The organism is Pseudomonas sp. P106(2024) (assembly GCF_057480815.1).
Map to the genome: position 1 here is coordinate 391,540 of NZ_JBLIYU010000003.1, position 56,013 is coordinate 447,552.

53 protein-coding genes (2 of these 53 cut by a window edge) are annotated in these 56,013 nt (G+C 64.2%); 33 read left to right on the forward strand and 20 right to left on the reverse strand.

Features of this window, described 5'->3' with window-relative positions:
• Positions 1-54, reverse strand: partial view of an ABC transporter substrate-binding protein gene (locus tag AC25M7_RS08035; protein WP_069016225.1) — the 5' portion only. Its footprint begins 837 nt before the window's first position; the window shows 54 of its 891 coding nt (coding positions 1-54); its start codon is at positions 52-54; the stop codon falls past the left edge of the window.
• On the reverse strand, positions 54-2,201 hold the full coding sequence (locus AC25M7_RS08040; RefSeq protein ID WP_486970914.1) for a TonB-dependent receptor plug domain-containing protein: 2,148 nt from the start codon (positions 2,199-2,201) through the stop codon (positions 54-56). Before AC25M7_RS08040 ends, AC25M7_RS08035 begins: the two co-directional genes overlap by 1 nt.
• A 191-nt stretch (positions 2,202-2,392) precedes the next feature.
• Between AC25M7_RS08040 and AC25M7_RS08045 the strand changes: the two genes are divergently transcribed.
• The 14 genes from AC25M7_RS08045 to AC25M7_RS08110 all read left to right on the forward strand — a co-directional run bounded on the left by AC25M7_RS08045 (position 2,393) and on the right by AC25M7_RS08110 (position 16,490).
• Entirely contained in the window at positions 2,393-3,418 is a 1,026-nt protein-coding gene (locus AC25M7_RS08045) for an NAD(P)H-dependent glycerol-3-phosphate dehydrogenase (RefSeq protein WP_028690477.1), read from the forward strand.
• Positions 3,419-3,428: 10 nt separating this feature from the next.
• A complete protein-coding gene (locus AC25M7_RS08050) occupies positions 3,429-3,776 on the forward strand; it encodes a DUF4389 domain-containing protein (RefSeq protein WP_028690478.1) in 348 nt (115 codons plus the stop codon).
• Positions 3,773-4,231: a phosphohistidine phosphatase SixA gene (sixA, locus tag AC25M7_RS08055; protein WP_062363695.1), complete on the forward strand. Its 459-nt coding sequence runs from the start codon at positions 3,773-3,775 to the stop codon at positions 4,229-4,231. The genes AC25M7_RS08050 and sixA overlap by 4 nt, the downstream gene beginning before the upstream one ends.
• Before the next feature lie 103 nt (positions 4,232-4,334).
• Positions 4,335-4,691, forward strand: a complete 357-nt coding sequence (locus AC25M7_RS08060) for a hypothetical protein (protein WP_028690480.1) — start codon at positions 4,335-4,337, stop codon at positions 4,689-4,691.
• Positions 4,692-4,780: 89 nt separating this feature from the next.
• Positions 4,781-5,569, forward strand: a complete 789-nt coding sequence (locus tag AC25M7_RS08065; RefSeq protein WP_028690481.1) for an alpha/beta fold hydrolase — start codon at positions 4,781-4,783, stop codon at positions 5,567-5,569.
• Positions 5,566-6,420 carry an alpha/beta hydrolase gene (locus AC25M7_RS08070; protein ID WP_236248665.1) on the forward strand — a complete coding sequence of 285 codons (855 nt, stop codon included), beginning with the start codon at positions 5,566-5,568 and terminating at the stop codon, positions 6,418-6,420. Before AC25M7_RS08065 ends, AC25M7_RS08070 begins: the two co-directional genes overlap by 4 nt.
• 102 nt (positions 6,421-6,522) lie before the next feature.
• Entirely contained in the window at positions 6,523-7,317 is a 795-nt protein-coding gene (locus AC25M7_RS08075) for a DUF4892 domain-containing protein (RefSeq protein ID WP_028690483.1), read from the forward strand.
• A 12-nt stretch (positions 7,318-7,329) separates the two neighbouring features.
• Positions 7,330-8,382: an AI-2E family transporter gene (locus tag AC25M7_RS08080; protein ID WP_028690484.1), complete on the forward strand. Its 1,053-nt coding sequence runs from the start codon at positions 7,330-7,332 to the stop codon at positions 8,380-8,382.
• 176 nt (positions 8,383-8,558) lie between these two features.
• Entirely contained in the window at positions 8,559-8,648 is a 90-nt protein-coding gene (gene kdpF, locus AC25M7_RS08085) for a K(+)-transporting ATPase subunit F (RefSeq protein WP_011534724.1), read from the forward strand.
• Positions 8,649-8,657: 9 nt separating this feature from the next.
• Entirely contained in the window at positions 8,658-10,352 is a 1,695-nt protein-coding gene (kdpA, locus tag AC25M7_RS08090) for a potassium-transporting ATPase subunit KdpA (protein ID WP_349738709.1), read from the forward strand.
• A gap of 10 nt (positions 10,353-10,362) precedes the next feature.
• The gene (gene kdpB, locus AC25M7_RS08095; RefSeq protein WP_028690486.1) at positions 10,363-12,417 is read left to right on the forward strand and encodes a potassium-transporting ATPase subunit KdpB; all 2,055 of its coding nucleotides are present in this window, start codon (positions 10,363-10,365) and stop codon (positions 12,415-12,417) included.
• Positions 12,418-12,429: 12 nt separating this feature from the next.
• Positions 12,430-12,993 (forward strand): potassium-transporting ATPase subunit KdpC, encoded by a 564-nt coding sequence (kdpC, locus tag AC25M7_RS08100; RefSeq protein WP_028690487.1) that lies wholly within the window; start codon positions 12,430-12,432, stop codon positions 12,991-12,993.
• A 150-nt stretch (positions 12,994-13,143) separates the two neighbouring features.
• Positions 13,144-15,798: a DUF4118 domain-containing protein gene (locus AC25M7_RS08105; RefSeq protein ID WP_486970915.1), complete on the forward strand. Its 2,655-nt coding sequence runs from the start codon at positions 13,144-13,146 to the stop codon at positions 15,796-15,798.
• A complete protein-coding gene (locus tag AC25M7_RS08110; RefSeq protein ID WP_062363681.1) occupies positions 15,795-16,490 on the forward strand; it encodes a response regulator in 696 nt (231 codons plus the stop codon). The genes AC25M7_RS08105 and AC25M7_RS08110 overlap by 4 nt, the downstream gene beginning before the upstream one ends.
• A gap of 9 nt (positions 16,491-16,499) precedes the next feature.
• Here AC25M7_RS08110 and lysA read toward each other — a convergent pair whose 3' ends face one another.
• Positions 16,500-17,729 carry a diaminopimelate decarboxylase gene (gene lysA, locus AC25M7_RS08115; protein WP_486970916.1) on the reverse strand — a complete coding sequence of 410 codons (1,230 nt, stop codon included), beginning with the start codon at positions 17,727-17,729 and terminating at the stop codon, positions 16,500-16,502.
• Between the two features lie 126 nt (positions 17,730-17,855).
• Here lysA and AC25M7_RS08120 point away from each other — a divergent pair, with 126 nt between their 5' ends.
• Positions 17,856-18,770, forward strand: coding sequence for a LysR family transcriptional regulator (locus AC25M7_RS08120; protein WP_486970917.1), 915 nt, complete (start codon positions 17,856-17,858; stop codon positions 18,768-18,770).
• A gap of 79 nt (positions 18,771-18,849) precedes the next feature.
• Entirely contained in the window at positions 18,850-19,188 is a 339-nt protein-coding gene (locus AC25M7_RS08125; RefSeq protein WP_062363673.1) for a hypothetical protein, read from the forward strand.
• Positions 19,189-19,191: 3 nt separating this feature from the next.
• Here AC25M7_RS08125 and cynR read toward each other — a convergent pair whose 3' ends face one another.
• A complete protein-coding gene (gene cynR, locus AC25M7_RS08130; protein WP_028690493.1) occupies positions 19,192-20,082 on the reverse strand; it encodes a transcriptional regulator CynR in 891 nt (296 codons plus the stop codon).
• A 110-nt stretch (positions 20,083-20,192) separates the two neighbouring features.
• On the opposite strand from cynR, the gene AC25M7_RS08135 reads away from it, so the two are divergent.
• From AC25M7_RS08135 to AC25M7_RS08145, 3 genes are all read left to right on the forward strand, one after another.
• On the forward strand, positions 20,193-20,852 hold the full coding sequence (locus AC25M7_RS08135) for a carbonic anhydrase (protein WP_088851574.1): 660 nt from the start codon (positions 20,193-20,195) through the stop codon (positions 20,850-20,852).
• Between the two features lie 29 nt (positions 20,853-20,881).
• Complete coding sequence (gene cynS / locus AC25M7_RS08140) at positions 20,882-21,352, forward strand: cyanase (protein ID WP_028690495.1); 471 nt, start codon at positions 20,882-20,884, stop codon at positions 21,350-21,352.
• An 84-nt stretch (positions 21,353-21,436) separates the two neighbouring features.
• Complete coding sequence (locus AC25M7_RS08145) at positions 21,437-22,660, forward strand: amidohydrolase family protein (protein ID WP_028690496.1); 1,224 nt, start codon at positions 21,437-21,439, stop codon at positions 22,658-22,660.
• 9 nt (positions 22,661-22,669) lie between these two features.
• Here the strand turns inward: AC25M7_RS08145 and AC25M7_RS08150 are convergent, their stop codons facing one another.
• From AC25M7_RS08150 to AC25M7_RS08160, 3 genes are all read right to left on the reverse strand, one after another.
• Positions 22,670-23,923 carry an arsenic transporter gene (locus AC25M7_RS08150; RefSeq protein WP_069016232.1) on the reverse strand — a complete coding sequence of 418 codons (1,254 nt, stop codon included), beginning with the start codon at positions 23,921-23,923 and terminating at the stop codon, positions 22,670-22,672.
• 8 nt (positions 23,924-23,931) lie between these two features.
• Complete coding sequence (locus tag AC25M7_RS08155) at positions 23,932-25,185, reverse strand: MFS transporter (protein ID WP_028690498.1); 1,254 nt, start codon at positions 25,183-25,185, stop codon at positions 23,932-23,934.
• Between the two features lie 132 nt (positions 25,186-25,317).
• Positions 25,318-26,211 (reverse strand): LysR family transcriptional regulator, encoded by an 894-nt coding sequence (locus tag AC25M7_RS08160; protein ID WP_028690499.1) that lies wholly within the window; start codon positions 26,209-26,211, stop codon positions 25,318-25,320.
• 146 nt (positions 26,212-26,357) lie between these two features.
• On the opposite strand from AC25M7_RS08160, the gene AC25M7_RS08165 reads away from it, so the two are divergent.
• The 5 genes from AC25M7_RS08165 to AC25M7_RS08185 all read left to right on the forward strand — a co-directional run bounded on the left by AC25M7_RS08165 (position 26,358) and on the right by AC25M7_RS08185 (position 33,105).
• Positions 26,358-27,437: a 4-oxalomesaconate tautomerase gene (locus tag AC25M7_RS08165; protein ID WP_486970918.1), complete on the forward strand. Its 1,080-nt coding sequence runs from the start codon at positions 26,358-26,360 to the stop codon at positions 27,435-27,437.
• A gap of 76 nt (positions 27,438-27,513) precedes the next feature.
• Positions 27,514-28,827: a C4-dicarboxylate transporter DctA gene (dctA, locus tag AC25M7_RS08170; RefSeq protein WP_028690501.1), complete on the forward strand. Its 1,314-nt coding sequence runs from the start codon at positions 27,514-27,516 to the stop codon at positions 28,825-28,827.
• A 124-nt stretch (positions 28,828-28,951) separates the two neighbouring features.
• Entirely contained in the window at positions 28,952-30,256 is a 1,305-nt protein-coding gene (locus AC25M7_RS08175) for a CitMHS family transporter (protein WP_028690502.1), read from the forward strand.
• 63 nt (positions 30,257-30,319) lie between these two features.
• Complete coding sequence (locus AC25M7_RS08180) at positions 30,320-31,573, forward strand: OprD family porin (RefSeq protein WP_207852833.1); 1,254 nt, start codon at positions 30,320-30,322, stop codon at positions 31,571-31,573.
• A 179-nt stretch (positions 31,574-31,752) separates the two neighbouring features.
• Positions 31,753-33,105 carry a spinster family MFS transporter gene (locus tag AC25M7_RS08185; RefSeq protein WP_028690504.1) on the forward strand — a complete coding sequence of 451 codons (1,353 nt, stop codon included), beginning with the start codon at positions 31,753-31,755 and terminating at the stop codon, positions 33,103-33,105.
• 45 nt (positions 33,106-33,150) lie between these two features.
• On the opposite strand, the gene AC25M7_RS08190 is transcribed toward AC25M7_RS08185, so the two are convergent.
• Positions 33,151-33,975, reverse strand: coding sequence for a helix-turn-helix domain-containing protein (locus tag AC25M7_RS08190; protein WP_062363656.1), 825 nt, complete (start codon positions 33,973-33,975; stop codon positions 33,151-33,153).
• A 112-nt stretch (positions 33,976-34,087) separates the two neighbouring features.
• Between AC25M7_RS08190 and AC25M7_RS08195 the strand changes: the two genes are divergently transcribed.
• Both AC25M7_RS08195 and AC25M7_RS08200 read left to right on the forward strand, forming a co-directional pair.
• Positions 34,088-34,402, forward strand: a complete 315-nt coding sequence (locus AC25M7_RS08195; protein WP_062363653.1) for a hypothetical protein — start codon at positions 34,088-34,090, stop codon at positions 34,400-34,402.
• Entirely contained in the window at positions 34,399-34,830 is a 432-nt protein-coding gene (locus AC25M7_RS08200) for an MAPEG family protein (RefSeq protein WP_241411854.1), read from the forward strand. The genes AC25M7_RS08195 and AC25M7_RS08200 overlap by 4 nt, the downstream gene beginning before the upstream one ends.
• Positions 34,831-34,877: 47 nt before the next feature.
• On the opposite strand, the gene AC25M7_RS08205 is transcribed toward AC25M7_RS08200, so the two are convergent.
• Positions 34,878-35,669: a helix-turn-helix transcriptional regulator gene (locus AC25M7_RS08205; protein ID WP_028690508.1), complete on the reverse strand. Its 792-nt coding sequence runs from the start codon at positions 35,667-35,669 to the stop codon at positions 34,878-34,880.
• Between the two features lie 138 nt (positions 35,670-35,807).
• On the opposite strand from AC25M7_RS08205, the gene AC25M7_RS08210 reads away from it, so the two are divergent.
• The 3 genes from AC25M7_RS08210 (at position 35,808) to AC25M7_RS08220 (ending at position 38,632) form a co-directional block, all read left to right on the forward strand.
• Positions 35,808-36,911 carry a polyamine ABC transporter substrate-binding protein gene (locus tag AC25M7_RS08210; protein ID WP_069016237.1) on the forward strand — a complete coding sequence of 368 codons (1,104 nt, stop codon included), beginning with the start codon at positions 35,808-35,810 and terminating at the stop codon, positions 36,909-36,911.
• Between the two features lie 187 nt (positions 36,912-37,098).
• A complete protein-coding gene (locus AC25M7_RS08215) occupies positions 37,099-37,971 on the forward strand; it encodes a contractile injection system protein, VgrG/Pvc8 family (RefSeq protein WP_486970919.1) in 873 nt (290 codons plus the stop codon).
• Positions 37,972-38,089: 118 nt separating this feature from the next.
• Positions 38,090-38,632 (forward strand): hypothetical protein, encoded by a 543-nt coding sequence (locus AC25M7_RS08220; protein WP_062363645.1) that lies wholly within the window; start codon positions 38,090-38,092, stop codon positions 38,630-38,632.
• Positions 38,633-38,645: 13 nt separating this feature from the next.
• Here the strand turns inward: AC25M7_RS08220 and AC25M7_RS08225 are convergent, their stop codons facing one another.
• The 3 genes from AC25M7_RS08225 to AC25M7_RS08235 all read right to left on the reverse strand — a co-directional run bounded on the left by AC25M7_RS08225 (position 38,646) and on the right by AC25M7_RS08235 (position 40,621).
• Positions 38,646-39,032, reverse strand: coding sequence for a hypothetical protein (locus AC25M7_RS08225; RefSeq protein ID WP_028690512.1), 387 nt, complete (start codon positions 39,030-39,032; stop codon positions 38,646-38,648).
• Positions 39,022-39,681 carry a hypothetical protein gene (locus AC25M7_RS08230; RefSeq protein WP_062363642.1) on the reverse strand — a complete coding sequence of 220 codons (660 nt, stop codon included), beginning with the start codon at positions 39,679-39,681 and terminating at the stop codon, positions 39,022-39,024. The genes AC25M7_RS08225 and AC25M7_RS08230 overlap by 11 nt, the downstream gene beginning before the upstream one ends.
• 124 nt (positions 39,682-39,805) lie before the next feature.
• Positions 39,806-40,621: a carbon-nitrogen hydrolase family protein gene (locus AC25M7_RS08235; RefSeq protein ID WP_062363639.1), complete on the reverse strand. Its 816-nt coding sequence runs from the start codon at positions 40,619-40,621 to the stop codon at positions 39,806-39,808.
• A gap of 123 nt (positions 40,622-40,744) precedes the next feature.
• Between AC25M7_RS08235 and AC25M7_RS08240 the strand changes: the two genes are divergently transcribed.
• The 3 genes from AC25M7_RS08240 (at position 40,745) to AC25M7_RS08250 (ending at position 44,493) form a co-directional block, all read left to right on the forward strand.
• Positions 40,745-41,557, forward strand: a complete 813-nt coding sequence (locus AC25M7_RS08240) for a LuxR C-terminal-related transcriptional regulator (protein ID WP_062363637.1) — start codon at positions 40,745-40,747, stop codon at positions 41,555-41,557.
• A gap of 373 nt (positions 41,558-41,930) precedes the next feature.
• Positions 41,931-43,247, forward strand: a complete 1,317-nt coding sequence (locus AC25M7_RS08245; RefSeq protein WP_088851583.1) for an APC family permease — start codon at positions 41,931-41,933, stop codon at positions 43,245-43,247.
• Positions 43,248-43,329: 82 nt separating this feature from the next.
• Positions 43,330-44,493, forward strand: a complete 1,164-nt coding sequence (locus AC25M7_RS08250; RefSeq protein ID WP_486970920.1) for an AAA family ATPase — start codon at positions 43,330-43,332, stop codon at positions 44,491-44,493.
• Between the two features lie 182 nt (positions 44,494-44,675).
• Here the strand turns inward: AC25M7_RS08250 and AC25M7_RS08255 are convergent, their stop codons facing one another.
• The 3 genes from AC25M7_RS08255 to AC25M7_RS08265 all read right to left on the reverse strand — a co-directional run bounded on the left by AC25M7_RS08255 (position 44,676) and on the right by AC25M7_RS08265 (position 47,309).
• Positions 44,676-46,022 carry a hypothetical protein gene (locus AC25M7_RS08255; protein WP_486970921.1) on the reverse strand — a complete coding sequence of 449 codons (1,347 nt, stop codon included), beginning with the start codon at positions 46,020-46,022 and terminating at the stop codon, positions 44,676-44,678.
• Between the two features lie 600 nt (positions 46,023-46,622).
• Positions 46,623-46,892, reverse strand: coding sequence for a DUF3077 domain-containing protein (locus AC25M7_RS08260; protein WP_062363628.1), 270 nt, complete (start codon positions 46,890-46,892; stop codon positions 46,623-46,625).
• 171 nt (positions 46,893-47,063) lie between these two features.
• Complete coding sequence (locus tag AC25M7_RS08265) at positions 47,064-47,309, reverse strand: hypothetical protein (protein ID WP_011534689.1); 246 nt, start codon at positions 47,307-47,309, stop codon at positions 47,064-47,066.
• A gap of 557 nt (positions 47,310-47,866) precedes the next feature.
• Here AC25M7_RS08265 and AC25M7_RS08270 point away from each other — a divergent pair.
• Positions 47,867-49,033: a PIN domain-containing protein gene (locus AC25M7_RS08270; protein ID WP_486970922.1), complete on the forward strand. Its 1,167-nt coding sequence runs from the start codon at positions 47,867-47,869 to the stop codon at positions 49,031-49,033.
• Positions 49,034-49,091: 58 nt separating this feature from the next.
• On the opposite strand, the gene AC25M7_RS08275 is transcribed toward AC25M7_RS08270, so the two are convergent.
• The 5 genes in view from AC25M7_RS08275 to AC25M7_RS08295 are tightly spaced (at most 1 nt apart) and all read right to left on the reverse strand, a layout consistent with a single transcriptional unit that may run on beyond the window.
• Positions 49,092-50,708: an ABC transporter ATP-binding protein gene (locus AC25M7_RS08275; protein WP_486970923.1), complete on the reverse strand. Its 1,617-nt coding sequence runs from the start codon at positions 50,706-50,708 to the stop codon at positions 49,092-49,094.
• A gap of 1 nt (position 50,709) precedes the next feature.
• Positions 50,710-51,729: an ABC transporter permease gene (locus AC25M7_RS08280; RefSeq protein WP_028690523.1), complete on the reverse strand. Its 1,020-nt coding sequence runs from the start codon at positions 51,727-51,729 to the stop codon at positions 50,710-50,712.
• A gap of 1 nt (position 51,730) precedes the next feature.
• Positions 51,731-52,804 (reverse strand): microcin C ABC transporter permease YejB, encoded by a 1,074-nt coding sequence (locus AC25M7_RS08285; RefSeq protein ID WP_011534684.1) that lies wholly within the window; start codon positions 52,802-52,804, stop codon positions 51,731-51,733.
• Between the two features lies 1 nt (position 52,805).
• Positions 52,806-54,638 carry an extracellular solute-binding protein gene (locus AC25M7_RS08290; RefSeq protein WP_197867474.1) on the reverse strand — a complete coding sequence of 611 codons (1,833 nt, stop codon included), beginning with the start codon at positions 54,636-54,638 and terminating at the stop codon, positions 52,806-52,808.
• Positions 54,635-56,013, reverse strand: the 3' portion of a protein-coding gene (locus AC25M7_RS08295) for an extracellular solute-binding protein (protein WP_486970924.1). It continues 454 nt past the right edge of the window; the window shows 1,379 of its 1,833 coding nt (coding positions 455-1,833); the start codon falls outside the window, past its right edge — the gene reads right to left on this strand; it ends in the stop codon at positions 54,635-54,637. Before AC25M7_RS08295 ends, AC25M7_RS08290 begins: the two co-directional genes overlap by 4 nt.

Sequence of the window (56,013 nt, forward strand, 5' to 3'; positions counted from 1 at the left end):
CAGCGATCCCAGGGGCCATAGGCACAGCAGCAACAGGCGCAGCAGACGGACCATCAGAATTCCAGCTCCGCGCTGATGCTCAGGCGGTGGCGGCTGTCGTAGCGGTTCTGCTCCAGGGTGACCGGTTCGTCGTCCAGGCGCTGCTGCCACAGCGCGGCCAGCTCCAGGTTGCTGCCGTGCACCTTGAAACGCTTGGCCAGGCGCAGGTCGACCCGTTCGTAACGGTAACCATTGAGGGCGTCGTCACCGTAGTAGAAAAGGGCGCTGGACCAGCCTTCGCCCCAGTCGCGCAGCCAGCCGGCCGAACCGCTGTTGCGTGCGCTCAGGCGCCGGTCGTTGGGGTTGCTGGCCCAGGCGTCGACGTAGGCGTAGGTCAGGCGCAGGCGATCGCGCTGGGTGGCGCGCCAGTCGAACTGCGCCTCGCTGCCGCTGAAGCGCGCCTTGTTGGCGTTGCTGGCGATGTACTGGTTGTTCCTCAACGGCTCACTGATCATCCCGGTGATCTCGTCATAGAACAGTTTCACGTCCATGCTCAGGTCGATGTCGGTGAAATAGCCGTTGTAGCCGAGCTCACGCGAGCGCATGCGTTCCTGGTCGAGGTTGCCCGGGCCGCGGGTCTTGACGAAATATTCGCCGTTCTGCAGGCCGTAGCGGTTGGGCGTGAGGTTCTTGACCGTGTAGCTCCAGTTGACGTTGTTCTCGAACATGTCCGGCGAGCGGATCGCCTCGGAATACACGGCGCGCAGGCCGTGGCGCGGGGTGATCAGGTAGTTCACCGCCACCCGTGGCGTGAGCGAGTTGCCAGACAGTTGCGAGTGCTCGTGCATCGCCCCGCCCTGGACGATCCAGTGTTCGTCGATGCGCCACTCGAGCTGGCCGAACAGGCGCCAGGTCTGGTCATCGATGCTGCCGTTGAAGTAGGTCTGCGAGTCGGCCTTGTCGTAGCGGTAGTTCATGCCGGTGACCAGGCGCAGGCTGTCGGTGAGGCTCAGGGTGTCCTGGATTTCCAGGTCGTAGCGGGTCTCGCGGGTGCTCTGGTCGACGTCGCCGCAGATCGTGTTGCGGCCACCGTTGACCCACTGGTTCTGTACCTGGCTCATCAGCGAGCCGAGCTCAGGGTTGGTGGTGCTGGGCAGGTTGCCGGTAAACAGGTTGCGCGCGACCTTCTCGGCGAAGTTCGGGTCGAGCTGCCACAGGCGGGTCAACTCCGGGCTGAAGGCGATTGCCGCGTCGCAGGCACGCCATACCTGCTGGCGGTCGAAGTGCTGGGCCGAGCCCTGCACATACAGGCTGTGTTCGGGGTTCAGGTCGATGTTCCAGCGCACCGAACCTGCGTAGTCCTTGGCGTTGACATCGGCATTGTCGCCGGCCCGGTAGTTGCCGAACACCGGCTGGTAGGTATAGGGCCGCTGGTTGCTGCCCTCCTTGGCCGCCAGTTGCCATTCCAGGGTCTGGTTCGGCGCCAGGGTGTGGCTGGCGTTGAGGTTGACGCGGTTGAGCCGGCGGCTGTCGCGGTAGTCGCGGCCGAACTGGTCGTGGTCGAAGCCATCGTCCTGCTGGCCGGAGAGCGACAGGCGCAGGTCGCCGCTGTCCCAGCCAAAGCCCTGGCTCGCGTAGTAATCGTTGATGCCATCCTGGCCGCGGCTCAGCTTGACCCGGGTGCCATGGCTGTCGGCCGGGTTGCGGGTGAGGATGTTGACCACCGCCATCAGCGCGTTGGCACCGTAGCTGACGGTGTTGGGACCGCGGAACACCTCGATGCGCTCGATATCCTCGATCGCCACCGGGATATCGCTCCAGTCCACCGTGGCCAGGCCCGCGCGGTATACCGAGCGGCCATCGATCAGCACCTGCATGCGCCGGGCATCGCTGACATTGCTGCCATGGTAGTTCACCGTCGACTGATTGCCGGCGCCGTAGCCGATCATCATCCCCGGCACCAGGCGCAGCAATTCGGGAATATCGCGGGCGCCGCTGGCGCGGATCAGCTCGCTGTCCAGCACGGTCATGCTGCCAGGCACCGCCGCCGGGGATTGTTTCAGGCGCGTGGCGGTCAGAACCTGCGGCAGGTCCTGGTTGTCGATGAACAGGTCGTCGGCCAGGGCCGGCCCGCCCAGCAGGGCGGTCAGCAATAGCAGGCGAGGATACGGGGGCGTGCCAGGGAACACGAAACGGCCTTGTTTCAGAAATGAATCAGGCATGTTAACCGACCCTACGGCTTTTGCCAGTGATCGGCGGATGGCCTATTGCCGCATCGCCCTCCTGAACTTTCCCTATTGTGTTCGGGTGCGTGGGCGCGGGCTGGCCCCACGATGCATACGCACTGGTTCTGTCGCATCGGCACCGTATAATGCCCGGGTCGCCACTTACTTTATTGGTTAACGGATTGGATATGACTGAACAGCAACCTGTTGCGGTTCTTGGAGGCGGCAGCTTCGGCACCGCCGTGGCGAATCTCCTGGCCGAGAATGGCCATCCGGTGCGGCAGTGGATGCGCGACCCGGCGCAGGCCGAGGCGATGCGCGTCGATCGCGAGAACCCGCGCTACCTCAAGGGCATCCGCCTGCATGACGGCGTCGAGCCGGTCAACGACCTGCTTGCCACCTTGCAGGGCAGCGCGTTGATCTTCGTCGCCTTGCCGTCGAGTGCCTTGCGCAGCGTGCTTGCTCCCCACGCCGAGCTGCTGCGTGGCAAGGGGCTGGTCAGCCTGACCAAGGGCATCGAGGCGCACACCTTCAAGCTGATGAGCCAGATCCTCGAAGAGATCGCCCCCCAGGCGCGCATCGGCGTGCTGTCGGGCCCCAACCTGGCCCGCGAGATCGCCGAGCATGCGCTGACCGCCACCGTGGTCGCCAGCGAGGACGAGGCGTTGTGCCAGCAGGTACAGGCCGTGCTGCATGGCCGTACCTTCCGCGTCTACGCCAGTGCCGACCGCTTCGGCGTCGAACTGGGCGGCGCGCTGAAGAACGTCTACGCCATCATTGCCGGCATGGCCGTGGCTTTGGGAATGGGCGAGAACACCAAGAGCATGCTGATCACCCGCGCCCTGGCCGAGATGACCCGCTTCGCCGTGAGCCAGGGCGCCAATCCCATGACCTTCCTGGGGTTGGCTGGGGTCGGCGACCTGATCGTCACCTGCTCGTCGCCCAAGAGCCGCAACTACCAGGTCGGCCATGCCCTTGGCCAGGGCCTGAGCCTGGAACAGGCGGTCAGCCGTCTGGGCGAGGTGGCCGAGGGCGTCAACACGCTCAAGGTGCTCAAGGCCAAATCCCAGGAAGTGGGTGTGTACATGCCGCTGGTGGCGGGCCTGCACGCGATCCTGTTCGAAGGGCGCACGCTCAACCAGGTGATCGAGCACCTGATGCGCGCTGAGCCCAAGACCGATGTCGATTTCATTTCCACCAGCGGTTTCAATTGAGGGAGCGACCATGAACGATACCCCCGAGCGCGCCGAGCGCGAGTCGATCATCCTGCGAGTGCTGTGGATGCTGGTATTCCTGGTGGCCTGGCAACTGGCCGAGCTGCTGCTCGGCGGCCTTGTGCTGGTGCAACTGATCTACCGGCTGGTCTATGGCGCGCCCAGCGCCAGCCTGATGAACTTCGGCGACAGTCTCAGCCAGTACCTGGCGCAGATCGGCCGCTTCGGCACCTTCCACTGCGACCAGAAGCCCTGGCCGTTCGCCGACTGGCCGACGCCGCGTGCGCCGGAGGGCGAGGCGCCGCACGCCGTCGCACCGGCAGCGCACCCAGTGCGTGACGAGGAGCCCAAGCTGTGAAGCTCTGGGTGCTGCGCCACGGCGAGGCGGAACCCCGGGCCAACAGCGACGCCGAGCGACGCCTGACCGCCCACGGTCGCGAGCAGGTGCTGCGCAGTGCCGCGCACCTGCTCGGCCAGCCGCTGCAGGCGATCATCGCCAGCCCCTACGTACGCGCCCAGCAGACCGCCGCCCTGGTGCACGGCGCGCTGGGCTTTGCCGAGCCGGTACGCACGGTGCCCTGGCTGACGCCGGACAGCGACGTGCAGCAGGTGATCGGCGAAGTCGAGCGCCTGGGGCTCGAGCATGTGCTGCTGGTCAGCCACCAGCCGCTGGTGGGCAGCCTGGTTGGTCTGCTCGAGCATGGCCATGGCCAGCAACCGGCGCCGTTGAGCACCGCGAGCCTGGCCGAACTGGAAGGGGACTGGCCATTGGCGGGGCTGATGACCCTGCGTGGCCTGCGTCATTCCGGCTGAGCCCTGGCAACTGGCATTTCTGTCAGTTGCCGGCCTGTCGTCTGGTCAAGTAGCGTGGCGCCGTGGCTGAGTCATGCAGCCGCGCAGGCACAGGGAGAGGCAAATGAGCCGTTATCGACTGGAGCTGGTGCGCTCCGTGAACCCGCAATCGCTGCTCGACAAGCTCAGTGATGCGCGTGCCCTGGACTTTGCGGAATACCGCCTGTTGCAGGACTGCGCCGACGCCAAGCTCGACGAGCTGATGCGCCGCTTCGAAGGCCAGTACGAACTCGAGCAGTTGCGCCAGGCCAGCATTCGCATGGCCCATTTGCTGCAGACCAGTTGCCTGGCCCTGCGCCGGTTGGCCGACAATGAAGCGGACCGCAGCCTGGCCCGCGAAGCGCTGGATTGGCAATTGGGCTACATGCGCGCCTGCCTGCACCGTTCGCTGGCCAGTCTCGAGCGCAGCCGAATGACCTGATCGCCACCGGCGATGACCTTTCCGAACGTTGCCGGCAGGGATCGGCTTACCGACAATGGGCCATCCATCCCCGTGCAGAGCAGGCGGCCATGTCGCAGCAGATCTTCTTCGCCCACGCCAACGGCTTTCCCTCGGCCACCTACGGCAAGCTGTTCGCCGCCCTGAGGCCGGACTACGAGGTATGTCACCTGGCGCAGCATGCCCACGACCCGCGCTTTCCGGTCAACGACAACTGGCAGAACCTGGTGGACGAACTGCTGCATCACCTCGAGCAGCAGAACGCGCCGGTCTGGGGTGTCGGCCATTCGCTGGGCGGCGTGCTGCACCTGCATGCGGCGTTGCGCCGACCGGAGTTCTACCGCGGGGTGGTGATGCTCGACTCGCCGGTGTTGACCCGCGCGGACGAGTGGCTGATCCAGGCCGCAAAGCGCCTGGGCTTCATCGACCGCATCACCCCGGCCGGGCGCACCCTGGGCCGGCGCGAGGCATTTCCCGATCGCGACAGCGCCCGTACCTATTTTGCCGGCAAGTCCCTGTTCCGCCACTTCGATCCGGACTGCCTTGAAGCCTACCTGGAGCATGGCCTGGAGCAGGGCGAGGAAGGCCTGCGCCTGCGCTTCGACCCGGCCACGGAGATCGGCATCTACCGCAGCATTCCCCATGTCAGTCCGGCCCGGCCACGCCAGTTGCAGGTGCCGTTGGCGATGGTGCGCGGCGCCCAGAGCCGGGTGATCCGCAAGCACCATGCCCTGGCCGTGCGCGCCATGGCCAAGGGCGAGTACCACAGCTTGCCCGGTGGGCACATGTTCCCGCTGGAACGGCCCACCGACACCGCCGGCCTGATCAAGGGCCTGTTCGACCGCTGGAGCCAGGCATGAGCGCCCAGGTCGAGGAGATCCGCCTGACGCTTGGCCATATCGAGCTGGCCGCGCACCTGTTTGGCCCGGCCGACGGCCTGCCGGTGATCGCCCTGCATGGCTGGCTGGACAACGCCAACAGCTTCGCCCGCCTGGCGCCGCACCTGAAGGGGCTGCGCATCGTCGCCCTGGACCTGGCCGGACATGGCTACTCCGGGCATCGTCCAGTCGGCGCTGGTTATGCGCTGGCCGACTACGCTCATGACGTGCTGCGGGTTGCCGAGCAGCTGGGCTGGGCGCGCTTCGGCCTGCTCGGCCATTCGCTGGGGGCGATCATCTCGGTGCAACTGGCCGGGGCCTTGCCCGAGCGGGTCAGCCACCTGGCGCTGATCGACGGGGTGATTCCGCCGACGCTCAGCGAACAGGACGCCGCCGAGCGCTTGGGGCTGGCGTTGCAGGCGCAACTGCGCCTGGAAGGCAAGCGCAAGTCGGTGTACGCGACCCTGGAGGAGGGCGTCGAGGCGCGCATGAAAGGCATGGTCGCGGTCAGCCGTGAAGCCGCCGAACTGCTGGCCCAGCGTGGGCTGATGCCGGTGCCCGGCGGCTACAGCTGGCGCAGCGACAGCCGCCTGACCTTGCCCTCGCCAACCCGCCTGAACCAGGACCAGGCCATGGCCTTCGTCAAACGCATTGCCTGCCCGGCCTGCCTGGTGGTGGCCGCCGATGGCATGCTGGCGCGCCACACGCAGCTGCTGGAGCAGCTACCCTTCGAGCAGGTGACCCTGCCGGGCGGCCACCACCTGCACCTGAACGACGCCGAGGGCGCGGCCCTTGTCGCAGACTGTTTCAATCGCTTCTTTGGCATTCCTTGACTTGCACCGGACAACTGTCGAGGCTTGGCGGGTTGAAAGGGAGACAACCATGTACATGCCAGACATCCAGGCGCCTTGCCCCGCCACCTGCGAGGGTGGTCGATGAGCGCACCTGTTTTCGTTCGCGGCGCCATCGCCGCCTGCCTCGCCATCGCCAGCCCCTTGCTATGGGCCGGCAGCCTACCGGTCCCGCCTGACGCCAAGGTGGTCGACCAGCGCCCGGCGGTGGAACAGGAGCGGGTCTACCCCCTGGGGCCGCTGCGCAAGATCAGCGGTCGCCTGCGGGTCGACGACAAGGTCGAGAGCCGTGGCCAGGTCAGTTCCGTGACCTACGAATTGCCGGTCGAGCGCAGCGCCCGCGAGGCCTTCACCAGCGCCCGCGAGGCCCTGCAGCAGGAGGGCGGCTATCCGTTGTTCTGGTGCCAGGGCCGCGATTGCGGCGAAGCTAGCCTATGGGCCAACGACGTGTTCGCCAATGCCCGGCTCAATGGCGGTGACGAGCAGCAGGCGTTCATCCTGCTGCGCCGTTCCGCCGAGGAAGCCGACACCTTGGTGGCGCTGTACAGCGTGACCCGCGGCAACCGCCGCGCCTACCTGCATGTCGAGGAGTTCGTCGCCGGCAGCCCGCTGGGCGAGCTGCTGCCCACCGCCGCCACGGTGCTGCGCGAACTGCGCGACACCGGCAAGCTCGACTACCCTGATCTGGCCGAGCCCCAGGCCACCTGGGCAACGTTGCTGGCGCGCAGCCTGAACCTCGACAGCACCCTGCGCGTCAGCCTCAGCGGCAAGGGCGCCGAGGCCTGGCGCGAGCAGCTGGTCAAGGCCGGGGTGCGCAGCGCCCGGCTCGAGGTTGGCGACGCCCCGACCGAAGGCCTGCACCTGGAACTGATCCGTTGAGTGAGCGCCACCATGGCCAACAATGACCGCCTGTTGATCCAGATCCTGCTGCTGACCCTGCTGGGCGCCGCGCTGTGGGTGATGGCGCCGTTCATCTCGGCGCTGCTGTGGGGCGCCATCCTGGCGTTTGCCAGCTGGCCGCTGATGCGCCTGCTGACCCGCGTGCTCGGTGGGCGCGAAACCCTCGCCGCGAGCCTGCTGACCACGGTGTGGATCCTGCTGGTGGCGCTGCCGCTGGTGTGGCTGGGTTTCAACCTGGCCGACCATGTGCGCGATGCCACCGCGTTCATTCGCGACGTGCAGGTCGATGGCCTGCCGGACGCGCCCGCCTGGGTGGCGGGCATTCCGTTCGTGGGCGAACGCCTGGTGAGCTGGTGGGAGTCGTTCGACCAGCAGGGCGCGGCCTTGCTGGCCTCGGCCAAGCCGTATCTGGGCCAGGTCGGCAACTGGTTGCTGGCGCGCAGCGCGCAGATCGGCGGCGGGGTGCTGGAGCTGACCCTGAGCTTGGTGTTCGTGTTCTTCTTCTACCGCGACGGGCCGCGCCTGGCGGCCTTCGTCCACCGCCTGCTGCAACGGCTGGTGGGTGATCGCGCCGAGTACTACGTCGACCTGGTGGCCGGCACCGTGCAGCGGGTGGTCAATGGCGTGATCGGTACCGCCGCGGCCCAGGCCCTGCTGGCGCTGATCGGCTTCCTGATCGCCGGTGTGCCGGGGGCGATCGTGCTTGGCCTGGTGACCTTCATGCTCAGCCTGATCCCCATGGGCCCGCCGCTGGCCTGGATCCCCGCCACTGCTTGGCTGGTGTCCAAAGGCGACTATGGCATGGCGGTGTTCCTCGGCATCTGGGGCACCTTCGTCATCAGTGGCGTGGACAACGTGCTCAAACCGTACCTGATCAGCCGGGGCGGCAACCTGCCGCTGGTGATCGTGCTGCTGGGGGTGTTCGGTGGCCTGATCGCGTTCGGCTTCATCGGCCTGTTCATCGGGCCGACCCTGCTGGCGGTGGGGTACAGCCTGCTGCTGGACTGGAGCCGCAATTCCGCGCAGCACACGCCGCAACGTTGATCTTTCGGGCCTCTTCGCGGGTAAAGCCGCGAAGAGGCCCGTGCAGCGATCCGGTGGACCTGATCTTTACGCTTTCTTTATGCCCTGACCCCACCCCCGATCTCGCCCCTTTACGCCCCTCCCTCGGACAATTTCCCCAAAGCGGCCTTCACGCCGCAACCAGGGGAGATTCACTCATGTACATGCTTGACGGACTGTCACTGCTTCTGGCGGTGGCGTTGGCGGTTTACCTGCTGGTGGCGCTGCTGCGCGCCGACCGCGGCTAAGGGGCGACCATGCACAGTTACGATTACCTGCTGCTGCTGGCGTTCTTCGCCATCGTGCTGCTGCCGGCGCCCTGGCTCGGGCGTTTCTACTACAAGGTGATGGAAGGCCAGCGCACCTGGCTGTCGCCGCTCCTCGGTCCAGTGGAGCGGGGCTGCTACCGCGTGGCCGGCGTGCGTGCAGACCAGGAGCAGAGCTGGAAGCAGTACACCCTGGCCCTGCTGGCCTTCAACCTGGTCGGTTTCTTGATGGTGTTCGGCGTCCTGCAACTGCAGGGCAGCCTGCCGCTCAACCCGCAGCACCTGCCGGGCCAGGAATGGTCGCTGGCGTTCAACACCGCGGTCAGCTTCATGACCAACACCAACTGGCAGGCCTACAGCGGTGAAGCCTCGGTCAGCTACCTGAGCCAGATGATCGGCCTGACCGTGCAGAACTTCGTCAGCGCCGCCACCGGCCTTGCCGTGCTGGTCGCCTTGTGCAGGGGTATCGCCCGGCGCTCGGCCAGCACCCTGGGCAACTTCTGGGTCGACCTGACCCGCGCCACCCTCTACGGCCTGCTGCCGCTGTGCCTGGTGCTGGCGCTGCTGCTGGTCTGGCAGGGCGTGCCGCAGACCTTTGCCGACTACGTCCACGCCGTGACCCTGCAAGGCACCGACCAGACCATCCCGCTGGGCCCGGCCGCCAGCCAGATCGCCATCAAGCAACTGGGCACCAACGGCGGCGGCTTCTTCGGCGTCAACTCGGCGCACCCGTTCGAGAACCCGACGGCCTGGAGCAACCTGTTCGAGGTGGCTTCGATCATCCTGATCCCGGTGGCCCTGGTGTTCACCTTCGGCCATTACGTCAAGGACCTGCGCCAGAGCCGCGCGATCATCGCCTGCATGCTGGCGCTGTTCCTGATCGGCGGCAGCACCGCGCTGTGGTCGGAGCATCAGCCCAACCCGGCCCTGGAAAGCGCCCAGGTTCAGCAGAGCGCGCCACTGGAAGGCAAGGAGAGCCGCTTCGGTACCACCGGTTCCGTGCTGTGGACGGTGACCACCACCTCCGCCTCCAACGGCTCGGTCAACGCCATGCACGACAGCCTCAACCCGATTACCGGCATGGTGGCGATGGTCAACATGATGCTTGGCGAAGTGATCTTCGGCGGCGTCGGCGCCGGCCTCTACGGCATGCTGCTGTTCGTGTTGATCGCGGTGTTCCTGGCCGGCCTGATGATCGGCCGCACCCCGGAGTACCTGGGCAAGAAGCTGCAGGCCCGTGAAGTGCAACTGCTGGTGGCGAGCCTGCTGGTGATGCCGGTGGGCGTGCTGATCCTCGGTGCCATCGCCGCCAGCCTGCCCGGGCCGGCCGGCGCGGTGACCAACCCCGGCGCCCACGGTTTCAGCCAGCTGTTGTACGCCTACACCTCCGGCGCTGCCAACAACGGTTCGGCCTTCGCCGGTTTCGGCGCCAACACGGTGTACCACAACGTGATGATCGGCTTGGCCATGCTGATCGGTCGCTTCGGCTACATCCTGCCGGTGTTGGCCCTGGCCGGCGGCCTGGCGGCGAAGAAGAGCGCGCCGCAAGGCCTCAACAGCTTCCCCACCCACGGCCCGCTGTTCACCACGCTGCTGATGGTGACCATCCTTTTGGTCGGCGGCCTGACCTTCCTGCCGGCCCTGGCCCTGGGGCCGATTGCCGAACACCTGAGCCTGGGTTTCTGAGGAATACACAATGAACATGCCCATTCCCGAAGTGAAGGCGCATCAAGGCGCCAAGGACCAGACCCGCTTCAGCGCGTTGTGGCGCCCGGCCCTGGTCCAGGCTTTCGTCAAGCTCGACCCGCGCCAGCTCAAGCGTGCCCCGGTGATGCTGGTGGTGGCCCTCACCGCCGTGCTCACCACCGTGTTGTGCTTGGTGCCCGGCAGCGGCGTGAGCACCGGCGTGGCAGTGCAGATCGCCGTGTGGCTGTGGTTTACCGTGCTGTTCGCCAACTTCGCCGAAGCCCTCGCCGAAGGCCGTGGCAAGGCCCGTGCCGACAGCCTCAAGGCCGGCAGCCAGGGCCTGACCGCCAAGCGCCGCAAGAGCGACGGCAGTTTCGAGAGTGTCGCCGCCACCCAGCTGCGCAAGGACGATGTCGTGCGCGTCGTGGCCGGCGAGATGATCCCCGGCGACGGCGAGGTGCTCGAAGGCATCGCCGCGGTCAACGAGTCGGCGATCACTGGCGAGTCCGCCCCGGTGATCCGCGAGTCCGGCGGCGACCGCTCGGCGGTCACCGGCAACACCCGCCTGGTCTCCGACTGGCTGCTGATCCGCATCACCAGCAACCCGGGTGAGTCGACCCTGGACCGTATGATCGCCCTGGTCGAAGGCGCGAAACGCCAGAAAACCCCCAACGAGATCGCCCTGGACATCTTGCTGATCGGCCTGACCCTGATCTTCCTGATCGTGGTGGTTACCTTGCAGCCGTTCGCCCGTTTCGCCGGCGGCGAGCTGCCACTGATCTTCCTCGCCGCGCTGCTGGTGACCTTGATCCCCACCACCATCGGCGGCCTGCTGTCGGCCATCGGCATCGCCGGCATGGACCGCCTGGTGCGCCTGAACGTGATCGCCCGCTCCGGTCGGGCGGTGGAGGCAGCTGGCGACGTGCACACCTTGATGCTCGACAAGACTGGCACCATCACCTTCGGCAACCGTCGTTGCAGCGCGCTGCACGCCGCCTCCGGGGTGACCGCCAAGGAGTTGGGGGAGGGCGCCTTGCTCGCTTCGCTGGCCGACGACACGGCCGAAGGCAAGTCGATCGTCGAGTACCTGCGTCAACTGCACGATTTCGACGAGCCCTCGAGCACGCAATATGAAGCCATCGCTTTCAGCGCCGAGACCCGGCTGTCGGGCATCGATTTCCAGCAGCGCCGCTACCGCAAGGGCGCCGTCGACGCGGTGCTGGCCTTCTGTGGTCTGCAACGCCTGGAGCTGCCCGCCGCCCTGGCCCGTGAAGTGGAGCGCATCGCCCAGAGCGGCGGCACGCCGCTGCTGGTGTGTGTCGACACGCACCTGCTCGGCGTGATCCACCTCAAGGACGTGGTCAAGCCCGGTATCCGCGAGCGTTTCGCCGAACTGCGCAAGCTCGGTATCCGCACCGTGATGGTCACCGGCGACAACCCGCTGACCGCCGCCGCCATCGCCGCCGAGGCCGGCGTGGACGACGTGCTCGCCGAAGCTACCCCCGAGAAGAAGCTGGCGCGCATCCGCCAGGAGCAGAACGACGGACGCCTGGTGGCCATGTGCGGCGACGGCGCCAACGACGCCCCGGCCCTGGCCCAGGCCGACGTGGGCATGGCCATGAACGACGGCACCCAGGCTGCCCGCGAGGCGGCCAACATGGTCGACCTGGACAGCGACCCGACCAAGCTGCTGGACGTGGTGCAGGTGGGCAAGGAACTGCTGGTCACCCGCGGCGCGCTGACCACCTTCTCCATCGCCAACGATGTGGCCAAGTACTTCGCCATTCTGCCGGCGCTGTTCGCCGCCATCTACCCGCAGCTGGGCGTGCTCAACCTGATGCACCTGGCCAGCCCGCAGAGCGCGATCCTCTCGGCCATCGTGTTCAACGCGCTGATCATCATCGTGCTGATCCCCCTGGCGCTGCGCGGGGTGCGGGTGCAGGCCGCCAGCGCCGCCCACCTGCTGCGGCGCAACCTGCTGATCTACGGCGTGGGCGGCATCATCGTGCCGTTCGCCGGGATCAAGCTGATCGACATGCTGCTCACTGCACTGCACTTGGTTTGAGGAGAGACTGACATGACCGCCTATGTACGCCCGGCCCTGAGCCTGATCCTGCTGATGACCGTGGTCACCGGCGCGCTGTATCCCCTGGCGGTGACCGGCATCGCCCAGGTCGCCTTCCCTGACCAGGCCAATGGCAGCCTGGTGCGCGATGATCGGGGCGAGGTGCGCGGTTCGGCGTTGATCGCCCAGGAATTCAAGGGTGACGCCTGGTTCCAGTCGCGGCCTTCGGCGGGGGCCTATGCCACCGTGGCCAGCGGCGCCAGCAACCTGGCGCCGAGCAACCCGGCGCTGGCCGAGCGCGTGAAAACTGATGCCGCCGCGCAGTACCAGGTGCAACAGGGGCCGGTGCCGCAGGCGCTGCTGACCACCTCGGGCAGCGGGCTGGACCCGCACCTGCCGCCCGAGGCGGTCGCCTACCAGCTGCCGCGTGTGGCGGCGGCGCGGCAGGTGCCGGTTGAGCGCTTGCAAGCGCTGGTGAATGAGGCCACCCTGCGTCCACTGATCGGGCCGCCTGTGGTCAATGTGCTGGCGCTGAACCAGGCGCTTGAGCGCCTGGCGCCTGTGGCCGTGCACTGACCCTTGTAGGAGCGGCCTTGTGTCGCGAAAGGGCTGCGCAGCGGCCCCCAGGGTTCAAGTGTTTATACAAAGATCGCCGGGGCCGCTTTGCGGCCCTTTCGCGACACAAGGCCGCTCCCACAGTGACCGTGAACAAGCAAAGGATAAAACATGAGTGACTCCGCCCGCGCCGACGCGCTGTTGGCGGGCCTGCCCCGGGAAGGCCGGGGCAGGCTCAAGGTATTTCTCGGCGCCGCGCCCGGGGTCGGCAAGACCTTTTCCATGCTGCAGGCCGCCCACGCCCAGCAACGCCAGGGCGTGCGCGTGGTGGCCGGGGTGGTCGAGACCCACGGCCGCGCCGAGACCGAGGCCCTGCTCGGGGGCCTGACCCAGCAACCGCTGCTGCGCAGCGAGTACCGTGGCGTGATGCTCGAGGAAATGGACCTCGACGGCCTGCTCAAGGCCGCGCCCCCCTTGGTGCTGGTCGACGAACTGGCCCACACCAACGCCCCCGGCAGCCGCCACGCCAAGCGCTGGCAGGACGTGCAGGAACTGCTCGCCGCCGGCATCGACGTGTACACCACGGTCAACGTCCAGCACCTGGAAAGCCTCAACGACAAGGTCCGCGACATCACCGGCGTGCAGGTGCGCGAGACCCTGCCCGACTGGGTGCTGCAGGAGGCCTTCGAACTGGTGTTGATCGACTTGCCGCCGCGCGAGCTGCTCGAGCGTCTGCGCGAGGGCAAGGTCTACGTCCCCGAGCAGGCGCGGGCAGCCATCGAGGCCTATTTCTCCCAGACCAACCTCACCGCCCTGCGCGAGCTGGCCATGCAGACTGCCGCCGCCCAGGTCGATGCGGACCTGGCCAGCGGCTACCGCCAGCGTGGCCAGGAAGCACCGGCCCTGCGCGGTCGCCTGCTGGTGGGCATTGACGGCGACGACCAGGCCGAGCGCCTGGTGCGTCATGCCTGTCGCGTGGCCCAGCGTCGCCATCTGCCGTGGAGCGTGGTCCATGTCGACAATGGCCGACTGCGTGACGAGACCGCCCGCCATCGCTTGCAGGCCGCCCAGCAACTGGCCGAGCGCCTGGGCGGTGAAGTCGTGCTGCTGCGCGCCGGCGAGGTGGCCCGTACGCTGATCCAGCACGCCGACGAGCGCCGCGCCAGCCTGGTGCTGGTGGGCCAGTCCCGCGATCTGCTGCGTCGGCGCTTCTTCGGCGCCGGTGTCGCCGCGCGCCTGTTGCGCGAGAGCCACGGCCTGGAGATCAACGTGCTCGACCGCGACACCCAGCCGCAACCGGCGCGTGCGGCGGTCAAACGCGTGTGGGTATGGCGCCACTACCTGCTGGCGCTGTTCGCCACGATGCTGGCCACCGGCCTGGCCTGGGCCGTGTCGAGCCTGCTGGCGCTGCCCAACATCTCCCTGGTGTTCCTCGCCGCCGTGCTGTTGGTGGCGGTGCGCAGCAGCCTGGGTCCGGCGTTGGCCTGCGCGGCGTTGTCGTTCCTGACCTACGACTTCCTGTTCATCCCGCCGAACTTCTCCTTCGCCATCCAGCGTGAGGAGGACGTGCTGACCCTGGTGTTCTTCCTGCTGATGGCCGCGCTCACCGGCAACCTGGCCGCTCGCCAGCGTCGCCAACTGCAGGCCTTGCGCGAGACCCAGGCGCAGACCAACCAGTTGCTCGACCTGTCGCGCCGCCTGACCGTGGCCACCGACCGCCAGGCCGTGTTCAGCGCCGCCGGCCAGCATATGGACGGCTGGCAGGACGTGCAGGTGTGCCTGCTTGAACGCAGCGCCGATGGCTTGTTGCAGGTCGCCAGTGGCGACAACCATGCCTTCACCGACAACGAACGCGCCGCCGCCGAGTGGGCCTGGCAGCATGGCCAGGCTGCAGGCTTTGGCAGCGACACCTTGCCTCACGGGCGTTGGTGGTGGTGGCCGTTGGCCGTGGAAGAGCAACCCCTGGCGCTGCTCGGCATTCGCCCCCGCGATGGCGAGCCGCTGAGCGCCCAGCGCCGCCGCCTGCTGAAGGCCCTGGCGCAACCCCTGGCCCAGGCCCTGGCCCGCGCACGCCTTGGCGAGCAACTGGAAGCCGCGCGCCTGCACGGTGAAACCGAGCAACTGCGCAGCGCCTTGCTCGCCTCGGTCTCCCACGACCTGCGCACCCCGCTGACGTCCATGCGCGGCAGCATCGACAGCCTGCTGGCCCTGGGCGACGCGATTCCCCCGGACGATCGCCGCGAACTGCTCGAAGGCACCCGCAACGAAGCCGAGCGCCTGGACCGCTATATCCAGAACCTGCTGGACATGACCCGCCTGGGCCACGGCACCCTCAAGCTGGCCCGCGACTGGGTGGCCCCGGCCGACATCGTCGGCAGTGCCCTCAATCGCCTGCGCGTGGTGCTGGCGCCCCTGCGCGTGCACACCGAAGTGCCGTCCGAGCTGCCGCTGCTGTTCGTGCATGCGGCGCTGATCGAGCAGGCGCTGATCAACGTGCTGGAGAACGCCGCCCGTTTTTCCCCGCCGCAGGGCCGCCTGGCGCTGCAGGTTTCGGTGCGCGACGAGCAGCTGTGCTTCGCGGTGGCCGACGAAGGTCCCGGCATTCCCCAGGACGAGCGTGAAAAGATCTTCGACATGTTCTACACCGCCGCCCGTGGCGACCGCGGCGGGCAGGGCACCGGCCTGGGCCTGGCGATCTGCCAGGGCATGATCGGCGCCCATGGTGGCCGCATCCTGGTCGATGATGGCATCGATGGCCACGGCACCTGCATCACTCTATGCTTGCCGCTGCCGACCCAACCCGATACTGAAAGTGAAGCCCCATGAGCCAAGCCGCCACTCTGCTGGTCATCGACGACGAGCCACAGATCCGCAAGTTCCTGCGCATCAGCCTGGCGTCCCAGGGCTACAAGGTGCTCGAAGCCGCCACCGGCGGCGAGGGCCTGGCCCAGGCCGCGCTGAACAAGCCCGACCTGGTGGTGCTCGACCTGGGCCTGCCGGACATGGACGGCCAGCAGGTACTGCGCGAGCTGCGCGAGTGGAGCGCGGTACCGGTGATGGTGCTGTCGGTGCGCGCCAGCGAAGTGCAGAAGGTCGATGCGTTGGATGGCGGGGCCAACGACTACGTGACCAAGCCGTTCGGCATCCAGGAGTTCCTCGCCCGGGTGCGCGCACTGCTGCGCCAGGCGCCGCAGGTAGGCAACGGGCCGTCGGCGGCGAGCTTCGGGGCGCTGGTGGTGGACTTCGCCTTTCGCAAGGTGACCCTGGACGGCGTCGAGGTGGCGTTGACGCGCAAGGAGTACGCGTTGCTGGCGCAGTTGGCCGGGCACCCGGGACGGGTGATCACCCAGCAGCAGCTGTTGAAAGACATCTGGGGGCCGACCCATGTGGACGATACCCACTACCTGCGCATCGTGGTAGGGCACCTGCGGCAGAAACTGGGGGATGACCCCACGGCGCCGCGGTTCATCGTCACCGAGGCGGGGGTGGGGTATCGGTTGGTCACGCCGGCCCAGTAGGGGCGGGCTTTATATACCCAGCTCCAGTGCCAGAAGCTCCTGCACGGTCTGGCGCCGGCGGATCATGCGCAAGTTGCCCTGTTCGATCAGAAATTCAGGCAGCAGGGGGCGACTGTTGTAGTTCGACGACATCGAAGCCCCGTAAGCCCCGGCATCGTGGATCACCAGCAGGTCACCCACTTTGGCCTGGGGCAGTTGCTGTGGCGTCAGTTCCTCATCGTTCTGGGTGAATACATCCCCCGACTCGCACAGCGGCCCGGCCACCACGGTCGGTTGCAGCGGACGGCTCACCGGTCGGCCCACCGCATCGAACAGGCTCATGCGGTGGTAGGCGCCGTACATCGCCGGGCGCATCAGGTCGTTGAAACCGGCATCGACCAGGATGTAGTGCCGGTCACCCATCTGCTTGACGGCGCGTACCTCGGCCACCAGGCACCCCGACTCCGCCACCAGGAAGCGGCCCGGTTCGATCTCCATGCGCACGGGGTGGCCGAGCATGGCTTCGATCTCCGCCCGCGCCACTGCCCAGGTATGGGCGTAGCGTTGCAGGTCCACCGGCTGGTCGTCGGTGCGGTACGGCGTGGACAACCCGCCGCCGATGGAGAAGGCCTCGATGTCCATGCCCAGCTTGCCGACCAGCCCGACCATGGCACCGGCCACCTGTTCCAGGTGTTCGTAGTCCACCCCCGAGCCGATGTGCATGTGCACGCCCACCAGGTGCAATCCGTACTGTTTCACGCAGGCCAGCGCCTCGGGCAATTGCTCGTGCCAGATGCCGTGCTTGCTGTTCTCGCCGCCGGTGTTGGTCTTGCGGCTGTGGCCGTGGCCGAACCCCGGGTTGATGCGCAGCCATACCCGGTGCCCGCAAGCGTGCTCGCCCAGCTGGCGGAGCATGTCGATGGAACCGGCGTTCACCTCGATCTTTGTCTCGACCACTCGAGCCAGGGTGGGCTGGTCGAGCACGTCGCAGGTCAGCACCACGCCGGCCGGCTCGCCGTCCACTGTCGCCCCGGCCGCGAACGCCCGCTCCATTTCGCCCAGCGACACGGCATCGAGCACCAGGCCACGTTCGCGCATCAGGCGCAGGACGTGCAGGTTGGGGTTGGCCTTCTGCGCGAAGCGGACCGTGTCGAAGTGCTGCTGCAACTGATCGATGCGCTGGTGGATGGTCTGGGCGTCGTAGGCCCACAGTGGGGAGCCGTGCTGGCGGACGGCCTGGGCCAGGAGGGAGGTGGTCATGGGGGTGTTCCTTGTAATGGATGCACCGATCTTGAGTCAGTTGATTGATCCAGAAAAATAGCTATTTATGCTGGCTCGATTCATATTTGATATGTATGCGTCAATCTCACGGTTCTTGGCATCACCATGAAACTCACCATCCGCCACATCGAAGTGTTCCGCGCCATCATGGCCGCCGGCAGCGTCACCGGCGCCGCCCGCCTGCTGTTCACCTCGCAACCCACTGTCAGCCGTGAGCTGGCGCGCATGGAGCAGGTCACCGGTCTGAACCTGTTCGAGCGCGAAGGCGGGCGCCTGGCGCCCACGGCCCAGGCCTTGCTACTGATCGAGGAGGTCGAGCGCGCCTTCGTCGGCCTGGAGCGCATCGACCGCTTCGCCCAGGCCATCCGTAATTTCGAGCAGGGCCGGCTAGCCATCACCTGCCTGCCACTGTTCTCGCAGACTCTGCTGCCCAAGGCCTGCAAGGCGTTCCACCAGCAACACCCGGGGGTCAGCGTGAGCATTACCGCGCAGGAGTCGCCGTTGCTGGAAGAATCATTGGTCGCCCAACAGCACGACCTCGGCTTGACCGAAACCGCGCAGGTGCCCAGGGGCGCGGTCGGGGAACTGCTATTCAGCGCCGACATGGTCTGCGTGTTGCCCGAGCATCATCCGTTGCTCGCCAAGCCAGTGCTTGAGTTGCACGACTTCCATGAGGTCGACTTCATCAACCTGGCCAGCCTGGACAGCTATCGGCAACAGCTGGACCGCCACTTCCGCGAGGCTGGAGTAAACAGGCGCACGGTGATCGAAACCACCAGCGCCGCCTCGGTATGCGCCATGGTCCGGCAAGGGCTGGGCGTGGCGATCATCAACCCGCTGAGCGGGTTGGAGGCAGGGCAGGGTGGGCTGCCCATGCGCCGTTTGAGTCTCTCGGTACCGTATCAGGTAATGCTGATCCGACCAGAGCTGCGCCCGGCGTCGGCTGTGCTGGAGCCGTTCTGCCAGGCGCTTCGGCTGCAGGCCGGGGAGATGGAGCGGGCATTGGCAAAGGGCGCTTGAGCACGCCGTGTCACCTGTTGGAACGATTCGGAACGTGGCGCAGTCAACCCTTTCGACAGTGTTCAAACGAGGACTCGCCATGAGTACCCTGACAATCGAAGGCTGGTGCAAAAGTGACGGCGACCGCCGATCTTCCCCGGTGGGTGATATCCACTTCGACATCCAGGGCCCGACCCACACGGCGCTGGAGCAGGCCGAGGAACGTCTACAACAGAGCCACGAGCCCGAAGCGATGGTAGATGTCGACATGGACACGTTGAACCTGGTCTTGCCCGAAGGCTACGGTCCGCTGGCCGACTGCCGCCTGCGCGTCTACCTGAGCAACGACGAACGTGGTCAGTTTCACTTGGTCGGGCATCGGGCCAGCGATGGCAGCCTGATCTACACCAACGCGGTGCTGATTGCACAGTTGAGCTGAGCCTCAGCCGTGCTCCAGTTGCGCGGCCACCTCCTTGGCCAGCGCCAGGAAGGCCCGCGCCGCCGCCGTCTGGTAGACACCCCTGCGCTGCATGAGCACGGCCGTGCGTTGCAGGCGCAAGGGGTCCAGGGCGATGGCGGCCAGGTCGTCATGCGCCAGGACGATGTTGGCCGGGAGCAGTGTCGACAGCGTTGTCCTGCGCACCACTTCGATGACCGCGCCGATGGCGTTGGCCTCCATCATTACCTGCGGGCGGATACCGTGCTGCCTGCAGTAGCGCTCGATCTGCTCACGGGTGGCAAATTCGGCGCTGAGCAGGATCATCGATTCGTCATTCAGCGCCTGTGGCCCGATGGCACTTGCCTGGGCCAACGGGTGTTGGCTGCCGACCACCAGCGCCAGGGTCTCGACCAGTAAGGGGGAGGTGTCGATGTCCTGGGCATGGCGTTCATCGAAGGCGATACCGACATCCAGTTCGTCCAACTGCAGCATCTGCTCCATACGCTCCTGGGCGATTTCGCTCAGGTTCAGGGTGATGTTGGGGTACCGGCCATGAAAGGCCTCGACCAGGGGGCCGACCAGGTAGCTGGTAAAGGTGGGCGTCACCGCCACCCGCAATGAGCCTCGGCTGAGGTCGCCCACGTCATGGATCGCGCGCCTGGCCTCCTGCAGTTCCTGCGACGCCCGTTTCGCATAGCGCAGATAGACCTCGCCGGCATCGGTCAGCCGCGTGGTGCGCCCCGAGCGATCGAACAACTGCGCGCCCAGGCTTTCCTCCAGTTGCCTGACCTGCTGCGAAAGCGCGGGCTGGGAGACGTGCAGGGCTGCCGCCGCCCGAGTGAAACTGTGGTGTTGCGCGACCGCGAGAAAGTACTGGATATGCCGGGCGAGCATGCTTCTCTCCATAAGATAATCTGATGCCGTTCATCATAAATGAGACTTTTACCTTATGTAACGCACCGCCTAACCTTTGCCTCACACACCGCGACACTGAGGCATCAGCCATGCAAGACATCATCGACGGCTTCCTGAAGTTCCAGCGCGACGCCTTCCCCGAGCGGGTCAAGCTGTTCAAGGACCTGGCCACCCAGCAAAGCCCTCGGGCGCTGTTCATCTCCTGTTCCGACAGCCGCCTGGTGCCCGAACTGGTCACCCAGCGTGAACCCGGCGACCTGTTCGTCATCCGCAACGCCGGCAACATCGTGCCGTCCTACGGCCCTGAACCCGGTGGGGTGTCGGCCTCGGTCGAGTATGCCGTCGCGGCCCTGCAAGTGGCCGACATCGTCATCTGCGGCCACTCCGACTGCGGCGCCATGACCGCCATCGCCACCTGCAAGTGCCTGGACCATATGCCCGCCGTGGCCGGCTGGCTGCGCTACGCCGACTCGGCCCGGGTGGTGAATGAAGCCCGCCAGCATCAAAACCCCCACGCCAAGGTCGAGGCCATGGTGCGCGAGAACGTGATCGCCCAGCTGGCCAACATCCAGACTCACCCCTCGGTGCGCCTGGCCCTGGAAGAGGGCCGCGTGGCCCTGCACGGTTGGATCTACGACATCGAGAGCGGTCGCATCGACGCCTTCGACGGACGCACCGGCCAGTTCGTATCCCTGGCGGACAACCCAGCAGTCCGCGCTGTTTCCCACGCCTCCCGGCACGTTGCCTGAACCCGATTTTCAACCCAAGGAGACACCTCATGATCCAGTCGCAAATCAGCCAGAACGCCCGCCTTGCCCTGAGCGAAGCCATCCTCCTGGCCAAGGCCCGCAAGGACCTGTCGTTCGCCCAGATCACCGACGGCACCGGCCTGTCCGAAGCCTTCGTCACCGCCGCGCTGCTGGGCCAGCACCCGCTGCCGGCCAGCGCCGCCCAGGTGGTGGGCGACAAGCTGGGCCTGGACGCCGACGGTATCGCCCTGCTGCAGACCGTGCCACTGCGCGGCAGCATCCCCGGCGGCGTGCCGACCGACCCGACCATCTACCGCTTCTACGAGATGCTGCAGGTGTACGGCACCACCCTCAAGGCACTGGTCCACGAGAAGTTTGGCGACGGCATCATCAGCGCCATCAACTTCAAGCTGGACGTGAAGAAGGTCGACGATCCGGAAGGGGGGTCGCGCGCTGTGATCACCCTGGATGGCAAGTACCTGCCGACCAAGCCGTTCTGATTCGCTCATAGGCAATGGCTCGGGCGCCGAACGACGCCCGGGCCTTTTCCACGCGCGCTAATGATCCCCTACAGGAGCGACGGCATGGACCTGATCTTCAGAAATGTCCGCATCGATGATGCAAAACCCTTGATGGATGTGGCCGTGCGCAACGGCAAGATCACTGAAATCGCCCAAACGATCACCGCAACGGCAACCCAGGAAATCCAAGGCAACGGCAATGTCCTGATCCCAGGCTTCGTCGAAGGCCACCTGCACCTGGAAAAAGCCAACGTCATGCAGCGCAAGGCCAACCGCTCCGGCACCTTGACGGAAGCGATCGCCGTCACCGCCGAGCTCAAGCCCACGCTCACCCGCGAAGACATCCGCGAGCGCTCGACCCAGGTGTTGCGCGCGCTGGTGCAGGCCGGCACCACCCATGTCCGTGCCCACGCCGAGTTCGACCCCGCCCAGGGTTTCACGGGCCTTGAAGTGGTGCTGGAACTACGGGAAACATTCCGCGATGTCATCGATATCCAGGTGGTCGCCTTTCCCCAGGAAGGCATCCTCAAGTTGCCCGGCATGAAAGCGATGATGGTCGAGGCCATGGAGAGGGGCGCCGATGTGGTCGGCGGCATTCCCTACAACGACGCCTCGCCCCTGGAGCACATCGATTTCGTCTTCGACCTGGCCCAGCGCTATGGCAAGGACATCGACCTGCACCAGGACTTCGCCGACGACGCCGAGCACATGACCATCGAATACGTGGCCCGCCGGACCCTCGCGGCAGGCTACCAAGGGCGCGTCAGCGTCGGCCACCTGACCAGCCTGGCGGCCGTCGAACCAGCGCGCCAGTCGCGTATCATCGCGCTGCTGCGCGAAGCCGACATCAGCGTGATGTGCCTGCCCGCCACCGACCTGCACCTGGGCGCCCGTGGCGACAGCCACAATGTGCGGCGCACCCTGACCCCGGTGCGGGCGTTGCGCGATGGCGGAGTGAACGTGTGCCTGGCCACCAACAACATCCGCAATGCCTTCACTCCCTACGGCACCGGCGACCTGCTGCATATCGCGCAGCTGGCCATCCCCGCCTGTCACCTGGGCGGGGCGGACGACCAGGCCACGGTGCTGCCGATGCTCACCAGCAACCCGGCCAAGGCCCTGGGGTTGCAGAGCCATGGCTTGGCGGTGGGCAACGACGCGGACCTGGTGCTGATGGACACCCACCGTATCAGCGACGTGATCCTCGACCTGCCCGCGCGGCTGATGGTGCTCAAGCGCGGCAGGGTGGTGGCGACAGCGGAGCAGCGGCGCTCGGTGGTGTTCTGAAGGCCGGGCTCATACGGCCAGCAGCAACAGTGCCGCCAGCAGTGCCGGGGGCATTACCAGCACGCCCAGACGCAAGAAACTCAATGCGCCGACATGCTCGCCCTCGCGGCGGATCGCCACCAGCCACAGCAGCGTGGCCAGGGAGCCGGTGATCGACAGGTTCGGTCCCAGGTCGACGCCGATAAGCAAGGCGGCGGTGGTCTGCCGGGGCAGTTCGACGAGGTGGCCGATGGAACCGGCGATCAGGCCGGTGGGCAGATTGTTCATCAGGTTGCTGGCCACGGCCGCAGTCACCCCCGCCGTCCAGCTTGCCGTGCCTGCCGACTGTTGCGCCAGGGCGGCCAACGATTGGGCAAGACGGTCGATCACGCCGGTGTGGGCCACGGCTTCCACCAGCACGAACAGTCCTGCGACCAAGGGCAGGACCCCCCAGGCCACGTGGCGCAGCAACGGCGCCGGGTTGCGCCGCTGACGCAGGTGGATCAACCCGGTGGTGGCCATGCCTGCGCAAAATGTCGGCAGCCCTAGCGGCATGTCCAGTGCCGATACCGTCAACAGCAGGGTGCCGGTGAACATCAGGCCCAGCGCGCAAAGCCGGGCGCCGGCCGACAAGGGGCGCATCTCGATGGCCACGGCCAGCGGCTGACGGATGCGCTCGCGCTGGGTCAGGCGCAGCACCAGGTAGGTCATGGCGATGGCGCCCAGCGAGGGCAGGGTGAACTGGCGCAGCCATTCCAGCAGCGGCGGCATCTGGCTGCCGAAGACTACCAGGTTGGCCGGGTTGGAGATGGGCAGCACGAAGCTGGCGGCATTGGCGATGAAGGCGCAGATGAACAGGTAGGGCAGCGGCTCGGCCTTGGCCGCCTTGCACGCCGCATACACAGCCGGCGTCAACACCACAGCGGTGGCGTCATTGGACAGGAACACGGTGACCAGTGTACCGACCAGAAATACCAGGTCGAACAGGCGTTGGCCCGAGCCCCTGGCATGCTGCACCGCGTACCTGGCCAGCCAGTCGAACAAGCCTTCCTGGCGAGCCAGCTCGGCCAGCACCATCATGCCGGTCAGGAACAGGTAGACATCGCCTCCTTCGGCGATTGCCGCCAAGGCCAGGCGCCATGGGATCAGGCCGCAGGCCGTCAGCCCTAAGGCGGCGCCCATCGCCCAGACATATTCGGGCACGCGTCCCGGCCGAAGGATGACCAGGGCGGTGGCCGCGGCCGCAACCGACCAGATGATCAGGGATGACTCAGCGACTGGCATGCGAGGACTCAGTTTCCGGAAGGGGAGTGAAGGGGAGGGGCTTGCTCGGCGTTGGCATCGCTGGCCGGTCGGCGGGTCTCCGGCATGGCCAGCCAAAGCAGAAGCAACGCTGCAGTCGCGATGCCCGCCAATGTCAGGAATGCCGCGTCGTAGCCTGCGGACTGTACCACCAGCCCCGCGACACCGGGACTTAGCGCCGCGCCCAGGCCGAAGGCCGTGGACAATGCGCCAAGGCTGACATTGAAGCGCCCGCTGCCTTGGGTGAGGTCCTTGACCACTACCGGGAACAATGCGCCGAACAGTCCGGCGCCTATGCCATCGAGCAATTGCACGGCCACCAGCCAGAACGGATCGTCCGACATCACGTACAGCACGCCACGCAGCGGCAGGATCAGAAAGCCGGCGAGCAACAGCGGCTTGCGTCCCCAGCGGTCGGCCCTGGCGCCGGCCAGCAGCGCCATGGGCACCATCACCAGCTGCGCCGCGACGATGCACGCCGAGGTCAGCGGCGTGGCCAACTGCAGGTTGGCCTGAGCCAGTTTCTGGCCCACCAGCGGAAGCATTGCCGCGTTGGCCAGATGGAACAACGCGCAGCACACGGCGAACAGCAGCAAGGGGCGATTGTGCAACAGTACGGCAAGGCCGGCGGGGTGGGCGTGCTGGCCCGGCGGCCGCGGGTCAAGGCCGCGCGCGAGGTCATGGTCGATGGCTGTCGCCGGCACTCGGCTGATGGCGATCAGGCTGGCCACAGTCATCGCCGCCATCAGGTAGAACACCGCCACCGGTCCGAACAGGTAGGCCAGCCCGCCGGCGAGCACCGCCGAGCAGGCATTGCCGGCATGGTTGAAGGTTTCGTTGCGGCCCATGCGCCGGGTGAATGCCCGCGGCCCGGTCAGGCCCAGTGAAATGGCAGCGATGGCCGGCGCGAACACGGAACCGGCGAGCGCGCTGATGGCTTGGGTCAACGTTACCAGCGCGACGCTGGTGACCCAGGGCAGCACCAGGCAACTGCCGGTCACCAGCAGCGCGGCGATGGCCATCACGGCGCGCTTGGCCGTGGTCCTGTCGATCAGCGCGCCAGCTGGCGTCTGGGTCAGCAATGCCGTGACGCTGGCCAAGGTCATGACCAGGCCGATACTGCCGGGCTCCCAATGGTGCACCGCCAGCAGGTAGATCGCCAGGTAGGGGCCAAGCCCATCACGGACATCGGCCAGGAAAAAATTCAACCCATCGAGCGAACGTTCATGAGCAGGCGAGGCCAAGGAAAACTCCGCAGGGACAAGTGAACAGAGCGCCCTGGATTTCAAAGGCGGTCAATAGCCGCATACGTTAGCACTCCGCGGCGCAGGTGCTGATGAACTTTGCGCGGATCCGGCATGCCATCGGCCCAGGGGTCAGCGATTGGGCCATTGCTGCAAGAGGATCGATACGAACTTTTCGGCCGCCGGCGACAGCGACGCACCGCGACGAAACACCAAGCCCAGCGTGCGGCTGACCTGCGGCTCGCCCAGCGGCACGCTGACCAACGTCGGATGGTCGGCGCTGGGCATGGCCAGGCTAGGCATGGCCGAGACCCCCAGCCCGGCCTCGACCATGCCCAGCGAGGTCGACAGGTGCTGGACCTCGTAGAACCATTGAGGACGAAGGTTCAGACCGGCCAGCGCATGATCGAGCAACATGCGGTTGCCGCTCAGGCGACCGACTCCGATCAAGCGGTAGTCGGCCAGTTCGGCCCAGGTCACCGACTCGCGCTTGGCCAACGGGTGGTCCCGGCGGCAAGCGAGCACAAAATGCTCCTGTACCAGCGAGACGAACTCGATGTCCGGATGCTGGCCACTCATCATGTTGATGCCAAAATCGGCCTCTGCGCGCAGTACGGCTTCCAGCCCATCGTTGGCACTGAGGTCCAGCAGGCGGATGCGGATCTTCGGGTACTGCGCGTTGTAGTCGCGGATCACCGAGGGCAGAAAGTAGAACGCTGCCGTGGGAATGCAAGCGAGGGTGACCTGCCCCGTCTGGCGCTCGGCCAGTTCACGGATGCTCAGGATCGAATCCTCGAAATCATCCAGCAGGCGCCTGGCCTTGGGCAGGAAATCCCGACCCACGCTCGTCAGGCTGACCCGGCGCGTAGTGCGTTCGAGTAACGAAGTACCGAGCCCTTCCTCGAGCTTCTTGATTCGTCGGCTCAGGGCGGGTTGGGACAAGTGCAGCGCTTCTGCAGCTTCGTGAAAGCTGCCAAGTTCGGCGATTTTCACGAAAGATCTTATATCTTGCAGTTCATATTCCATCAGGCATCGCTCAGTGGGCCGTTCGATTATTGATGCTTGTATCGCAATAATGACTACGATATTTGCATTGGATTGATTTATCCATCCCTGTCACTCTTTTGCTCACAACATCAATGATGTCCATTGATCAACAAGAGTGCGAAATCATGCAACGAATTCCTTGCGTACTCATGCGCGGCGGTACCTCCAAAGGGCCGTTCTTCCACGCCTGGGACCTGCCTGCAAACGTGGTCGAGCGCGACGAGTTGCTGATCAACCTGATGGGCTCCGGACACGAGCTGGAAATCGACGGCATCGGTGGCGGCAGCCCGCAGACCAGCAAAGTGGCGATCATCAACCCGTCGTTGCACGCCGATGCCGATGTCGACTACCTGTTCGTCCAGGTGATGGTCGCCCAGCGGCGCGTCGACACCGCGCCCAACTGCGGCAACATGCTGTGCGCCGTGGGGCCGTTCGCCATCGAGCAAGGGCTGGTCAAGGCCAACGACGGCAAGACCCTGGTACGCATCCGCAACCTCAATACCGGAACCTTCGTCGATTCACTGGTGCAAACGCCTGGCGGCATCGTGCGCTACGAAGGGCGCACGGCGATCGACGGCGTCCCTGGCACGGCGGCCCCGGTGCACCTGACGTTCCTCGATGCAGTGGGCAGCAAGACCGGCAAGCTGTTCCCTACGGGCAAACCTCAGGATGTGATCGACGGCGTGCCGGTCACCTGCATCGACATGGCGATGCCCATGATGATCGTCGACGCCCGGCAACTGGGCGTGACCGGCTCGGAAACCCCGGCCGAGCTGGATGCCGACAATGCCTTGCTGCAGCGCCTGGAAGCCTTGCGCCTGAAGGCTGGCAAGGCCATGGGCCTGGGTGATGTCAGCGGCATGGTGATCCCCAAGCCGGTGCTGGTCGCGCCACCTCGGCATGACGGTACGGTGCAGGTGCGCTATTTCATGCCGCACAATTGCCACCGGGCCCTGGCGATCACCGGCGCCGTCGGGTTGGCCACGGCTTGCGTCAGCGCCGGTACGGTGGTCGGCGACCTGCTCGGCGAGGGGGCACAACACTTGGAGCAGGTGCGCATCGAACATCCCAGTGGTGGCATCGACGTGGCGCTGTCGCGTAGCGGCGTCGATGGCAAGACCCTGCAGGCATCGGTGGTGCGTACCGCCCGTCGGCTCTTCTCAGGGTTCGTTTATGCCCCGTCCTCGCGCAGGCTGGCGGGATAGACCCAGGCCGCCGCCACCATCAGCGCGGCTTCAGCAACAAGCGCATCCGCACAATTTCAACAATGGGTGATGCCTCATGAAACTTGCCAGATCCCTGTATTTCCAGATCCTCTGCGCCGTCCTGCTGGGCGTGGTGGTCGGCCACTTCTGGGCGCAACAGGCCGTTGCCCTTAAACCCCTGGGCGACGCCTTCATCAAGTTGATCAAGATGATGATCGCGCCAGTGGTGTTCTGCACCATCGTCACCGGCATTGCCGGCATGACCGACAAGCGCTCCCTGGGGCGCCTGATGAGCAAGACCTTGCTGCTGTTCCTGCTGCTGACCGTGATCAGCCTGGTGATCGGCCTGGCGGCGGTGTACCTGTTCCGGCCCGGCGCCGGCATGAACATCGATCCTGCCACCCTGAGTACAGAAGGCCTGGGCCAGTACGCCGCCTCGGCGGCGAAACTGGGCGTGGTCGACTTCTTCATGCACATCATTCCGGAGACATTCATCGGTGCCTTCAACAAGGGTGAGGTGCTGCCGGTGCTGTTCATCGCCGTACTCAGCGGCTTCGCCCTGTCGTCCATGGGCGAGAAGGGCCGGCCCGTCCTTGCGGTGCTGGAGTCGGTCTCGATCATGGTGTTCCGTATCTTCGGCTACCTGATGCGTTTCGCCCCGGTCGGTGCGTTCGGTGCGCTGGCCTTCACCGTCGGGCAATACGGCGTTACCTCCCTCGGCGCCCTGGCCAAGCTGGTGGGCACGCTGTACATCGCTTGCGCCTTCTTCGTCCTGGTTGTGCTGGGCGGCATCTGTCGCGCCCATGGCTTCAGCCTGTGGAAGCTGCTGCGCTATTTCCGCGAAGAATTTCTGGTGGTGCTGGGTACCTCGTCCACCGAGCCGGTGCTGCCGCGCATGCTCGAAAAGCTCGAGCGGCTCGGTTGTCGCAAAGGCGTGGTAGGGCTGGTGCTTCCAACCGGGTATTCCTTCAACCTCGATGGCACCGCCATCTACCTGTCGCTGGCGGCCGTGTTCATCGCGCAGGCCTGCAACATCGACCTGACCCTCGGGCAGACGGTGACCATGCTGGCAATCATGCTGCTGTCGTCCAAGGGGGCCGCCGGCGTGACCGGCAGCGGCTTCGTGGCGTTGGCCTCGACCCTCACGGTCATCCACGACATACCGCTGGCCGGGCTTGCCTTGTTGATCGGTATCGATCGCTTCATGTCCGAGGCGCGGGCCCTGACCAGCCTGGCCAGTAACGCCGTGGCCACCGTGGTCATCTCGCTGTCGGAGCATGCCTGCGATCGCGAAACCTTGCTGCGCCGCCTCGACGGCGCGCCATCGGCGGCCGACGAAGCCGTCGACGCTCACCCCGAGTGGTCCGCGCAGCCTCCCCGGCACGGCTGACCAACCGGTTATCGCTCCCATGTTGCAGTAGACTTCCCCCCAGCATCCCTGCGATGCCGGGTGGGGCAGGGGGCCGCCTGCGCGTCGGGCGGCCAAACACAGAATAAAAACAAGAGAAAAAACCATGCTCGCACTCCTGGGCCTGATCATGGTGGTGACGTTCACCTACCTGATCATGAGCAAACGCCTGTCGCCGATCGTCGCGCTCACAGTGGTACCCATCGTTTTTGCCGTGATTGGCGGTTTCGCTCCCGAGCTCGGCAAGATGATGCTCGATGGCCTGAAGATGGTGGCACCCTCGGCGGCGTTGCTGCTGTTCGCCATCCTGTTCTTCGGCCTGATGATCGATGCCGGCCTGTTCGATCCTTTGATCCGCAAGATTCTCAAGCGGGTGAACGGCGATCCGATCAAGATCGCCATAGGCACCGCGCTGCTGTCGTTGCTGGTTGCCCTCGACGGCGACGGCACCACCACCTACATGATCACCTGCGCGGCGATGCTGCCGCTGTATAAACGCATCGGCATGAACCCGATGATTTTGGCCACGGTGTCGATGCTATCGCTGAGCATCATGAGCGGCATGAGCCCCTGGGGCGGGCCTGCCACCCGCGCGATCGCCGCCCTTGGCCTGGATGCGACCGAATACTTCATCCCGATGCTGCCCACCGTGATCGGCGGCGCGGTCTGGGTGGTGTTCACCGCCTATCTGTTGGGGCGCGCCGAGCGTCGGCGCATCGGCAATGTCACCCTGGCGTCAGGGGGCGGCAATTGCTACATCAAGGAGATCCTCGGCGACAACCCACACAAGCGTCCGCGCCTGGCCTATGTGAACCTGATGCTGGTGATCGCCGTGATGACCGCGCTGGTGATGGGCGTGATGCATTCCGCGCTGCTGTTCATGATCGGTTTCGTCGCCGCGTTGATGATCAACTATCCGCAACTGGAGCTGCAGAAGGAGCGCATTCTCGCCCATTCGGGCAATGCCATGACCGTCGTGCTGCTGGTGTTCGCCGCCGGCATATTCGCCGGCATCTTCTCCGGCACCAAAATGGTCGACGCCCTCGCCCAGACCTTGGTGGACTGGATCCCCGACGCCTGGAGCCACTGGTTCCCGCTGGTGGTGGCGCTGACCAGCATGCCGCTGACCTTCGTACTGTCCAATGACGCCTACTACTTCGGGGTGGTGCCGATCCTGGCCAACGCGGCCGCGGCCTATGGCATCGACCCGGTGGAAATCGCCCGGGCCTCGGTACTGGGGCAGCCGGTGCACCTGATGAGCCCGTTGGTTGCCTCGACCCTGTTGCTGGTGGGGATGGTCGACCGCGATATCGGCGACTTCCAGAAAGCCACCGTCAAGTGGGCGGTGCTTACCTCGCTGGTGATCACCGCGCTGGCGCTGCTCACAGGTGCCTTGTCCTTCTTCGTGTGAATCACCGGGCGCCGCGCGGCGCCCACCCACCGCTCATCCAAGAACAACAACAGAGTACCGATCATGTTCCGAAGTGTTTTCCGTGGGGCCACCTGTGGCCTGCTCTGCGGCTGGTTGCCCGTTGCCGGCGCTGGCGGATTCGTCGACGACGGCAAGCTCAAGCTGCAGCTGCGCAACGTCTATTTCAACGAGAACTTCCGTGACGAGCAGGGCCTGTCCCCACGCGCGGCGGCCTCCGCCAAGCATGAGCGGACCGAGTGGGCGCAGGGCTTTTTGCTCGACTACCAGTCCGGATTCACCCAAGGCACCTTGGGCGTTGGGCTCGATGCCCTGGCCCTGGTGGGCGTGCGGTTGGACTCCGGACGCGGTCGCAGCGGCAGCGGCCTGTTGCCGGTGCACGACGACGGTCGGGCCGCGGACGAGTTCAGCAGCGCCGGCCTGACCGCCAAGGCGCGCCTGGGCCAGACCGTGATCAAGCACGGCACCTTGCTGCCCAAGACCCCGGTGCTGGTCTACAACGACGCGCGGTTGTTGCCGCAGACTTACCAGGGCACGCAGCTGACCAGCACCGACATCGATGGGTTGAGCCTCACCGCCGGTCACCTGGACAAGTTCAAGTTGCGCGACTCCTCGGACAGCACCGGCTTGTACCTGGATGGCTACAGCGGCAACGCGTCCGGTGATTTCTCCTACGTCGGTGCCGATTATGCGGTGGGCAAGCCGCTGCGCCTGAGCTACTTCCACGCCCGGCTCGACGGCTTCTATCGCCAGGACTTCGCAGGCCTGGTGCATGACCTGCCGCTGGCCGGCGGGGTGCTGACCACCGACCTGCGCTACTTCAGGAGCCGCGACAGCGGTGCCGCCCATGGCGGCGCCATCGACAACGACCTGTACAGCGGGCAACTGGCGTATACGCATTCCGGGCATACGGTCGGTGCCGGCTACCAGGTGCTTGATGGCGAGGCGGGGCTGCCCTATATCAGCGGCGCAACGGTGTATTCGTTCAGCAACGTCGGTATCGGCAAGTTCATCGAGGAGCAGGAAAAAACCTGGATGGCCAGCTATGCCTACAACTTCGCCGCCGCGGGGGTGCCCGGGCTGACCTTCATGACGCGTTACCTCAGCGGCGCCAACGGTCGCGCCGGGGAGGCGGGTATCAAGGAATGGGAGCGTGACGCCGAGCTGGCCTACGTGGTCCAGGGTGGCCCGCTCAAAGGCCTGGGGGTGAGGTTGCGCAACTATGTCTATCGTTCCGACTTCGCCCGCGGTCGCGACAGCAACCGTGTGTACCTGACCTACGACATCGCGCTTTGGTGAGTGTCCATCCTGGGTGGACGGTGCGCGTCCAGGCGGTGGTTGTGGGCATTGATGGCGGGCTTGCCGAGGTCCATCGGCTGCTATCAACGCGATCAATGTTGGCAGACGATGGCCTGATGTCCCTCTAGATTGCAAAGGCGTGCTGGAAGCCCCGAACAACAATAACGAGGGACTCGACTATGCCCACCGCCACCCAAGCCTCCAACGCCTGGCGCATCCTGTTCCTGCTGTTCCTGGCCAACCTGTTCAACTTCTTCGACCGCACCATCCCCGCCATCGTCATCGAGCCGATCCGTCTGGAGTGGCACCTGAGCGACTTCCAGATCGGCATCATCGGCACCGCCTTCACCCTGGTCTACGCCATCGCCGGCCTGCCGCTGGCGCGTATCGCCGACACCGGCTCGCGCAGCCGGCTGATGGGCTGGGGCCTGCTGGTCTGGAGCGGGCTGACGGCGGTCAACGGCATGGTCGGCAGTTTCTGGAGTTTTTTGCTGGTACGCATGGGCGTGGGCATCGGCGAGGCCAGCTACGCGCCGGCCGCCAACTCGCTGATCGGCGACCTGTTCCCCGCCGGACGGCGGGCGCGGGCGATGGGCATCTTCATGCTTGGCCTGCCGCTGGGCCTGCTGCTGGCATTCTTCACCATCGGTGCGATGGTCCAGGCCTTCGACAGCTGGCGCGCGCCGTTCTTCATCGCCGCCGTGCCTGGCGTGCTGCTGGCGCTGTTCATCTTCATGATCCGCGAGCCCGCGCGCGGCGCGGCGGAGACGGTGGCCACCGCCCAGGCCCCGCTGGACCGCCCCCTGCGCCGGGTGTTGAGCGTGCCCACCTTCGCCTGGCTGGTGCTGGCGGGGCTGACCTTCAACTTCGCCTCGTATGCCTGCAACTCGTTCATGGTGCCGATGCTGCAGCGCTACTTCGCGTTGCCGCTGCACGACGCTGCGGTGGCCACCGGGATGATCGTCGGCCTGAGCGGCCTGGTGGGCCTGACCCTTGGCGGCTGGATGGCCGACAAGGTGCACCAGCGCTTCGCCAACGGCCGTCTGGTGTTCGCCGCGCTGAGCATGCTGGTGGCCACCTTGTGTACCGCCTGGGCGCTGCATGCCGGGCGCATCGAACTGGGGGTGTTCGTGGCGGTGTTCGGGGTCGGCTGGCTGTTCTCCTACAACTTCTACACCTGCGTGTACACCGCCATCCAGGACGTGGTGCAACCGCGCCTGCGGGCCACGGCCATGGCGCTGTTCTTCGCTGGGCTGTACCTGCTGGGTGGCGGCCTGGGGCCGGTGGTGGTCGGTGGACTGTCGGATCATTTTGCCGTGTCGGCCATGGCGGCGGCGGGCGAGGTGGCGATGAGCGAAGCGTTCAAGGCCCAGGGGCTGCATGACGCGATGTACCTGATCCCCGTGGCCCTGTTGCTGACCATGGTGTTCCTGCTGGCGGCCTCGCGGTGTTTCAGCCGGGATGCGCAGCGGATGCGCGAGGGCATGGTGCTGGATGGCGCAGCGGTGGCGGGGCAGGCGGCACAGGCCTGAATCCCAGTAGTTCGGTCAGATGTTGCGGCCTGATCATCATTGGTTTCATTGTTGCTGCTGCCGAGCCAGCCATTGATCAAAGGCCGCCGTCATTGTTCGCCACGTGGTGCCGTCGGCCGGTACCAGGTGTTCGATGCGCAGCGATGCAACCGTGATGTCCTGCGGCATGCCGAAGGTGGTGAAGGTGGACAGGAACCTAAGTTCGCCCTCGGCAGCACGCACCCGGGTCAGCACCAGCGGTGACGGCGGCGTGTCCGGCGCCAGTGCGGGTGGCACGGGCAAGCTTTGCAGCCGCCGAGCCAATTCTGGATTGCCCACCGCCTCCCTGGCCGCCCGCTGCCAGGCGATCGCCCGTATCTCATCGGCATTGACCAGATGATCACCCAGTCCGCCCGGGCGCAGCAGTGTGTCCAGCAGGTTCAGGCCCGAGGTGCTGCTCGTCGGTACGCCAACCATGGTGAACAACAGCCCGGCACTGGCATTGGCCGCCGTGATGTCCCAGTTTCTGGCGATGACGATGGCCGGTGCGGGGTTGTTGGCCTGCAGGATGTGCTCCACTGCGTCATGCACCATCTTCATGGCTGGGGCGTCCGGTGCCGAGGCCATATAGCGTGGTGCGTAACCTGCCGCGAGGAACACCTCGTTGCAGTGTTCGAGCGGCACTTCCAGCGCGCTGAGCAGGGCATGCAGGGTGCTCGGGCTGGCCTTGGCGCGGCCGGTTTCGACGCAGCTCAGGTGGCGTTGCGACAGGCCGGCCACCAGCGCCAAGTCGAGCTGGCTGAGCCCGGCCTGGCGGCGTAGGCGGCGCAGGTGCTCTCCGGCATCGGTGATGGCAGGTGTGTGCATCGGGTGAAAGGGAGAAAGGCTCATGCGTCGACTCTGGCTGTCCTTGGCTGAAGCCTCCATGACCTGTGAGGTCATTGAGGCGGGGACGACTCTATCACTACCGTGACGGCAACATCGCCCCTGAAGGAATCGACGAATGAACGCACGATGGATCGCGCTGCCAGTGTTGTTGCTGTTCACCCTGTACACCGGTTGGACGTTGATGAGTGCCGAGCAATCACTTCTTGCCTTTGGCCTCGATCTGCTGTCCCGACCCGATACGGCCCAGGTCGTTATCGACCTGTATGTGATGGCCGGTCTGGGCTGTATCTGGATGGCAAACGACCAGCGCCAGCGGGGCGAGTCGTTGCTTGGTGTCTTGCCCTATCTGGTGCTGACGGCGCTGTTTGTCTCCCTGGGGCCGCTGCTGTACATCGTGGTCAAGGGCTTGGCGCAGAGGCCAGGGGCATGAGCGGCGCCCTGGCGGTCTACGCCTGCTGCGTAGTGGTGCTGTTCTTCAAGATGCTGGCGATTTCCTGCTACCAAGGTTACTTCCGCCTGCGTTTCCTGGCCTTCATCAACCGCGAGGATGCGGCGGTGTTCAAGCGCGCGGCTTGCCCTACGGAATTGCCGCAGGTCACGCGGGCCATGCAGGCCTGGCGCAACGATCTGGAGAACATCCCGATGTTCCTCGCGCTGGGCGGCCTGGCGGTCGTACTGGAGGCGCCGGTTGCCATGACGGCTTGGCTGAGCGGGGTATTCACCGTGGCCAGGGTGTCGCATACGGTGACTTACCTGGCGGGTATCCAGCCGTGGCGGACGGTGAGTTATGGCGTGGGGGTAATCTGTTTGATCGGGTTGGCGACCTTGGTCATCGAGGCGCTGGCATCGACGCCTTGAAGGTCTGCCAGGCGTGCAGCAGCCGGCGGCAGGCAAGATGCCTGAATTCAACTGGTACAGAAAGCATCCGACTTCGGCACAAAGAAGCGAGCAAACAATTCCGACTGCGACTTGATGTTCAACTTGGCGTAAATGTTCCGGCGGTGCACTTTCACCGTTTCCGCCGAGAGTGAAAGCTTTCCGGCAATCTCTTTGTTGGAGAAACCGCTCAGCAGCAGTCTCAGTACATCGCTTTCACGGGTGGTGATCTGCGCGCCCAGCTGGGTCAGTGTTTCCTGCCAGGGCGGTACCTCGACAAGGTCCTTCTCGACATCCACCTCGAAGGCCATGCGCTGGTGCATCAAGGCCGTCACCCAGGGCTTGATCAGGTCGAGGATGGTGATCTGTTCCTGGCTGAAGCGCGCCTTGCTGCCAATGGAGATGCACAGCGTGCGGTCAGCGTCGAGCTGAACGTTGTACTGGGCCTCATCGGCCGAGATGTAGTGCGCGAAGTACTGGTGGTAGTACTCGGTTTCGAGAAAGTACTCCGGCGCGATATCCAGCAGGTGGAAGAAACCGCTCTGCGGGTTTTCCCGGTTGGCGATGTAGAACGGGTCCAGCAGGTAGAGCCCCTTTACATAACGATGGATGAACGCGTTGACCTCTTCGGCATCCGCCACCTCGGGCAGGCTCACCACTTCCACTTGCTGGCTGGCGAAGATAAGCACCACCCAGTTGTCGATCTGCACGTACTCGTTCAATACCCGAACCAGCGAACTCCAGAACGCCGGACGGTCCAGCTGCATGATCAGCTTGCCGATCGATCGGTGCCAGGCCAGGCTTTGCAGGTCGAACGGCATTATCTACCCCTTTTGGGTTAGGAACTCGCAGGTCAGAGGTAAGTATTCCGAGGTATTTACTATCCGGTCCTGCCCGGTATAGTCGCTCACTGGGCCTAGGATGGCCGTGAAGATACATCGATTCGATAAGGATGTTGCATGAGAAGGTCACGTTTGCGAACCCTTTTTTCGGCCTCGCTGCTCTGCGCAGGGATCAGCACCTCGGTGCTGGCCGCCCAGCCCGGGATGCACCTGTACAACTGGTTCGGGCTGCTCGCGCCGGAGACGCCGAAGGCGTTCGAGCAGGAAACCGGCACCCGCGTGCACATGGACGCGTTCGACAGCGCCGACATCATGCAGAGCAAGGTCATGGCCGGGCGCACCGGGTATGACGTGGTGGTGGCGACCTCCAACGTGCTGCCCAGCCTGATCGCGGCGGGCGTGCTGCAACCGCTGGACCGTGCGCAACTGGGGAACCTGTCGCACATCGACCCCGATATCCTCGCCCAGTTGGCGGTCAACGACCCCGGCAACCGCTACGCGGTGCCCTACCTGTGGGGCACCACCGGCATCGGCTACGACGTCGACAAGGTCAAGGCCGCGTTGGGCGACCAGGCGCCGGTGGACAGCTGGGACCTGATCTTCAAGGAAGAGAACATCAGCAAGCTCAAGTCCTGTGGCGTGGCGATGCTCGACTCGCCCAGCGAGATCATCTCGATTGCCCTGAACTACCTGGGCCTGCCCAGCAACAGCAGCAATCCTGCGGATTACCAGAAGGCGCAAGACCTGCTGATGAAGATCCGCCCCTACGTGCTGTATTTCGACTCGTCGCGCATCGACACCGACATGGCCGACGGCAATATCTGCGCGGTGGTCGGCTGGGCCAACGGCGCCCTGGCCGCCCAGGCCCTCAACGAGAAGAACAACACCGGGCGCAGGATCAACTACAGCCTGCCGCGCGAAGGCGCGCTGGTGTGGTCGGAAAACCTGGTGCTGCTCAAGGATGCGCCCCATCCCAAGGCAGGCATGGCGTTCATCAACTACATGATGCGCCCGGAAGTGATCGCCAAGACCTCGAACCACACCCTGTACCCCAACGCCAACAAGGACGCCACCCAGTTCGTCGAACAGGCGCTGCGGGACAACCCGTGGATCTACCCCGACAAGAAGACGATTGCCACGTTGATCCCGCTCGAGCCGCTGCCGTTGAAACTGGAGCGGATCCGCACGCGGGTCTGGACCAAGGTGAAGAGTGGCGTCTGACTTGAGTTGACGTGTCGGCAGCTGCCCGGTGCAAGGGAGTACCGGACAGCGCGTTGACCAAGGTTGCCTGCGGCCCATTGCTCCAAGCACCAGCGAACACCATCGTCTCGCGGTATCCGGCTGCTCAGCCGAGGCGGGTGATGGTCTTGCGTACCTGATTTCATCTTGAGCCGGAGGAGAACAGCGGATGTTCAGCCCAGCCCAGAAGACATATTTGAACTTGACGATCGAAGGTGTGGAGCACGATTTCCAGGTGCTCGGCTACACCGGGGAAGCGGTGGCCAACAGGCCTTTCTTTTTCAACGTGGAACTGGCCAGCGAATGGCCCGACCTGGACCTTGAACGCTTCCTCGACCTCGAGGCGTTCTTCAGCTTCGACATGAACGGCAATGGCATACATGGGCGGATCTACCACATCGCGCCGATGAGGCAGGCCCCGTGTTCGGCGCGTTACAGGTTGACCCTGGTGCCGCACTTGTCCTACCTGCGTCACCGCATCAACCAGCGGATCTTTCAACAGTTCTCGGTGCCCAGGATCGTTGCCCTGATCCTGGAAGAGCATGGGATTGTGGGCGACGCTTACCGCTTCGAGCTGAGTGCGAGCTACCCCGAGCGCGACTACTGCACCCAGTATGGCGAAACGGACCTGCACTTCGTCCAGCGCTTGTGTGAAGAGGAGGGCATCCGTTTTCACTTCCAGCACAGTGCCCAGGGGCATGTGCTGGTGTTTGCCGATGGCCAGGCGGTGCTGCCGTGGGGCGTGCTCTATCGTCCGCCGCTGGTTCATGCCAAACCACGGGTGGCGGGGAACCAGACCGCCGTGGTCATTGCCGTGGAGGATGACGAGAGCCCGTGTGATCAGAGGCTTGTCCGGATTCAGGTGAAGTTTCCCTGGGATCCTGAGGACAGGTTTGATGACAAGAGTTGTTGTTGGCTGTCGGTGGCGTCCGATTGGCCTTGCGCGGTCACGCCTCCGCGAACGGGCATGGAGGTGATGGTCTCATTTCTCGGAAACGATCCCGATCAGCCGCGGGTCAGTGGGTGCCTGTGCTGCCGATAGCCTCATTCTGGCCACGGCAGCTTTATCCGAAATTATTCCAGGTTGATAATTATTGGCATCCCATAATTGCGAATAAACTCATGGTTGACGATTCCCTGCCCCCCGGTGGTGCGCACCGATGAATATCGACTCTCGATATGGTGTGATTGCCGTCGTTGACGAGCCGACCTACACGTTCGACTCCACAGACAATATCCGGTGTTATGCGCGGGAAATCATCCTGGGCGACGATGGCGTGTCATCGGTTCATGGCGTAATGCTGGACGACTTCGGCCTGCTGGTGGTCGGTGCCGGCGGAGGCGGGACAGGAGTACATGCACAGTCGGCGCTGGTGATCGACGACAAGCTGCTATTGGCCGTGGGCAACCAGGTTGCCTGCGTGTCGCTGACCGCTCCCCATGACCTGCTTTGGTCGCGCAAGGTGGATCTAGCGACCTGTTTCGGTCTCTATTGGGCAGCGCGGCAGCGTGCACTGATTTCGCACGGCGAGTTGGAAATCACAGGTTTGTCCCTTGAGGGCGACGTTATCTGGAAGGCCATGGGCGCCGACATCTTCACCGGACGCTTTCAGCTGGCGCCTGACCATGTGGAAGTCGTGGATTTCTACGACACCGTCTACCGTTTTGATGTGGTGACGGGGGAGGCATTGAAAGGCAGTTGATGCATGGAGCCGGTTAAACGTCGCGATGCAATCCTTCTGCGTCCTGCCAGTACAGGGTTCGTTCGAATTGAAAACTGATCACGAAGCGTGAGCCTGTCCGCGCAATGGCATTGGCAATCTTGTCCAGATCCGCCATGGGTGAATGTTCCTGCGGCCCAGGCCCTTTGATCCTGATGCTGGCGCGCGTGGCGACACTGAAGTCGAGCTGTTTGGTGTCCTCTGCATAGAGGGTGTGGTCGGTGATGACGAGGTCGGCGGTCAGCGTCAGCCATGACGGGAAGTAGGCTTCCAGGCTGTCGCTTGTACGCGTGACTTCAATCGCGCCGGCTGCTTGCAGGGCGTTTGCCAGAGCTGCTGCGTCAAGCGATGCGTCAGCTTCCAGGAACAGATCAAGGCTCAATGACGTTACCCTCGGTCGACGCTTCGAAGCGCTGGGCGACCCAGCATTCTTCCCCCAGGTGCAGAAAGGCTCCACCCAGCCGCCATAGCTCGAAGTAGGCGGTAAAGTCGATGTCCAGTGCAATGAGCGGGGCGGCGATGTACCAAGCCAGCCCATAGTCCGCCGCGATGCCGTACCAGGCCTCAAACAATGCGTAGTCGGCGGCGGTATGGCAGTCGGCGACTTCGCGAACCGCATCCCCTAATGCTTCGCTGGCCCAGGTGCCCGGTATATCGAAGTTGTCGATAGCCTTGAGGTCGGCCATGGGCTTGCAGATCACCCGCGCATTGCGGGTCAGGGTCATCAACTCTGAATCGCCCGTCCGCTCGAAAAAGTCGGCCTGCACATCCAACCATCGCCGGGTAGCGGCTGCCAGTTGTTCTGGCGTGCCTCGTTGCGTGGGGAGCAGGTACAGGTAGGGAAGCGTGCCGGCAGCCAGCACTTCCAACGTGCGCCTGGCCAGTTCGGGGGCGTGCTTGAAGCCTTCGAGGATGGTGGCCACCTCGTGGGGCTGGCCATGCTCCTTGAACAGCGCGATGAACTGGGATTTATCGATATCGCTGCGGCCTTCGACCAAGGCGCGCCAATCATCCAGCAGGGAGGTGTCCATTCGGCTTCCTTGGTTATGGGCGCGGGCATTGTGCATCGCGCTTCGGTTGTTGCGCCAGGGAACGAGCGCCGGGTTCGGGCCTCGTTGAATGGACCAATCCTGTCGGTTGCGGGAGTGTTCTCCTTTAATCGATAACCAGCTCCCATACGCCACTGGCATGCTCGATCCGCTCACCCGGCAACCGGATGCGCTGGTTGGCGCTGTAGTCATGGAAGGCGCGGGCCTTGCCGATCAGCGACAGGTCCAGGGTCACGCTATGCCGCGACTCGCCACGCCCGGCCTCGAACAGCGTTTGGCCATACGGGTCCACCGCCAGGCTCGCCCCCACGAACACGCAGCCATCCGGCCCTTCGCCCACGCGGTTGGCGACCACGGCGAACACCTGGTTCTCCATCGCCCGGGCCATCACCGACACCCGGTGCACATGATCCTCCGGTTCGGCCAGGCCATCGGTGATCAGCATCAACTGCGCGCCCAGGGCCTTCAGTGCCCGCGCTGTCTCGGGGAATTCGCTGTCGTAGCAGATCAACAGGCCCAGGCGCACGCCGCGCCATTCGACGGTGGCGAAGCGGTCGCCCGGCACGACGATGCCGTGCTCCGGCAACCACAGGTGGGTCTTGCGGTAGGTGAGCAGGATGCCTTCGGGGGCGATGAACAGGGTAGTGTTGTAGAAGGTGCCGCCGTTGTTTTCGTACAGCCCCAATACTACCGCGACATTACGCTGGCGCGCTGCCGCGACCACTGCCTGCACGGCATCGCCGTCGATGGCTTCGGACAGCATGCCGACGTCATCTGCTGTGAGAAAACCGGTCAGGTGCGACTCGGGGAACAGCAGGATATCGGTGTCCGGCGCGCACTGGGCCAGGGCCTCGAGGATGCCGCGCAGGTTGTGGGCGGTGTCGCCGTCGCGGGTTGTCGTCTGTACCACTTCGATCTTCATGGGCAATCCGTCTCGCTGGGCCCGACCCTTCCGCGGGCGAGTGACATTTGCGAAGGGTGGTGCAAGTATGAAAACAATCACTGGCAAAACAATCACTTCGACGGGTTAACCCGGGGGTAGGGCATGAGCTTGAGCCTGCAGGATCTTTCGTGGCACCAGGGTGTGGGCCAATGCATCGAGCACCTCGACCGGCCGAGCTTCTGGCGCACCCTGGCGACGCTGCTCGGCGACTTCGTCGAGGTGGACACCTGGGTGGCGCTGCTGTTCAGCCACGACAAGCCGCTGATCTTCGACCAGAGCCCCTACGAGCGCGAGGGCATCGACCCGCTGGTGAGCGAGTACGCCAACGGCCTGTACCTGCTCGACCCGTTTTACATCAGCAGCCGCGAGCGGCCGCTGACCGGCCTGGTGCGCCTGGCCGACGTGGCCCCGGAGCAGTTCCAGCAGACCGATTACTACCGCCTGTACTTCACCCACAACGTGGTCGCCGACGAGGTGCAGTTCAACCTGGCCCTGGGCGATGGGCGCACGCTGTGCCTGTCGCTGGGCGGGCGCTCACGTTTCGACGCCCAGGCCATCGCCCAGCTGGAGCTGGTGCGTCCCTGGCTGATCGGCCTGCTGCGCCAGCGGCTGCACTTCGAGCAATTGCCCGAGCGCGCACCGGCCAAGCCCGCGCTGGGCCTGGCCCAGGGGCGCGACGAAGCACGGCGGCAGCTGGAGTCGGTGCTCACGGCGCGGGAGCTGGACGTGGTGCGGCTGATCCTGTCGGGGCATTCGAACAAGGAGACGGCCATCAAGCTCAAACTGTCGGCCGAGACGGTGAAGGTCCATCGCCGCAACGTGTACCGCAAGCTGGACGTGAACTCCCAGAGCGAGCTGTTCTCGCTGCTGTTTTTGGCCGGCGAAGACCTCGCCAGCCTGCAACCGGCGCCGTGATTCCCCCGCGCCATTACCCCCAGGTTAATCCTTCGACGTTATAGGAATCCGCACGGGGATCCGCATACTGGGCTGGCAGCTTCCTTGCGCGTGACCACCTGGAAGCCGCGTGAGAGCGGGCTTTGTGGTCGCAGCGTGGGAGCGGGCTTGCCCCGCGATCACCGGCAAGGCCGGTGCCATCCACCACATTGCCTGCATCGCGGGGCAAGCCCGCTCCCACGCTGTATTTCCTGCAGCTGTACCTGCTGCATCTGCTTAGCGTGCTGCAGACCGGCTGGGCAATTTCCTAGAACAATCACAAGAGGATGACCCATGGCTCATTTCGCTCACGGCCCTGCCCGTGGCATCGCCCCTGCACGCCAGGAGGCCACCCATGCCTGACGCCACCCCCGCAAAACTTTCCCTGACCTCCCTGACCGTCTTCGGCCTGGCTTACATGTGCCCGAGCCTGGCCATGGTGATCTTCGGCGTGATCTCCGAGCGCAGCGACGGCATCGCCCCCAGCGCCTTCCTGCTGGCCACCGGCGCCATGCTGCTGTCGGCCCTGAGCTATGCCAAGCTGTCGCGCCTGTTCCCGGTGTCCGGCTCGGCCTACTACTACGCCAAGCGCCTGCTCGGCCCAGGCTGCGGCTTCGTGGTCGGCTGGGCGGTACTGCTGGCCTACCTGTTCATGCCCATGGTCGCCTGGCTGCTGCAGTCGGTGTTTCTCAACGCCCAGTTCCCGCAGGTGCCCACCTGGGGCTGGCTGCTGATCAATATCGGCCTGACCACGGCGGTGACCGTCAGCGGCATGACCCTGACCGACCGCCTGAACAAAGTGCTCACGGTCCTGAGCGTGGCCCTGGTGCTGTTGTTCATTGGCTACTGCCTGCGCTATGTGGCCGGCCAGCCCCAGGTCGGCTTCACCCACCCCGTATGGAACGAGCACAGCACCTTGACCGGCCTCACCGCCGCCGCCGCCATCGCCGCCTATTCGTTCCTCGGGTTCGACGCCGTGACCACCCTGGCCGAGGAGGCCGAGCAGCCCAAGCGCGACATCCCCCGGGCGGTGCTGCTGGTGATCAGCGTGGGCGGGCTGCTGTTCACGGCGGTGGCCTACCTGATGCAACTGAGCCATCCCGGCGGCCAGTTCGCCGACCCAGAGACCGCGACCTACGCGCTGTCGATCGAGGTGGGCGGGCAGTTCTTCGCCGACTTCGTCAACCTCGGCGGCATCGTCGCCGGCTTCGCCTCGTGCCTGGCGGTGCAGGTCAGCGCCAGCCGCTTGCTGTACTTCATGGGCCGCGAAGGCGTGCTGCCACCGCGTTGTTTCGCCAAGCTGCAGGGCACGGCGCGCACGCCGGTGTTCAACCTGCTGCTGATCGCCGGGCTGGGGTTGATCGGGATCGGCGCGGATGTGAGCTCGGCCGCTTCGCTGATCAACTTCGGCGCGTTCCTGGCGTTTGCGGCGGTGAATGTCTGCGTGATTGCGTACTACCGGCGTGAGCGGCGCAAGCAGCGGTTGAGTGGGGTGGGGTTCGTGGTGTTTCCGCTGCTGGCGATTGGGGTGAACCTGTATCTGCTGTCGCTGCTGAGCACGGTGGTGATACTGGCCGGGGTGGCTTGGCTGGTGTGTGGCGGGTTGTACCTGATGTGGCTGACGGCGGGGTTCAGCAAGCCTACGCCGGGGTTGATGGAGGTTGAGTCTTGAGGTGTTGAGCAAGCCACTTCGGCTTTACATGGAATTATTCCAGGCCAATAATTATTGGTATCTCATAATTCAGGATAAACCCATGGCTGACATTTTCCTGCGCCCGGAACTGGCAGCCGATATGGCCAGGCAACTGCTCAAGCCCTCGGCACTGGATATCGGCCTGCGTTCCGGGTTGTTCCTGTCCGGCCTGCGCCGGACGGGCAAGACAACCTTTCTCAAGAACGATCTGATCCCGGCCCTGGAGGCACAGGGCGCACTGGTGATCTACGTCGACCTGTGGAGCGACACCCAGACAAGCCCGGTGAAACTGGTGCTGGCTGCCGTGCGCCAAGCCCTGCTCGAACTGCAGACACCGACCTCGTCGTTCATGCAGCGTCTCAAGCGCGTGCGTGGCGCCGAGGTGGAGCTGGCCGGTTTCAAGTTCGGTTTCAACCTCGATACCCTGGGTGATGCAGGCGGCGTGACACTCGCCGAAGCGCTGACCGAAGCGGTGGACCAGGCCAAGGCGACTGTCGTGCTGATCGTCGACGAAGTGCAGCATGCCATCACCACAGAGGACGGGCAGCAGATGATGCTGGCCCTGAAGGCCGCGCGTGACGCCATCAACCCAAGACCCGCGACGGCTGGGCATTTCCTGTTCATCGGCACCGGCTCGCACCGGGCCATGGTCAACGAGCTGACCGCCCGGCGTAACCAGGCGTTTGCCGGCGCCACCAACGTGGCCTATCCGGTGCTGGACGAGGGCTATGTCGCGTTCTGGCTCCAGCGGCTCGCCGCGGACGGCCTCGATAACCTGCCTTCGCTGGAAGTGGCGAGCGAGGCGTTCAAGACACTGGGCAGCCGGCCTGAAGAGTTCATCCGTGCCCTGCGTCAGTTGATTCACTCGCCCAGCCTCGGTTCCGGGGCGGATGTGGTGCTGCCGGTGATCGCGGCCACGCTGCGCTCGGCGGCGGCCGACCTGGAGCTGATGAAGGTCGAGGAACTGGGCGTGCTGGCCCAGGCCATTTTCGCCCGGATCGCCTCCGTGGATGGCGAGACGCGGGGCGTGTTTTCCAGCGAGGCGGCGGGCGAGTATTCGACGTTCGTGGGGCGTGAAGTGCGGGTGGAGGAGATCCAGCCGGTGGCCAATGAGTTGCTGGCGGCGAACCTGATCATTCGCCGGGGGCATGGCCTGTATGGCGTGACCGATCCGTTCGTGCAGGAGATCTGGCGGGAGCGCCAGGCGATGCTGGGTAAGCGCTGAGTCGGCCGCGGTCAATGGCTATATGATTTCGAAGTCATACTGACAAGTGCCTTCCGCGCGGCTGGACAAGTCGCATTGCGGATGCGCGATACATCGTTGTCTCATCGCATGGCAAAACTGCGCAGCGCGCCAGTCGGTCGAGCGCCCTCCGCGCTCGCCGCTGGCACGCTGGCCGCGGGATGTCAGGCCGCTACTTTCTCCCGCACGATGACCATCGAGTTGTAGATGTAGCCCTTGTCCTTGGTCTCATGGTCGTATTGCTGGCCGCTGGTAATGTCGTACGTCACGATGATTTCGTATTGGTCGGAACTGGCGCTGGCCTGGCCAGTGGTGTTGAGCCCTTCATTGGCATCGTAGTAATCGACGATATTGTCCTGTTTCTGGGCGGTGGCATTGAGCGAGTTGGTGCCGGTGTAGGGAATGTCGAACATGCAGGCGAAGTCGGCGACCGCGGCCTTGCTATCGGGCTCGCGCAGTGACAGGTTCATCGCCAGGCCAATGCCGGACACATAGGTCTTGCTCTCGGACTTGATGGGAGAGGCGTTGTACCATTTACCGAAAGGCCCACGGTTGTCGTAGCCTTTGATGACAAACTCATTTGGGGTGTCGGTATCGCCGTGCCCCATATGCGGGGCGGACACTACCAGATCCTTGCTCGTCAGGTTGTAGATCGTCAGGTTGTGCCGGGTGTTGTGCAGGACCAGGGACAGGATCACCGTTGTGGCAATGATGAGTACCGCGCCCCATACTCCCGCAACGACAGCCCCTTCCTCCAGCGGTGCAAACGCACTGCGCCAGCCACGGGCAAGGCCCTGGACACAGCGCCCCATCAAACCATTGAACTGGCCGTTGAAGATGCCCGAGAAAAACACCCTGAGGAAGCGCGAGGCGGCTTGAAGCGTTCCCCGGAGCACGGCTTTGAACAGGCCCCAGGTTTTTGAGACCGCGTCTTTCAAGATTGCTCTGAGGCCGCGCCCACCCGCGTAGCTCAGCAGTTCCTTCAAGGCACTGGTGACAATGATCGAGCTGCCAAGGGTAATCGTGAAGTTGACCACGGTCCGGGTGACGCCACCGAAGCCGAAATTGAAGGGGATGTGTGAGTCGACGAAGTAACGCTTGCCATCAATCTCGATGGACATCTCATCGGTCACGATCTTGTACTTCTTTTCCCGCAATGCGACTTCAGCGGCAGTGGCTTCGACCAGTTGCACAGAATCCAGCAAGCTGTTCTGCGAGATGTGTACATGGTGCTGCTCGCCGTCGATGGTTTGCATGCCGACCAGCCAGACATCGCCGTCGTCTTGTGGCACTTGCTGGAACTTGTCGATGTCCATGTCGGAAAAACGCTGCATGAACACCGCTTCGCGAGCTTGCTGGCGCGCAATTGCGGCCGTTGCCTGCCCACCCAACGGGCCTTTGCCGAACAGCGGATGGAGGCTTTGTTCGGTGAAGGTGCTGTTGACCTCATTGATGCTCACGCTTTTTGCGGGGTCGAACTCCAGGTTTTCGGTCGAGAACAAGCTGGTCATGCTGAACTCCATATTCGGCAAATGACGCATTGGGGAAGCCCGACGTGGTGCCGGGCCCGGGATAAAGCCACGAGCGCGCTATGCCATTCCCAGCGGCGGGGAACGCTGGAGCATGCGGCGATATCAATTTGGCATCATCCGGGCAGGGTGTGCAAGTGGCCTGAGCGAGGAGGCAGCATGCATGCGACCATCCGTTGCGATGCAATCCTTCGGCATCCTGGCAACAGCGTGTTCGTTCGATATCGAGAGCTCAAAGCAGGGAGCTTTCCATACGACCTCCTGGTTCACAGGGGGCATCATGCTGCGGGTGTCGTGCCAGGGTCCCTGCGACTATTGGCGAGTTGGATGCGCGCAGCGCCGCGATCACGATCCGGCTGATGGCTTCTAAGTCTTCGCGCTGAGCGCGGCGGACATGACATTCCATGGACATCTCCCGAATTGATGGCTCTACCACATAACCCTTGTGGGAGCGGCCTTGTGTCGCGAAAGGACCGCAAAGCGGTCCCTGATTTCTGATGTGTTGCGAAGATTGCCGGGGCTGCTACGCAGCCCTTTCGCGACACAAAGCCGCTCCCACAGGGCCCGCGTTTGCCTGTGGCGTCAGTGCTTCATCCCCAACTCCGCATCATCCATCAGCGCCTTGGCCAGCGCACTCAGGTAATACGATGCCCAGATCAACTGAGGCTTCTCCTCCATGATCCCGGTGATGGTCAGGTCGCATACGCAGCCCATCAACTCCGAAGCCTGTTCCCGTGCGTGCTGGCAAGGGATGCCGGGTTCGATGCAGAACAGCGGGTCGGTATGCCCTTCACCCTGGTAGAACTTGGTCTTGCCCACCGTGGTGTGGGGCGTGGTGTCGTCTGTGCTCATGGCTCAATCTCCCTGAAATGATGCGTGCCTGGGCTTGCGCAATCGCGGGACAAGCTCGCTCCCACGGGTACATGTATCTCGCCGCATGTGGATCACAGCGTGTTTGGATTACAGCGTGGGAGCGGACTTGCCCCGCGATTGCATCAGCCCAGCCAACAAATGACTTAAGCCCTAGTGCAACGTCCGAGGCTCCACCTGCGGCATCTGCACCTGAATCAACGCCGATTCGAGCAGCACCCGCAGCGCCTCCATTTCATGCATCGCGGCCATGACCAGAATCGACACGGGCGACTTGGGATGCAGCAGAACAGCCTGATGCGCCACGGTCTGCGCGCAGAGGGCGTACTCCGTGGCCTGGATGATGGTGTCTTCGAGAGAGTGGTGGTTGTGGGGTGGATCGGGAACTATCTTCAGCATGGTTTTGTGCCCTTTGATGGGGCCGCTACCGGACTGCTGTCAAACAGGTAGGTGGCAGCTATGCATAGGTTGACAGACCGGCGGACACAAAAACCGGCGCACGCAAGCGTGCCCCATGCACAGCCGCCATAAAGGGCAAGCAGTGCAGGTGTCGCATCGCGGCCTGTCAAAGCCGATCGCTGATTTGCAGCGACCTGCCGAGACTAGAGCGCTGCCATAGCGATCGCAACGAAAAATAGGCGGAAGGAGGATATTTGGGAAATGGACTACAAAGAAGGGCTTAAATCTGATTTTTTCATGTATTTCGAGACGCTGCGGTACCTTGTATGGCAGCTGCGAGCATATCTCCAATTTGCCAAGTGCTGGAAAATAGCAGCTTGGCGTGCTAAATAATGCACGAAGTGGATACTGAATAGTGTTATTTTTCTCTTTGGTGTGGTTTAGGCGCGGTGCGAGTGGTCGAAAAGCCGTTGGGGTGGATCGGTCTGGTGAATTATTAATTTGGTTTTTCTGGTTCTGGTTTTATTTTCAACTAACTTTTTGATTTGGATGGTGTGATGATCGTCTCGCTGGATACTAATGTTCTGCATCAAGAAGGTTATGCATCTTCGTCAATGGGTTTGTTGCGTCGTTTGGTGGACGCGAGATTACTTGATTTGGTTATTTGTAAGATGGTCTTGCGAGAGTATGAGTCTAGAAAGCTGATGGAGTTGGCCTCGAAGACTAAAAGTGTAGTTGATAACTTAAGGGATTTGAATAAAGGTCTTTCTAAGTGTGTCGGGGAAATTCCTGAAATTCTACAGTTTGAACAGGCGATTGAATCGCTTCTTCCGGCGCTTGAAGAAAAGTTGCAATTTAGTACGAGGGCGTGGCTAAATGATTTTCGAGTGCGTGTTCTTGATATGGCCCCGGAGGATTATGGAAATATTTGGGATGACTATTTTTCTGGTAAGGGTACTTTTAAGAAACCTAAAAATAGAGAAGATATTCCTGACTCTATAATTGCCAAGACTCTTTCAAGGTTTTTTGAGGGAGGTAAGGGCTTTATATTTGTAAGTAAAGATGGGCAGCTCAAGAGCTACATGTCCGGCCTTCCTGGGGTTACTGTGTATGGTGAGCTGTCGGAATTTGTTCGGAGCTCTGACTTTGAGCGTGCGCTTGGTAGGCTTGATGCCAAGAATAAAATTATTGAGGATTTCAAAAATGCTATTGGCTCTCAGGCTTTTCTCGCAAACGTAATGGCCTATTTTTGTGCTGATGATTCTGACTTCTATTACTCGTACTGGGATGACGAGAGGGTTGAAAATCAACAAGCTTTACCTCTTTCTGTTTATGGAGGGGTGGTTGCGGGAGGGTTGACTGTCTCAAGTGTTAAAGATGAGAGCTTTGGTCCTGTGGCTTGCATAGGTCCAAAGCACTATGTGATACCGGTGTCTTTTAAGTCCGAGGTCGCGATTTCATTCATTGGTAATTATGCTGAGTGGCTGCACTCATCAGATGAGGTGAAGAGAATAGTTGAAATTGATTCGTGCGATGGGGATGGCATGGTGAAATTTGCGATGGCCGTGGACGCAACCATTTCGGGTGAGGTGGTAATACATTTGCTAGGTGATGTTGAGCCGGATAGCTTATTGATTCACTCAGAGTACATTGGGGTGGAAAGTTCACCTCTTGATGTCGAGTTTGTGCCTGGAAAAATATGGCTTTGTCCAACTTTTAAGTAAATGCCGATGAAAATCGGCATATCTAAAATGGTGAGGTTTGTGCTGGGGCTTGAGGAGCTTACGGGGGGGATGGGTTTGACTTTTGAAGAAACGCCGCCTCCAACAACTGCCTCGTATACCCATGCTGCGGTTCCTGGAAAATGGCCCCCGCATCCCCCTGTTCCACCACCTGCCCATGCTTGATCACCATCAACTGATGACTCAACGCCTTGACCACCGCCAGGTCATGACTGATAAACAGGTAGGTAAGGTTGTACTTAACCTGCAAATTCCGCAAAAGCTCAACCACCTGCCGCTGCACCGTCCGATCCAGCGCCGAGGTCGGCTCATCCAGCAAAATCAAAGCGGGCTTCAACACCAACGCCCGAGCAATGGCGATGCGCTGCCTTTGCCCCCCAGAAAACTCATGGGGATACCGATGCCGCGTCCTCGGATCCAGCCCCACTTCCTCCAGCGCCGCAATAATCGCCGCTTCCTGCTCAGCCGGCGTGCCGATCTTGTGAATCCGTAACCCCTCGCCAACGATATCCGCCACGCACATGCGCGGGCTCAGGCTGCCGAAGGGGTCCTGAAACACCACCTGCATCTCCCGCCGCAGCGGCCGCACGGCTTTCTGGTTCAGCCCTTCAAGATTCTGCCCATGGAAGCGAATGCCACCCTGGCTGGAAATCAACCGCAGGATGGCTAGTCCCAAGGTGGACTTGCCCGACCCACTCTCGCCAACAATCCCCAGCGTCTGTCCCTGGGGCAGGCTGAAGTTCACCCCATCTACGGCCTTCACATGGTCCACGGTCCGGCGCAGCAGCCCCTTCTTGATCGGGAACCACACCTTCAGATCCTTCACCTCCAGCAACGGCGCCCCTTCGGCATTCGCGGCAGGCGCGCCGCTGGGCTCGGCGTTGATCAGCATCTGCGTATACGGATGCTGCGGCTTGCTGAACAGCGTGGCGCAATCAGCCTGCTCGACGATCTTGCCGCACTGCATCACGCACACGCGGTGGGCGATGCGGCGCACCAGGTTGAGGTCGTGGCTGATCAGCAGCAGGGCCATGCCGAGGCGCGCCTGCAGCTCCTTGAGCAGGTCGAGAATTTTCAACTGCACGGTCACGTCGAGCGCCGTGGTGGGCTCGTCGGCAATCAGCAGTTCGGGCTCGTTGGCCAGGGCCATGGCGATCATCACCCGCTGGCGCTGACCACCAGACAGCTCATGGGGCAGGGCTTTCAGGCGCTTCTTCGGCTCGGGAATACCAACCAGCTCCAGCAGCTCCAGCGTGCGCGCGGTGGCGGCCTTGCCGGTGAGGCCCTTGTGCAGCAACAGGATCTCGTTGATCTGCTTCTCGATGCTGTGCAGCGGGTTCAGCGAGGTCATCGGCTCCTGGAAGATCATCGCAATGCGGTTGCCGCGAATCCGCTGCATGGGCTTCTCGCCCAGGTGCAGCAGGTCCTTGCCGCCGTACTGGATGGTGCCGCTCGGATGCCGCGCCAGCGGGTAGGGCAGCAGGCGCAAGATCGAATGGGCGGTCACCGACTTGCCCGAGCCGCTTTCGCCCACCAGGGCCAGGGTCTCGCCCTTGCGGATGTCGAAGCTGATGCCGTCGACCACGCGGTTGACCTGCTCGCCAGTGACGAACTCCACCGCCAGGTCGCGGACTTCGATCAGGGTGTCTTGGCTCATGTCATTTCCTCGGGTCGAAGGCGTCGCGGGCGGATTCGCCGATGAATACCAGCAGGCTCAGCATCACCGCCAGCACGGCGAAGGCGCTGATGCCCAGCCAGGGAGCTTGCAGGTTGGACTTGCCCTGGGCGACCAGCTCGCCCAGCGACGGGGAGCCTGCGGGCAGGCCGAAGCCTAAGAAGTCCAGGGCGGTGAGGGTGCCGATGGCGCCGGTGAGGATGAACGGCATGAAGGTCATGGTCGAGATCATGGCGTTGGGCAGGATGTGGCGGAACATGATCGGGCCGTTGCGCATGCCCAGCGCGCGGGCGGCGCGCACGTATTCGAGGTTGCGCCCGCGCAGGAACTCGGCGCGCACCACGTCCACCAGGCTCATCCACGAGAACAGCAGCATGATGCCCAGCAACCACCAGAAGTTGGGCTGCACGAAGCTGGCAAGGATGATCAGCAGGTACAGTACCGGCAGGCCGGACCAGATCTCCAGGAAGCGCTGGCCGGCCAGGTCCACCCAGCCGCCGTAGAAGCCCTGCAAGGCGCCGGCGATCACGCCGACGATGGAACTGGCGATGGTCAGCGTCAGGGCGAACAGCACCGAGATGCGGAAGCCGTAGATCACCCGGGCCAGCACGTCGCGGCCCTGGTCGTCGGTGCCCAGCAGGTTGTCGGTGGAGGGCGGCGCGGGGGCCGGCACCTTCAGGTCGTAGTTGATGCTTTGGTAGCTGTAGGGGATCGGCGCCCACAGCACGAAGGCGTCCTTTTTCTCCAGCAGCTCGCGGATGTACGGGCTCTTGTAGTTGGCCTCCAGCGGGAACTCGCCGCCGAAAGTGGTCTCCGGGTAGCGCTTGAAGGCGGGGAAGTACCATTCGCCGTCGTAGCGCACGGCAATCGGCTTGTCGTTGGCGATGAACTCGGCGCCCAGGCTCAGCACGAACAGCACCAGGAAGATCCACAGCGACCACCAGCCGCGGCGGTTGGCCTTGAAGCGCTCGAAGCGCCGGCGATTAAGGGGGGACAGGGCCATGTCAGTGCTCCCGGCTGGCGAAGTCGATGCGTGGATCGACCAGGGTGTAGGTGAGGTCGCCGATCAGCTTCACCACCAGACCCAGCAGGGTGAAGATGAACAAGGTGCCGAACACCACCGGGTAGTCGCGGTTGATCGCCGCCTCGAAACTCATCAGGCCCAGGCCGTCGAGGCTGAAGATCACCTCGATCAGCAGGGACCCTGTGAAGAAGATGCCGATGAACGCCGAGGGGAAGCCGGCGATCACCAGCAGCATGGCGTTGCGGAACACGTGGCCGTACAGCACCCGCGAACGGCTCAGGCCCTTGGCCTTGGCGGTGACCACGTACTGCTTGTTGATCTCGTCGAGGAAGCTGTTCTTGGTCAGCAGGGTCATGGTGGCGAAGTTGCCGATCACCAGCGCGGTGATGGGCAGCACCAGGTGCCAGAAGTAGTCGAGCACCTTGCCGGTGGTGCTCAGCTCATCGAAGTTGTTGGAGGTCAGCCCGCGCAGCGGGAACCAGTCGAAGTAGCTGCCGCCGGCGAACAGCACGATCAGCAGGATGGCGAACAGGAACGCGGGGATGGCGTAGCCGACGATGATCGCCGAGCTGGTCCACACGTCGAAATGGCTGCCGTGGCGCACGGCCTTGGCGATCCCCAGGGGGATCGATACCAGGTACATGATCAGCGTGCTCCATAGCCCCAGCGAGATGGACACGGGCATCTTCTCGGCGATCAGGTCGATGACCTTGGCGTCGCGGAAGAAGCTGTTGCCGAAGTCCAGCTGGGCGTAGTTCTTGACCATGATCCACAGCCGCTCGGGCGCGGACTTGTCGAAGCCGTACATGCGCTCGATCTCGGCGATCAGCGCCGGGTCCAGGCCTTGCGCGCCGCGGTAGTTGGAGCCGGCCACCGACACTTCGGCACCGCCGCCGGCGATGCGGCTGGTGGCGCCGTCGAAGCCTTCGAGCTTGGCGATCATCTGCTCCACCGGGCCGCCGGGGGCGGCCTGGACGATGATGAAGTTGATGATCAGGATGCCGAACAGGGTCGGGATGATCAGCAGCAGGCGCCGCAGGATATAGGCCAGCATGTCAGTGGGCCTCTTCCACGGCGGGGGCTTCGCTCACGGCAGGCGTGACGTCGGGCTTGATCCACCAGGTGTCGATGCCGATGTCGTACTTGGGCGACACGGCGGGGTGACCGATGTGGTTCCAGTAGGCCACCCGCCAGGTCTTGATGTGCCAGTTGGGGATCACGTAGTAGCCCCACAGCAGCACGCGGTCCAGGGCGCGGCAGTGGTCGACCAGGCTCTGGCGCGAATCGGCGTTGATCAGCTGTTCCACCAGCTGGTCGATGGCAGGATCGCGCAGGCCGATGAAGTTGCGGCTGCCGGGGTTGTCGGCGGCGGCGCTGTTCCAGTACTCGCGCTGCTCGTTGCCGGGCGAGTTCGATTGCGCGAAGCCGCCGACGATCATGTCGTAGTCCCGCGAACGCAGGCGGGTGATGTACTGCGACACGTCCACCCGGCGGATCTCGAGGTTGATGCCCAGGTCCGCGAGGTTGCGCTTGAACGGCAGCAGCACGCGCTCGAACTGGGTCTGGGCCAGCAGGAACTCGATGCTCAGCGGCTTGCCGTCCTTGTCGACCATCTTGTCGTCGACGATCTTCCAGCCGGCGTCCTGCAGCAGCTTGTAGGCCTGGCGCTGCTGGTCGCGGATCATGCCGCTGCCGTCGGTGACGGGGTTGCGGAAGGCGCCGTTGAACACCTCGTCGGGCACCTTGCCGCGCAGCGGTTCGAGAATCTTCAGCTCGGTGGGCGAGGGCAGGCCGCTGGCGGCCATCTCGGAGTTCTCGAAGTAGCTGCCGGTGCGGGTGTAGGCGCCGTTGAACAGCTGCTTGTTGGTCCACTCGAAGTCCAGCAGCAGGCTGATGGCCTGGCGCACGCGGATGTCCTGGAACATCGGCTTGCGCAGGTTGAAGATGAAGCCTTGCATGCCCACCGGGTTGCCGTTGGGGATCTCTTCCTTGATCAGGCGGCCGTCGCGCACGGCGGGCACGTCGTAGGCGGTGGCCCAGTTCTTCGCGCTGACTTCCAGGCCGTAGTCGAACTGGCCGGCCTTCAGCGCCTCGAGGGCGACGGTGTTGTCGCGGTAGGAGTCGAAGGTCATCACATCGAAGTTGTAGAAGCCGCGGTTGATCGGCAGGTCCTTGGCCCAGTAGTCCTTGACCCGCTCGTAGCGGATCGAGCGGCCGGCCTTCACCTCGGCGACCTTGTAGGGGCCGCTGCCCAGCGGGATCTCCAGGTTGCCGCGGTTGAAGTCGCGGTTGGCATACCAGTGCTTGGGCAGCACCGGGAGCTGGCCGAGGATCAGCGGCAGCTCGCGGTTGTTGCTGTGCTTGAACTTGAACAGCACCTTGAGCGGGTCTTCGGCGACCACGTCGGCGACGTCGGCGTAATACTGGCGGTACAGCGGGGCGCCGTCCTTGATCAGGGCGTTGAAGGTAAATACCACGTCTTCGGCGCGCATCGGCTGGCCGTCGTGGAAGCGCGCTTCGGGGCGCAGGTAGAAGCGCACCCAGCTGTTGTCGGGAGCCTTTTCGATCTTGCCGGCCACCAGGCCATACTCGGTGAACGGCTCGTCCTGGCTCTGGCGCATCAGGGTGTCGTAGATGCTGCCGATGTTGTCGGCGGGCACGCCCTTGTTGATGAACGGGTTGAGGCTGTCGAAGCCGCCGAAGCTGGACTGGCGGAAGGTGCCGCCCTTGGGCGCGTCGGGGTTGACGTATTCGAAGTGCTTGAAGTTGGCCGGGTATTTCGGCGCTTCGCCGTACAGGGTCAGGGCGTGTTGCGGGGCGGCCACGGCCGGGAGCGTGAGGCAGGCCAGCAGCAGGCTGCCGGCCAGGCGGCGCAGGGTGGGCGTCATTTGGCTTTCTCCGAAGTCTTCTTGATCCACCAGCTGTTCAGCCCAAGGGTGTAGGGCGGCGTGGTGACGAAGGCGAACCGGTTGCGGTAGGCCAGGCGGTGATTGTCGAGGTACCAGTTGGGGATCATGTAGTACTGCCATGAGAGCACGCGGTCCAGGGCGCGCGCGGCGGCGATCTGGTCATCGCGGCTGCGGGCGGCGAGCAGGGTGTCGAGCAGGTGGTCGACCACCGGGTCCTTCACGCCAGCATAGTTCTTGCTGCCCTTGGTGGCGGCCTGGCTTGAATGGAAATACAGCCACTGCTCGAGGCCCGGGCTAAGGGTCTGGTTCAGGGTCATCAGGATCATGTCGAAATCGAACTGGTCGAGCCGTTGTTTGTACTGGGCGCGGTCGACGGTGCGCAAGCGCGCATCGATGCCGATGCTGGCCAGATTTTCGACATAAGGTTGCAGGATGCGTTCGAGGTTCGGGTTTACCAGCAGCAGTTCCATCCGGAACGGCTGGCCCTTGCCGTCCACCAGGCGCTGGCCGTTGAGCTTCCAGCCGGCCTGGGCGAACAGGTCGAGGGCCTGGCGCAGGGCCGCGCGGCTGATGCCGCTGCCGTCGGTGTGGCTGACCTGGTAGGGCTGGGTGAAGAGCTTTTCGGGCAGTTGGTCGCGGAACGGCTTGAGCAGCAGCCACTCCTTGCCGGTGGGCAGGCCGCTGGCGGTGAACTCGCTGTTGGGGTAGTAGCTGGTGGCGCGCCGGTAGGCGCCGTTGAACAGGGCGCGGTTGGTCCATTCGAAATCGAGCATCAGGCCCAGCGCCTGGCGTACCCGTGGGTCGCTGAAGGCGGCGCGGCGGCTGTTCATGAACAGGCCTTGGGTCTGCGTGGGGATCTGGTGCGGGATCTGCGCCTTGATCACCTCGCCCCGGCGCACGGCGGGGAAGCTGTAGCCGTTGGCCCAGTTCTTCGCCTGGTGCTCGATATAGATGTCGAATTCGCCCGCCTTGAAGGCTTCGAAGGCCACGGTGGCGTCCCGGTAGAACTCGTATTCGACGCGGTTGAAGTTGTACTTGCCGCGGTTCACGGCCAAGTCCTTGCCCCAGTAGTCCTTCACCCGCTCGAACACCAGGCGCCGGCCCGGTTGCACCTCGCTGATGCGGTAGGGACCGCTGCCCAAGGGCGGCTCGAAGGTGGTGGCCTTGAAGTCGCGTTTTTCCCAGTAGTGCTTGGGCAGCACCGGCATTTCGCCCAGGCGCAGGATCAGCAGCGGGTTGCCGGCGCGCTTGAACACGAAGCGGATGCGCAGCGGGCCGAGGATGTCGACCCGGGCCACTTCCTGCAGGTTGGTGCGGTAGATCGGGTGGCCGTCCTTGAGCAGGGTGCGGTAGC

Bases quoted from the DNA above. Each gene is read 5' to 3' on its own strand.
- AC25M7_RS08215 (WP_486970919.1), top strand. From the start codon at position 37,099: ATGTTCAGCCCAGCCCAGAAGACATATTTGAACTTGACGATCGAAGGT.
- AC25M7_RS08125 (WP_062363673.1), top strand. From the start codon at position 18,850: ATGAGTACCCTGACAATCGAAGGCTGGTGCAAAAGTGACGGCGACCGC.
- lysA (WP_486970916.1), bottom strand. From the start codon at position 17,729: ATGACCACCTCCCTCCTGGCCCAGGCCGTCCGCCAGCACGGCTCCCCA.
- AC25M7_RS08260 (WP_062363628.1), bottom strand. From the start codon at position 46,892: ATGAGCACAGACGACACCACGCCCCACACCACGGTGGGCAAGACCAAG.
- AC25M7_RS08180 (WP_207852833.1), top strand. From the start codon at position 30,320: ATGTTCCGAAGTGTTTTCCGTGGGGCCACCTGTGGCCTGCTCTGCGGC.
- AC25M7_RS08070 (WP_236248665.1), top strand. From the start codon at position 5,566: ATGAGCGCCCAGGTCGAGGAGATCCGCCTGACGCTTGGCCATATCGAG.
- AC25M7_RS08160 (WP_028690499.1), bottom strand. From the start codon at position 26,211: ATGGAATATGAACTGCAAGATATAAGATCTTTCGTGAAAATCGCCGAA.
- AC25M7_RS08285 (WP_011534684.1), bottom strand. From the start codon at position 52,804: ATGCTGGCCTATATCCTGCGGCGCCTGCTGCTGATCATCCCGACCCTG.
- AC25M7_RS08110 (WP_062363681.1), top strand. From the start codon at position 15,795: ATGAGCCAAGCCGCCACTCTGCTGGTCATCGACGACGAGCCACAGATC.
- AC25M7_RS08255 (WP_486970921.1), bottom strand. From the start codon at position 46,022: ATGACCAGCTTGTTCTCGACCGAAAACCTGGAGTTCGACCCCGCAAAA.
- AC25M7_RS08235 (WP_062363639.1), bottom strand. From the start codon at position 40,621: ATGAAGATCGAAGTGGTACAGACGACAACCCGCGACGGCGACACCGCC.
- AC25M7_RS08265 (WP_011534689.1), bottom strand. From the start codon at position 47,309: ATGCTGAAGATAGTTCCCGATCCACCCCACAACCACCACTCTCTCGAA.
- AC25M7_RS08150 (WP_069016232.1), bottom strand. From the start codon at position 23,923: ATGCCAGTCGCTGAGTCATCCCTGATCATCTGGTCGGTTGCGGCCGCG.
- AC25M7_RS08250 (WP_486970920.1), top strand. From the start codon at position 43,330: ATGGCTGACATTTTCCTGCGCCCGGAACTGGCAGCCGATATGGCCAGG.
- AC25M7_RS08200 (WP_241411854.1), top strand. From the start codon at position 34,399: ATGAGCGGCGCCCTGGCGGTCTACGCCTGCTGCGTAGTGGTGCTGTTC.
- AC25M7_RS08245 (WP_088851583.1), top strand. From the start codon at position 41,931: ATGCCTGACGCCACCCCCGCAAAACTTTCCCTGACCTCCCTGACCGTC.
- AC25M7_RS08145 (WP_028690496.1), top strand. From the start codon at position 21,437: ATGGACCTGATCTTCAGAAATGTCCGCATCGATGATGCAAAACCCTTG.
- dctA (WP_028690501.1), top strand. From the start codon at position 27,514: ATGAAACTTGCCAGATCCCTGTATTTCCAGATCCTCTGCGCCGTCCTG.
- AC25M7_RS08210 (WP_069016237.1), top strand. From the start codon at position 35,808: ATGAGAAGGTCACGTTTGCGAACCCTTTTTTCGGCCTCGCTGCTCTGC.
- AC25M7_RS08060 (WP_028690480.1), top strand. From the start codon at position 4,335: ATGAGCCGTTATCGACTGGAGCTGGTGCGCTCCGTGAACCCGCAATCG.
- AC25M7_RS08045 (WP_028690477.1), top strand. From the start codon at position 2,393: ATGACTGAACAGCAACCTGTTGCGGTTCTTGGAGGCGGCAGCTTCGGC.
- AC25M7_RS08175 (WP_028690502.1), top strand. From the start codon at position 28,952: ATGCTCGCACTCCTGGGCCTGATCATGGTGGTGACGTTCACCTACCTG.
- AC25M7_RS08040 (WP_486970914.1), bottom strand. From the start codon at position 2,201: ATGCCTGATTCATTTCTGAAACAAGGCCGTTTCGTGTTCCCTGGCACG.
- AC25M7_RS08065 (WP_028690481.1), top strand. From the start codon at position 4,781: ATGTCGCAGCAGATCTTCTTCGCCCACGCCAACGGCTTTCCCTCGGCC.
- AC25M7_RS08165 (WP_486970918.1), top strand. From the start codon at position 26,358: ATGCAACGAATTCCTTGCGTACTCATGCGCGGCGGTACCTCCAAAGGG.
- AC25M7_RS08270 (WP_486970922.1), top strand. From the start codon at position 47,867: ATGATCGTCTCGCTGGATACTAATGTTCTGCATCAAGAAGGTTATGCA.
- AC25M7_RS08290 (WP_197867474.1), bottom strand. From the start codon at position 54,638: ATGACGCCCACCCTGCGCCGCCTGGCCGGCAGCCTGCTGCTGGCCTGC.
- AC25M7_RS08220 (WP_062363645.1), top strand. From the start codon at position 38,090: ATGAATATCGACTCTCGATATGGTGTGATTGCCGTCGTTGACGAGCCG.
- AC25M7_RS08120 (WP_486970917.1), top strand. From the start codon at position 17,856: ATGAAACTCACCATCCGCCACATCGAAGTGTTCCGCGCCATCATGGCC.
- AC25M7_RS08190 (WP_062363656.1), bottom strand. From the start codon at position 33,975: ATGAGCCTTTCTCCCTTTCACCCGATGCACACACCTGCCATCACCGAT.
- AC25M7_RS08275 (WP_486970923.1), bottom strand. From the start codon at position 50,708: ATGAGCCAAGACACCCTGATCGAAGTCCGCGACCTGGCGGTGGAGTTC.
- AC25M7_RS08135 (WP_088851574.1), top strand. From the start codon at position 20,193: ATGCAAGACATCATCGACGGCTTCCTGAAGTTCCAGCGCGACGCCTTC.
- AC25M7_RS08230 (WP_062363642.1), bottom strand. From the start codon at position 39,681: ATGGACACCTCCCTGCTGGATGATTGGCGCGCCTTGGTCGAAGGCCGC.
- AC25M7_RS08050 (WP_028690478.1), top strand. From the start codon at position 3,429: ATGAACGATACCCCCGAGCGCGCCGAGCGCGAGTCGATCATCCTGCGA.
- AC25M7_RS08075 (WP_028690483.1), top strand. From the start codon at position 6,523: ATGAGCGCACCTGTTTTCGTTCGCGGCGCCATCGCCGCCTGCCTCGCC.
- kdpB (WP_028690486.1), top strand. From the start codon at position 10,363: ATGAACATGCCCATTCCCGAAGTGAAGGCGCATCAAGGCGCCAAGGAC.
- AC25M7_RS08105 (WP_486970915.1), top strand. From the start codon at position 13,144: ATGAGTGACTCCGCCCGCGCCGACGCGCTGTTGGCGGGCCTGCCCCGG.
- cynS (WP_028690495.1), top strand. From the start codon at position 20,882: ATGATCCAGTCGCAAATCAGCCAGAACGCCCGCCTTGCCCTGAGCGAA.
- cynR (WP_028690493.1), bottom strand. From the start codon at position 20,082: ATGCTCGCCCGGCATATCCAGTACTTTCTCGCGGTCGCGCAACACCAC.
- kdpF (WP_011534724.1), top strand. From the start codon at position 8,559: ATGTACATGCTTGACGGACTGTCACTGCTTCTGGCGGTGGCGTTGGCG.
- AC25M7_RS08080 (WP_028690484.1), top strand. From the start codon at position 7,330: ATGGCCAACAATGACCGCCTGTTGATCCAGATCCTGCTGCTGACCCTG.
- AC25M7_RS08280 (WP_028690523.1), bottom strand. From the start codon at position 51,729: ATGGCCCTGTCCCCCCTTAATCGCCGGCGCTTCGAGCGCTTCAAGGCC.
- kdpC (WP_028690487.1), top strand. From the start codon at position 12,430: ATGACCGCCTATGTACGCCCGGCCCTGAGCCTGATCCTGCTGATGACC.
- AC25M7_RS08195 (WP_062363653.1), top strand. From the start codon at position 34,088: ATGAACGCACGATGGATCGCGCTGCCAGTGTTGTTGCTGTTCACCCTG.
- kdpA (WP_349738709.1), top strand. From the start codon at position 8,658: ATGCACAGTTACGATTACCTGCTGCTGCTGGCGTTCTTCGCCATCGTG.
- AC25M7_RS08205 (WP_028690508.1), bottom strand. From the start codon at position 35,669: ATGCCGTTCGACCTGCAAAGCCTGGCCTGGCACCGATCGATCGGCAAG.
- AC25M7_RS08240 (WP_062363637.1), top strand. From the start codon at position 40,745: ATGAGCTTGAGCCTGCAGGATCTTTCGTGGCACCAGGGTGTGGGCCAA.
- AC25M7_RS08185 (WP_028690504.1), top strand. From the start codon at position 31,753: ATGCCCACCGCCACCCAAGCCTCCAACGCCTGGCGCATCCTGTTCCTG.